Here is a 55,725-nt window from a genome sequence, read left to right on the forward strand (position 1 = left end):
CCACAGCACGAAGGCGTTGGTGAGCACTTCACCGCGCGGCAACACCAGCGGGGTGTCGCAGACCAGATCGCCATAGAGCAGCAGATCGAGATCCAGGGTGCGCGGGGCGAACTTCTTGGCATCTGGCTCGCGGCCGTGGGCGAACTCCATGGCCCGCAGTCGCTGGCAGACGGTGGCCAGCGGCAGGTCGGTCTCGGCAGCCGCTACCAGGTTGTAGAAGGGGCGGCCGTTGAAGCCGACCGCTTCGCTTTCGAATACCCGAGAGACCCGCAGCTCGCCAAACTCGGCATGCAGGGCATCGAGTCCGGCACGAATATGGCGATCCCGCTCGATGTTGGAGCCCAGGCTAATATAGATGCGGGTCATGCGGTGCTCCCTGTCATCGGGTTGGCGCCCGGACGGATATAGAGGGTGGCCATCAGTTGCTGCTCGCGGCAGGCGTGCGATGGCGCAGGATCTCTACGCCGACCCCGGCGGCATTGGGCACGGCGCCCGGCTTGGTGAGGGTCACCTTGACCCACTGCACCCGCTCATCGGTCAGCACCAGCATGGCAACCTGCTCGGCCATGGTCTCGACCAGCTCGACGACCTTACCGGTGACATGCTCGCAAATCTTGTTGGAGAGGTCGGCATAATCCAGTGCCAGATTGATGTCGTCGGTTGCTGCCGCGGGGCGGTTGTCGAACCCCATCTCGAGGTCAAAACGGAGCTTTTGGCGAATGCCCTTCTCCCACTCATATACACCGATGGTGGTCAAAACTTCGAGTCCGCGAATAAACACCTTGTCCATGACTGTACTTCTTCTTTACTCTTGATGGGCTGTGATGACAGCGCAGGGATGCTGGCCGGGCAACAGGCTTGCCGAGGCGCTCTGGGTGGGCATGGGCCCATGCCAGCGTATGTGGCCCGCATCATACCCCATTCATATCGTGGTAAAAACGACCAAGATGACGGCCCTGACGATTTTGATGATTATTCTGGCCTACCTGGGTGGTTCACTATCCAGTGCTGTGCTGGTCTCCCGCTGCACCGGTCTGCCCGACCCGCGGGATCATGGCTCCCACAATCCGGGGGCAACCAATGTGCTGCGCCTCGGTGGCCGGATGGCGGCGCTGGTGGTGCTGCTGCTCGATGTGCTCAAGGGCACTGTGCCCGTCTATCTCGCCTGGTATCTGCAGATCAAACCCGTCTACCTCGGCTTTATCGGGGTCGCCGCCTGCCTCGGCCATATGTATCCCATCTTCTTTCATTTTCGCGGTGGCAAAGGGGTCGCCACCGCTCTGGGGACCATGATGCCCATCGGCTTCACCATGGGGGGCGCCGTGATTGGCACCTGGCTGCTGGTGCTGCTGGTGAGCGGCTACTCCTCGCTGGCCTCCATCATTACCGTGCTGCTGACGCCGCTCTTTACCTACCTGCTCAAACCCGAATACACCCTGCCAGTCTCGCTGCTCTCCTGCCTTATCCTGATCCGCCATCACGAGAACATCTCCCGCCTGCTCAAGGGAGAGGAACCCAGAGTCTGGGGGCGAAAACGCGTGGCCTGTGCCGATGAAGTGGCAGAAATGGGCGATGTTGCGCAAAAAAGAGACGAACGAGACAAAAAGTGAAATTTCCCGTTGACCATCCGGCTTAAAATCCGTTTAATAGCGCCCACGCCCAGATAGCTCAGTCGGTAGAGCAGGGGATTGAAAATCCCCGTGTCGGCGGTTCGATTCCGTCTCTGGGCACCAATTTTGGTGCCATGAAATAAAAAATCTGTTCATGCACAATGGTTTAAAGTGTGCCGGCTTAGCTCAGTAGGTAGAGCAACTGACTTGTAATCAGTAGGTCACCAGTTCGATTCCGGTAGCCGGCACCATTTGCCCAGATAGCTCAGTCGGTAGAGCAGGGGATTGAAAATCCCCGTGTCGGCGGTTCGATTCCGTCTCTGGGCACCAATTAAGGTTGATGAGATAGCGATATCTGGTCTCCGAAGTACAATTCCTCCTTAGTTCAGTCGGTAGAACGGCGGACTGTTAATCCGTATGTCACTGGTTCAAGTCCAGTAGGAGGAGCCAATTCAAAAAGCCCTTGTCGCAAGACAAGGGCTTTTTTCTATTGGGCCCAGCCCGTTTACAACCATAAAAACAACCACACACGCACAGATGAACCGCAGGATAGATATGGAAAATCATGTAGTTATAGAGTCAAAGGGGCGACTTGCCGCCATTCGGGACTGGCTGGAGCCGGTGCTGGTGCTGCTTATTCTCGGCAGCCTGTTCGGTTACCTCGGCAGCCAGATGGGCCTCTCGGCCATGGTCAATACCCTGTTCAACACCGCCCACCAGCTGCTGCTCAATACAGTGCTCTTTATCATGGGGATCACGGTGCTCTCTGGTGCCCTGAGCCAGCTCTTGAGCGAGTTCGGGGTGATCCGTCTGCTGGAGGTACTGCTGGCCCCGCTGATGAAGCCGGTGTTTCGTCTGCCCGGTCGCACCGCGCTGGCGGCGCTGATGACTTTCTTCTCCGACAACCCGGCGGTGATCAGCCTCGCCAAGGACAGCCGCTTTCGCAAAGGCTTTACCCCCTGGCAGCTGGTGTCGCTGACCAACTTCGGCACCGCCTTTGGCATGGGGCTGATCGTGGTCACTTTTATGGCCACCCTGCAGCTGCCGAGCGGTGAATCCACCGCCAGCGCGGCGCTGATCGGGTTACTCGGCGCTCTGGTCGGCTCGGTGGTCTCTACCCGACTGATGCAGCGGATGATCCGCCCCTTGGTGGGGGAAGTGCTGATCGATGAGCAACCAGCGGGCAACGGCCCCAAGGTCGGGGTGACCAAAGAGGCCGCTCCCGGCTGGCTGCGGATCCTCAACTCCCTGCTCGATGGTGGCAAATCCGGCGTGGAGCTGGGGATGGCGGTGATCCCCGGGGTGCTGATCATCAGCACCTTCGTGATGCTGCTGACCTTCGGCCCGGGTGACAAGGGGTATACCGGTGAAGCATTCCAGGGGGTTGCCCTGCTGCCGGTGCTGGCTGCCAAGGTAAGCTGGCTGTTTGACCTGCTGTTTGGTTTCAAGCAGCCGGAGCTGGTCGCCTTCCCGGCCACCTCGCTCGGTGCGGTCGGTGCCGCCATGTCGCTGGTGCCTCCCTTTATCGCCAAGGGGTGGATCACCGGTAACGAGGTCGCGGTGTTTACCGCCATGGGGATGTGCTGGAGCGGCTTCCTGAGCACCCATACTGCCATGCTTGATGCCCTCGGCTATCGCCACCTCACCTCCCGCGCCATTGTCGCCCACACCATCGGCGGCCTGTGTGCCGGGGTGGCCGCTCACCAGCTCTATATGCTGCTGGGCTGAGCAGGGTTCAGATACGGATACAAAAAGAGGCTCTTCGGAGCCTCTTTGCATTTCTCCCTGCCGGTTCTGTTCACGGGCATACCAATCACCCTTGTGGCGTGATGCCCTGCACCTTCAACCAGAATCGCTCCTGACAGTGGTTGTGAAACAGCTTGCTGGCCGGAGTGATGGGGATGGGACTGGCGATGACCCGATAGCTGATCCAGCACTCGGCGCAAAGCTGCTGCGATGGCGCTTCGTCCTGCTCGGTTTGCTGGCGGATGACGACCCCATTGGCAAACCAGCTGGTGGTTATCTGGTGCCGGATCACAGTGCCGCTCTCATCATGCTCGCTATAGTGTTCACTCTCTTGGCGGGTGAGGGTGACGGGGCTCGCCTGTCGATGAATGGCCCTGATATAGCTGATTAGTTGATTCATTGCCGATCTTGCCGTGATGGTTGGCCTGCACTGGATGAGCTGCACAGAATGGAAGAGAGTTAGCGTAGCGCGCTGTCTTGGCTGCGGCAATTGCCTCGGCTGCGCCGCAAGCGGGGGGGATCAATGGGAATTCCGCAAAACAAAGCCGAGCTGCTGCTCGCGATCGATACCAATTTCGGCAAGCTGTTCAAGGCGTTGCAGGCCGTCCCCGCGAGCCGGGTGCGGGAGCCGACCCTGGCAGGTCACAGCAAGGGAGGCACCATGAGCGTCGCCAATCTGCTGGCCTACCTTATCGGCTGGAACGAACTGCTGATCAAGTGGATCGAGCGGGATGAGGCGGGTCTGCCGGTTGATTTTCCCGAGACCGGTTTTAAGTGGAACGAGCTGGGCGGGCTGGCCCAAAAGTTCTATCGGGATTACGAGGGGCTCTGCTATCCGGCGTTGTTGCAGCGGTTGGCTGCCGCCAGAGGGCACATCATCGAACTGGTTGAGGCGCGCAGCGACCAGCAGCTGTATGGCTGCCTCTGGTATGAGAAGTGGACGTTGGGGCGGATGATCCAGTTCAATAGCGCCTCCCCCTATCTCAACGCCAACGGGCGACTGCGCAAGTGGTTGAAGGGGTGTGGTATTCGGATATGAATGTCCCCAAAGCGGCATGTGGCCATGCTGCTGGGCTGAGCAGGATGAAAGAGAGAGGGGCGCTGCGGCGCCCCTCTCTGTATCTGCTGACGAAACGCGTCTGCTCTCCGGTTTATTCGATATGGCCGATAAGGCACTGCGTGATCACCGCCTCCGGCATCATCTCCCTCAGTCCTGCAATCAGCCTATTTCCTGCTTCTTGCAGGGCGGCCAGCGGCATCTCGGGCAGGCTCTCCAGAATGAACCACATCTGGCCCGAATCGACACTTAGTCGGGTGCGCACCCCCTGCCGCCAGTTCCAGCGCCGACAGGTGACCCCCTTGTCATCCCGCCAGACCACCTCGCCGGGTTCCGGAGATTCGTGGGCGGGTTCGCCCCCTTTCATGGTATCGAACTGCTCACTGCCATCGGCCACCACCAGTCGCGGCAGCCCCTCATAGGCGCGCAGGTTTTCGCCCCCGACCGGAATGGCGTAGCGGATGCTAATGGCATTGTAGAGATCGACCACGGGATCGATGGTGGGCAGGTTGCCATCGCGGGCGACCCGTTTTCTCAGGGCCTCGGCGGAACAGGGAGTCCGCTGCGGCTTGGCGCCGAACGTTCTGAACAGATCGCCCCAGGCGGCGAGGTGCGCCTCTGCCCACGGCACATCGGCGGTCAGCATGGCGCTGCAGGCTTCATCAAGAGCGCGCGCCCCCACGTTCGGGTCAACCACGGTCGCGGCCTGTACCGTGATGCTCAGGGCGCGAAAGCCGGGGGCCAGTTGGCTGACTTCGGGGGAGATATGAGGGGTAATCAGTGACATAACGACTCCAGAATCGAAAGAGGCGAGGGGGAGCGGCTGCCGGACAGCATAGCGGCAACGGCAAATCCGGTTTGAGAGCCATCATGCGCGAACATGTTAAATAAGAAAATTTACATGTTCTTAATGGTCATAAGCTTCATGAATGAAAAATGGTGCGCTCGCGGGGGTGGCTGGCGTGGAGCATAAGGAAATTCCGCCGCTTCCGGTTTGCTCCGGCAATGCCCCTTTGCCGCGCTGATCAGCAGCGGCAGCCGCTGGCCGCCCGGCTCTCTCCTGATACTCGCAATGGTCATGCCCAGGCACGAGGCAGCTATTCAAATCGCTCGACGGCTCAATGAGTTGGCTATTGTTGGTGTTTTTTTCATCGTTCTGGCCCCGCTTATGCACTCCTTCTCACATCACCACCAAGGGCTGCCGTCGCGGAGAGATATCATGATCAGTACCCTGCTTCCCCTTGCCTCTATCGCCCTCAAGCTGGGCAGTCAGCTGCTCGGCAGCAGTAGCAAACCTGAGCCTGTGCAACAAACCGTGCAGGAGGAGCGCCTGCCGCCGACCGTCCAGAGCCTGTTCCAGCGGCTGGGAGTCAAGGATGCCAATAGCGAGCATAACCGCGCTGCCATCAACCACTTTATGGGTGAGCTGATGCAGACTCTGGGGCAGGAGAATGGCGGCCAATCCCTCCCTGCCGCCATCGATAGCGCCCGCAACCAGCTGGCGAGCGGTACCCAGAGTACCCGCCTCGATGCGCTGCAAAGTGAACTTGATACCCTTAAGGGTACCCTTGGTGCCAGCGACCTCAATCTCGATCAGCTGCTCGGCGCCTTTAAACAGACTCTGCCCAATGGCAAGGGGGAGGGGGTTGGCAAACTGCTCAATGCCAGCGCCTGAACGGCGGTGAGCAATAAAAAACGCAACCTCGGGTTGCCGTTTCTGTTTGTGGTTTAACACGTTATGGGCGAGGTGATGGCGGGTTCTCCATATCGCAGGCTACTTCTACCAGCCCTCTAGCGTGCAAGGCGTGAGCTGCACCTTGGCGATCCGCTTCATCCTTGTTCTGGCCCAGTTTGAATTTGCCAACCAGCCGCTCTATCTCGATTTCAATGCCGACAACGGCCTGCACCATGGTTTCCATATATTCTCTCGGCGCATCCGCCATCTTCCATGGCGAGGGTTCCCCGGCTTCATGGGTTCGGGTCAGATTGGCCAGTAAACGGCGGATAAAACGAGCATCATCACGAATGCTGATGCGGCCGTGAGCATGCACCACGCTGTAGTTCCAGGTCGGCACCTGCTTGTGATGATCATGCTTGCTCGGATACCAGCTAGGGGAGATATAGGCATCTGCAGCCTTGAAGATCACCAGTACTTCGTCCCCATCCTTGGCCTCTTGCCAGAGCGGATTGTTGCGTGCGACATGGGCACGCAAGACTCCCTGCCCTCCGGTTTCCTTAGCAAACTCGAATGGCAGATGGTTGGCATCCAGCCCCTGTGAGCCGTGGGTGATCAGAGCACCTAGCGGATGTGCTTGCATCAGTTGATGCAGGGCCTCGGGGTCATCGGTGGCGAAATGAGGTGGCAGATACATGCAGATTCCTTCTATCGAGCGCTGACATCCATTCAACAACTACAGGCATCCAGTCAGCGGGACAAGCCGTTTCTGGCGCAAAAAAAAGAGGGCTGATGCCCTCTCTCTGCGTTAACGGTGATTAGCTGCGTTTTGCCAGCCAGGTTTCGGCGGCGGTGAGGGCTGCCTCTACCTGTTCGCGGGCGACACCGCCTTTGGCGACTCGCTTGGCGAGGGTCGCTTCCAGCTCCAGATTGGGGTAGACGTCGAACTCGATCACCGGGCTGAAGCGTTGGAATTCGCCGATGGAGAGCTCCTCCAGCGGGCGACCCACGCTGATGGCGAATACCACGGTTTCGCCGACGATATGGTGCGCTTCACGGAACGGAATTCCTTTGGCTACCAGATAGTCCGCCAGCTCGGTGGCGTTGGCGTAGCCGCCCTGCGCGGCCACCATGGTGCGCTCGCCGTTCACTTTCAGATCGATCAGCACCAGCGCCGCCATATCGAGGCAGTCGTGCCAGGTGTCGAGGGCATCGAACAGCCCTTCCTTGTCTTCCTGCATGTCCTTGTTGTAGGCCAGCGGCAGCGCCTTGAGGCTCATCAGCATGCCCATCTGGGCGCCGACCACCCGGCCGGTCTTGCCACGGATCAGCTCCAGCGCATCCGGGTTTTTCTTCTGCGGCATCAGGGAGGAGCCTGAGGTCACCGCGTCGGAGAGCTCGACAAAGCCCGCCTCGCCGGTGTTGTAGAAGATCAGGTCTTCGGCAAAGCGCGACAGGTGGGTCATGGAGAGGGACGCCACGTGCATCAGCTCCACCACGTGATCCCGATCGGAGACCGAATCCAGACTGTTGCGGGTGGCGCCACCAAAGCCCATGTCGAGCGCCAGCGCTTCGCGGTCGATGGCGTAGGCGGTGCCCGCCAGCGCGCCGCAGCCGAGCGGGCTGGTGTCGAGCCGCTTGAGGGCATCCTGCAGTCGGGAGTAGTCCCGCTCCAGCATCTCCACATAGGCCAGCGCCCAGTGGGCGAAGGTGACCGGCTGGGCCCGCTGCAGGTGGGTGTAACCCGGCAGCACCGCGGCCTGATTGGCGCGGGCGGAGGCCACCAGCCCCTGCTGCAGGGCGGTGATGGAGCCGAGCAGCAGCTCCCCCTGCGCCTTGCACCAGAGTTTCAGGTCGGTGGCGACCTGATCGTTGCGCGAGCGGCCGGTGTGTAGCTTCTTGCCGAGATCGCCGACTGCGGCAATCAGCTGGCTCTCGACCCAGGAGTGGATATCTTCGGCATCCGAACTCAGGATCTGCTGGGGATCCTGCTGCACCGAGGCGAGCAGCACCTCCATCGCCTGTTGCAGTTTGCCCTGCTCATCGGCGGTCAACACGCCCACCTTGACCAGCGCTTTGGCCCAGGCCATGGAGCCCTGAATATCCTGCTCCGCCAGCCGGTAATCGAACCGCAGCGAATCGTTGAACTGCTTGAACCGGCTATCGGCTCCCTGACTGAAGCGTCCACCCCAAAGTGCCATACTGCTCTCCTTGAATGCGTTGTCGGCGGCGCCCTGGCCACCGAGCTTGAAATCGTGCCCTGTTTTTCTGCGAGTCTGTTATCTCGCAGAAGCGGCCGGGGCGCTGCCGCTCTTGTCACACCCGCCGATGATGGGTCAGGGGCTATGCCCTCGGCCTATAGAAGAGGGGGCCATGCCCCCTCAACGGAATCAACGGGTTATTGCGCTTGCTTAGCCGTGAGTGTGATCGCCACCGATGGCCTGATGCTGCTCCTTCATGGCGCGGATCCGGCTCGCCAGGGTGTAGAGACGGATGAAACCTTCGGCATGGCTCTGGTCGTACACTTCGTCGGCGCCGAAGGTGGCGAAGTCTTCGGAGTAGAGGCTGTTCGGCGACTTCTTCTGCACCGCGGTGACCTGACCCTTGTACATCTTCAGCACCACTTCACCGTCGAGATCTTCGGCAATGGCGTTGGCAGAGGCGACAATGGCCTTGCACAGCGGGGTGAACCAGCGACCGTCATAGACCAGGTGGGAGAACTCGGCACCCAGCTTTTCCCGCCAGGCGCGGGTCGGGCGATCCAAGACCAGCTCTTCCACGGCGCGCAGCGCGGCGACCATCACGGTACCACCCGGGGTCTCGTAGCAGCCACGGGACTTCATGCCCACCATCCGGTTTTCGGTGATGTCGATGCGGCCCACGCCGTGCTTGCCGGCACGCTCGTTCAGGGTCATCAGGATCTGGTGCGGGCTGAGCGGCTGGTCGTCAACGGCCACCACTTCACCCTGGGCCACGGTCAGCTTGACGTACTCCGGCTGATCCGGTGCCTGCTCGGCGGGCACGGTCCACTGCCAGACCGCTTCGGACGGCTCGTTCCAGGTGCTCTCCAGCTCGCCACCCTCGGTGGAGATATGCCAGGCGTTGGCATCACGGCTGTAGATCTTCTTCAGGGTCGCCTTGCAGGGGATGTTGCGGGTCTCCAGGTAGGCCAGCAGATCTTCCCGGGAGCGCATGTCCCACAGACGCCAGGGGGCAATCACTTTCAGCTGGGGCGCCAGCGCGGCGACCGCACCTTCGAAACGCACCTGATCGTTGCCCTTGCCGGTGCAACCGTGGGAGATGGCATCGGCCCCTTCCGCCAGCGCGGCCTCGACCATCGCCTTGGCGATCACCGGACGGGCCATGGAGGTACCCAGCAGGTAGGTGCCCTCATAGACGGCGCCGGTCTTCAGGGTCGGGTAGACGTACTCTTTGACGAACTCTTCCCGCAGATCCTTGACGATGCACTTGGTGGCGCCGGAGGCGATGGCTTTTTGCTCGATCCCTTCCAGATCGTCACGCTCCTGACCGACGTCGGCGACGAAGGCGATGATCTCCGCATCATAGTTTTCCTTCAGCCAGGGAATGATGGCCGAGGTATCCAGTCCGCCCGAGTAAGCCAGTACGATCTTGTTGATTCCGCTCATTTACTTCTCTCCATGATGATTCGATAAAAGGGTGTTATTTGGGGTCGGTTGCCGTCATTTGTGCCCAAGCAGGGTCAGCAGTACGGCGTTCTGGATATGCATCCGGTTTTCTGCCTCGTCCATGATGAGGGAGCCAGGCCCATCCATGACCTGAGAGGTGATCTCCAGCTCCCGATGCGCCGGCTGGCAGTGCAGCACGTGCTGGATGCCGGTGCGGTCGAGCAGGGCCTGGTTGATCTGATAAGGCATAAAGATATCTTTTACCTGCTCCATTGGCGTGTTGTCACCCATGGAGACCCAGGTATCCGTGTAGGCCACGTCAAACCCTTCGATGGCCGCCACGTCGTCGCTGATGTGGATGGTCGCACCAGACTGGGCCGCCAGCGCCTGGGCCTGCAGGAAGATCTGGGTATCCGGGCCGTGGCCTTTCGGGCAGACCAGGGTCACGTCGGTGCCGAGGGTCGCCCCCAGCAGCAGCAGGGAGTGGCTGACGTTGTTGCCATCGCCGAGATAGGCCAGCTTCACCTTGGACAGATCGCCGTAGTGTTCGCTAATGGTCATGAAGTCGGCCAGCCCCTGGCAGGGGTGGTAGAGGTTGCACAGGCTGTTCACCACCGGCACGGAGCCGTGCTCCGCCAGCTCGACCAGAGTCTGGTGATCGAACACCCGAGCGACGATGGCATCACACCAGCGCGACAGGTTGGCGGCGAAATCCTTCACCGACTCCCGCTTGCCCAGCGCGCCGTTCTGCTGATCCAGATAGACGCTGTGGCCGCCCAGCTTGGCGATGCCGATGTCGAAGGTGACCCGGGTGCGCAGGGAGGGTTTCTCGAACAGGGTCACCACGCTCTTGCCCGCCAGTGCCTGACCGTATTTTTTCGGATCGGCCTTGACCGCTTTGCCCAGGGCGATCAGCGCCTCAATCTGGGCCTTGCTTAAATCGCTGTCTTTCAGAAGATGTTGCATCGGATATTCCTTGTTCCGGTGGAGATCAGAGGGTGACCTGGGTGCCGACCGCACCGCCAGCCAGCAGCTTGAGCAGCTGATCCGGGTAGCGCCAGCTGGCGACGCAGACCGGTTTGCCCAGGGTCTCGGCGGCATGCAGGGCGGCTTTCACCTTGACCGCCATGCCGTCGCTGATCACCCCCTTCTCCATCAGATCCAGCGCGGTCACTTTGTCGAGCTGGGGCACCAGCTTGCCCTTGCCATCCAGGATGCCGCTCACGTCGGAGAGCATTACCAGATCGGCACCGAGCGCCTCGGCAATGGCGGTGGCCGCCTGATCCGCATTGACGTTCATCAGCTGCCCCTCGGCGGTGATGCCGATGGAGCTCACCACTGGCAGGAAGCCCTGACCGAGGATCCCCGCCACCAGCGCCGGGTTGCCTGGCTTGCACTCGCCGACGGCACCGAGATCCGGGTCGAGCTGGGTCACCTGACACAGGCCGCCATCCGCCAGACAAAGCCCCACCGCCGGAATGCCGGTGGCGATTGCCTTGGCCATCATCTGCTTGTTGGCCGTACCCGCCAGCGCCCCGGCAATAAAGGGGATCTGCTCGAACGGGGTCACCCGCAGGCCACTCTTCTTGGTGGAGGTAAGACCCAGCCCCTTGAGCAGGTCATCCACCAGACAGCCACCGCCGTGTACCAGCACCAGCGGACGGTGCTGATCGTCGAGAAAGGTTTTGAGGGTGGCGAACAGGGCGGTCAGCGCCTCGTCGTTCTCGATAAGGGCGCCGCCCAGCTTGATTACCAGAGTTTGCTTGTCCATATCTCTCAATCCTTCCTTAAATCAGGCCGGTGGCCGGTTCAAAACCAAATTTGATATTTATGCACTGCATCGCTTGCGAGGCGGCGCCCTTGAGCAGGTTGTCGATGGCCGAGACCACCACCAGCATGTTGCCCTGCTGTTGCCAGGCGATGTCGCAGTAAGGGGTGCCCGCTACGCCACGGATGGAGGGCATCTGGCCGCTGAGGCGCACCAGCGGCTTGCCTTCGTAGGCCTTGAGGAAGGCCTGATCCACCTGGGTAGGGGTCACGCCGTCAGCCAGTTGCACATAGATGGTGGCCAGGATGCCGCGCACATAGTTGCCAAGGTGGGGCTGGAACAGCACCTCCTTGCCGAGGTGGTGGCTGATCTCCGGCTGGTGTCTGTGATTGAAGGTGCCGTAGGGGTTGAGGCTCACTTCGCAGAAGCTGGTGTTGATGGCCGCCTTGCGACCGGCGCCGGAAACCCCGGAGACGGCGTTGATGATCGGCTGCCACCCCTTGGCAATCAGCCCATCCTGCTGCAGCGGCTTGAGAGCGCAGAGGGAGGCGGTCGGGTAGCAGCCGGGCACCGCAATCAGCTGGGCGGTGGCAATGGCATCGCTGTTCCACTCCGCCAGACCATAGACGGCCTGATCCAGCCACTGTTCGCTGTCGTGGGTGAAGCCGTAGAAGCTGTCGTAAAAGCCCTGATCCTTGACCCGGAAGGCGCCGGAGAGATCAAACACCGGCAGACCCTTGGCGAGAAACTTGGGTGCCAGCTCGGCGCTCACCTCGTGGGCGGTGGCCAGCAGTACCAGATCGGCCTGGGTCAGGATCCGGGTCATGCCGTCGTCGTCCAGCGGCAGCAGCGGCTGATCGAGGGCACCGACCCACTGGGGATGCAGGGAAGAGAACCGCTTGTGGGCATCCTGACTGCCGGCGGAGACATAGAGGCCGAACAGTTTGAGTTGTGGATGGTTCTGTACCAGTGCGGCCAGTTCGGCTCCCGCGTAGCCACTGGCACCGACGATAACGGTGTTAAGCATGTTGAATATTCCAAGTCAGAGTTCGAGATTCACAGCATGACGCTGCAGTGCACAAGGGGGTTCGATCGCCCCTTTGCACGAGTGCGGAGGGGCAATTCAGGCGGGGGTGTGTCGTCGGTTATAGATCAGGTGACAGAACATTAACTTTCCCTTACAACTAGAAGCCTTTGTTGATGAGCCAGATATTCAGGTAAAATTACAGAATATTCATGCACTCACTTTGCATTTGTATTTTCTAACAGAAACATTCCGGGGACGCAAGGAGCAGCTGATGGCCAATCTGGATTTTTTTTCACTCTATAAGAATATTATTGCGATTCCCTCTATCAGTAGCACGGATACCAAGTGGGACCAGAGTAACGAGGCGGTGATCCGGCTGCTGGCCGACTGGTTTACCCAGCTCGGCTTTCAATGCGAGGTAACGGCGCTGCCGGAGCTGCCCGGCAAGTTCAATCTGGTGGCGACGATCGGTCAGGGGGAGGGCGGTCTGCTGCTGGCGGGCCACACCGATACGGTGCCGTTCGATGAGGGGGGCTGGAGCAAGGATCCCTTCAAGGTGACCGAAGAGGGCAACCGCCTCTATGGCCTCGGCACCATCGATATGAAGGGCTTCTTCGCCTTTATCGTCGAGGCACTGAAAGAGATTGACCTCAAGACGCTCAGCAAGCCGCTGCGCATTCTCGCGACTGCCGACGAAGAGACCACCATGGCGGGGGCTCGCGCCATTGCCGCGGCGGCCGAGCTGAAACCCGACTACGCCGTGATTGGCGAGCCGACCGGACTGGTGCCGGTGGTGGCCCACAAGGGGCATATGTCGGAGGCGATCCGCATTACCGGCAAGAGCGGTCACAGCTCGGATCCCGCCAACGGCGTCAACGCCATGGAGATCATGCACAAGGCGATGGGGCAGGTGCTGCGCTTGCAGCAGGATCTGAAAGATCGCTACGCTGACCACCGCTTTGCCGTGCCACAGCCGACCCTGAACCTTGGTTACATTCAGGGGGGCGACAGCCCGAACCGCATCTGCGGCTGCTGCGAGCTGCATATCGATCTGCGACCCACTCCGCAGGTGGGACCGGATGAGCTGATGGGCATGCTCAAAGAGGCGCTGTCGCCCATCGAAATTCACCAACCCGGCTGCCTGCATCTGCAACATCTGCATGAGCCTATTCCTGCTTACGCCTGTGCCGACGACTCTGTGCTGGTGCGGGAGGCTGAGAAGGCGAGCGGCCGCGCCGCCGAGTCGGTCAACTACTGCACCGAGGCGCCGTTTATCCAGCAGCTTGGCTGCGAGACCATAGTGCTGGGCCCCGGTCATATCACCCAGGCGCATCAGCCTGACGAGTATCTCGACCTCTCGTTCGTCAAGCCGACCACCTCGGTGTTGCAGCACTTGATCAGACGTTTTTGCCTGTAGCGGCGGCGATGAAAGGGGCGTAAAACTGTAAGTAAGTTACATAACAAGCCGGTTGTGGAGTGGTGATGGAAATACATGTTCTGAATCGGCCTGTTATTTGACCTTGCGCAGACAATCTGGGTAGATTGTCACCCTAAGATGACGGAGCATATGTTGTAATCGCACAACAATAAGTGAGGTCGTCTTGCACCCCGGATGGGTGTCAGGCACCAACAAGATAAGGATGTGGAATGAACGAAAAGTACGCCGCACTACGCGCCAACGTAGGCATGCTGGGTCAGCTGCTGGGTAAATCCATCAAGGATCATCAGGGTCAGGCCTTTCTCGACAAGATCGAAACCATTCGCCAATTGGCCAAGTCCTCCCGCAAGGGCAATGAATCAGACCGGGAACGTCTGCTCGATACCCTGCGCACCCTGAGTGATGACGAACTGCTGCCGGTGGCCCGCGCCTTCAGCCAGTTCCTCAATCTGGCCAACGTGGCGGAACAGTTCCACACCATCTCCCGTCGCTGTGAAGAGCAGGTCTGCACCCCGGATCCGCTGGAGCAGATGTTCGACAAACTGAAAGCCTCCAACCTGTCGCAAGAGGCCATCATTCAGGCCGTGCGCGAGCTGGATATCGATCTGGTGCTGACCGCTCACCCGACCGAGGTGACCCGTCGCACCCTGATCCACAAGCACGTGCAGCTCAACGACTGCCTCGAAGCGCTGGAGCTCTCCGACCTGCTGCCCCGTGAGCGGGACAAAATTCTCAATCGCATCGAGCAGCTCATCAATCAGGCGTGGCACACCAACGAGATCCGCGAACAGCGCCCGACTCCGGTTGACGAGGCCAAGTGGGGCTTCGCTGTGGTGGAGAACAGCCTGTGGCCAGCCATTCCCGAATTCATGCGCAATCTGGACGAGCGTCTGCAACACCATCTGGGTGTGCGGCTGCCGCTGGATGCCGCGCCGGTCAAGTTCACCTCCTGGATGGGCGGTGACCGCGACGGCAACCCCTTCGTCACCGCCAAGGTGACTGCCGAAGTGCTGGAGCTGGGCCGCTGGATGGCGGTGAGCCTGTTCTACAAAGACATCAAGGAGCTCACCTCCGAGCTCTCCATGTCAGACTGCACCGACGCCGTGCGCGCCCGCGTTGGCGATCACCCCGAGCCCTACCGTGCGCTGGTGCGCGAGCTGCGCGAAGCGCTGCGTGAAACCAAGGAGCACCTCACCGCCAAGGTGCAGGGGCAGGTGAGCGAGAGCCGCGACCTGATCACCACCACCGCCCAGCTGCGCGAGCCGCTGGAGCTCTGCTACCACTCATTGCACGCCTGCGGCATGGGCAACATCGCCGATGGCATGCTGCTGGACGTGCTGCGCAAGGTTGCCTGTTTCGGCATCCATCTGGTCAAGCTCGATATCCGTCAGGATGGCGAGCGCCACGGGCTGGTCTTCTCCGAGCTGACCCGCTATCTGGGTCTGGGTGACTACGCCGAGTGGAGCGAAGATGACAAGCAGGCCTTCCTGCTCACTGAGTTAAGCTCCCGCCGCCCGCTCATTCCCCACGACTGGGAGCCGAGCGCCGAGGTGCGCGAGACGCTGGATACCTGTCAGGTCATCGCCCGGCACGACCCCGATGCGTTCGGCATCTACATCATCTCCATGGCCGGTGCGCCGTCCGATGTGCTGTCGGTGCAACTGCTGCTCAAGGAGGCGGGCTGCACGTTCCGCATGCCGGTTGCCCCGCTGTTTGAAACCCAGGACGACCTGATGGCAGGCACCGCCGTGATGGAGCGTCTGCTCTCGGTGGACTGGTATCGCGGTTACATTCAGGGCCGCCAGTACGTGATGATCGGTTACTCCGACTCTGCCAAGGATGCGGGCATGATGGCCGCTGGCTGGGCCCAGTACGCCGCCATGGAATCCCTGGTGGGGCTGGCCGAAGCCAACAATATCCGCCTCACCCTGTTCCATGGCCGTGGCGGTACCGTCGGTCGTGGTGGTGCGCCTGCCCATCAGGCCATCCTCTCCCAGCCGCCGGGATCCCTGCGCGGCGGTCTGCGTACCACCGAACAGGGGGAGATGATCCGCTTCAAGTTCGGTCTGCCGAAAGTGGCGATCAAGAGTCTGGAGCTCTACACCAGTGCCGTGCTGGAAGGGAACCTGCTGCCGCCGCCCAAGCCGAAAGAGTGCTGGCGTGAGGTGATGGAACAGTTGGCCGATGACTCCTGCGAGCATTACCGCAGTATTGTGCGCGGTCATCCGGACTTCGTCCCTTACTTCCGTGCCGCCACCCCGGAGATGGAGCTCGGCAAGCTGCCGCTCGGCTCCCGTCCCTCCAAGCGCAAGCCCAACGGCGGCGTCGAGAGCCTGCGCGCCATTCCGTGGATCTTCGCCTGGACCCAGAACCGCCTGATGCTGCCGGCCTGGCTCGGTGCCCACAAGGCGCTGCAACAGGCCATCGACGGCGGCAAGCTGGCGGTGCTGGAAGAGATGAGCGCCCAGTGGCCCTTCTTCCGCACTCGCCTCGAAATGCTGGAGATGGTGTTCCTCAAGGCGGACGTCTGGCTCGCCGAGTACTACGACACCCGTCTGGTGCCGCAGGAGCTGTGGGGCCTTGGCAAACAGCTGCGTCAGGAGCTCGCCGAATCCATCGAAGTAGTGCTGAAACTGAGCCCGCGCGGTGATCTGCTGGAGGATCAGCCGTGGATCAAGGAGTCCATCAAGCTGCGCAACCCCTACACCGACCCGCTCAACGTGTTGCAGGCCGAGCTGCTCAACCGCTCCCGCAACCACCCGGAGACCCTGCACCCCGAGCTGGACAAGGCGCTGATGGTCACCATCGCCGGTATTGCCGCAGGGATGCGCAACACCGGTTGATAGCCAGCCCAAGCCAGCAGGCTTCAGCAAGATCGATCAAGCCAAAGGGCGCCGACAAGGCGCCCTTTGTTGTTTCTACTATCTTGCGGGGTCATGTTGTTGTCGTGGTGGTTGTCTCTAATGGGTTGCCGCTTCCAGCGCGGCTATCTCGCCACCGCTGATGAGCGGTAGGTTGCGGCTGATCTGTTCCACCGGCCAGTCCCACCAGGCGACGGCGTTGAGACGGGCTATGGTGTCGTCGTCGAAGCGGTAGCGGATCACTTTGGCGGGGTTGCCGCCGACCACGGCGTAGTCGGGTACGTCACCGGTGATCACGGAGCGGGCGGCGATGATGGCGCCGTTGCCGACCTTTACCCCCGGCATGATCAGGGCGTCATAGCCAATCCAGACATCGTTGCCGATGATGGTATCGCCCTTGTAGGGGAGGCTGCCCGGGGCGGGTGCGGCATGCTCCCAGCCGTTGCCGAAGATAAAGAAGGGGTAGGTGGAGAAGCCGGAGGTCTGGTGGTTGGCGCCGTTCATGATGAACTTCACCCCGCGGGCGATGGCGCAGAACTTGCCGATGATCAGCTTGTCGCCGACGAAGGGGAAGTGGTAGAGGACGTTGCGCTCGAAGCCCGCCGAATCCTCCGGGTCGTCGTAATAGGTGTAGTCACCCACCTCGATATTGGGCCCCTTGATGGTGTTCTTGATAAAGCACACTTGGGGGAAGCCGTTCATGGGGTGGGGATTGGCGGGATCGGGTCCGTGCATCTGGTCTCCTTGGATGGGCCGGGCTAGAGCGCCGGGAAGTAGCAGGCGCTCATGTCGATGGGGTGATCTGGGCAATTGGGCAGATAGAATTGCCAGCCCGCATCGGAGAAGGCGCGCAGCTCGGTTTCGACAAATTTGATGGCGAGGCTCAGGGCCTGCAGGCTGTCGACACCGTAGATGAAAGTCTTGTCGCTCAGCCCCGCCAGCTTCACCTTGCAGCGCCAGTCACCGCTGGCGGACTTGGGATCCGGCTCGGGGGCCTTGATGGCGATCTTGAGGACGAGCTGTTCCCCTTCGGTGCTGATGGCGTCGAAGCGGGCGGTGACGATGGCGTTTTTCATCTGGCGATTCCTTTTCCGTGGTACAGCCCCTGCGGTTGCGGGTGGCTGGCTCCCTGATGGCTGATGAGCTAAAAACTGGACTCAGGACGGCCAGCGTAAATGAACTTGTGAGTTGAAACAATGGGATATCCGCGACCGGATGAGGGCACTTTCGCCACTGTGAGCGAGCGCCGGGTCGGGAGGCGGCGCGAGCTGGCAATCGGTGTTGGCCGAGATGTTGACGGGCGGCTAGATGTAAAGGATTGTTGGCTGTGGCGGTAAATTAACCATCTGGGGCGATGAGGGCAGTTGAGTCCTCTTGAGGCAGAATATCTCCCCCCTGTTTGATGCTGAAGTACAGGAGTCTCCGTGGCGCTTTCGGTAACCCAGCTTTATGAAGTGATGGCCCAACTGCCAGACCCTATCTTTATCCTCAGTGAAGATGGCTATTACGTGGAATATATCGGCGGCATGGAGCAGCAATCCTATCACGATGGCAATCCGCTGGCGGGCAAACAGCTGGCCGATGTGTTGCCGCCCGAGATGGCCATGTGGGTCAAGGCGCAGGTGGCCGAGTCGCTGGCAAGCGGTCAGGTGCGGGTGGTGGAGTATGAGCTCTCCGCAGCCGAGGTGGGGGGGATCAATGCCGCCGTCGGGCCGCAAGGGGTGCAGCGTTTCGAGGGCAAGATTGCGCCGTTGCCCTCCCTCTATGACGGCAAGCGGGCGGTGGCTTGGGTGACCCGCAATATCACCCGTCAGTTCGAGTTGCAGCAGAGACTGCTGCGTCAGAGTGAAACCGACCAGCTGACCGGCCTCTACAACCGCCGTTTCTTCTTCGAGCACTGTCAGCAGTTGCGGGCAGGGGATGAGCCCTGCGGCCTTATCATGCTCGACATCGATCACTTCAAGCAGATCAACGATCGTTACGGTCATCAGCAGGGAGATCGGGCGTTGCAGCGCTTCAGTGGCTGCATCGATGCCCTGTTGCGGGCAGACGATCTCTTTGTGCGCAGCGGTGGTGAGGAGTTTCTGATCCTGCTGCCACGGATCGATGACGCCGGTTTGCAACAGATGGCGGAGCAGATCCGCGCCGCCGTCGAAGCACTGCCTGCCGATCCGGTCGCCATGACAGTCAGTCTGGGCACTACCCTGGTGCTGCCGGAGGAGGAGATCAATCAGGCGCTGGCTCGGGCCGATGAGTGGCTCTACCGGGCCAAGCGGGCAGGGCGCAACCGGGTGGCGCACTGCCCGGCACGCTGAGCCTCCCGGCCTTGTTATTGGCCAGAAATGACCTGTCCTTTTGCCATCAATAATTTGGCTGACATCACTGTCAATTAGTGGAAAAGTTCGCCGTATTATTTCACTCATATTCCACTGGCTAAGGTGTTAATATTATCGGCCTGATCGCTGGTCTTATTTGTGTTGTTGGGCAACAGGATGAGGTTTTATCGGTATGTTATCAAACAGACTTGAATCGGGTTTTGGGTGACGGATGTGATACATCTCGCTCTCTTTTGAAACAATCCGATTCAAACAGTCATGAATTATTAACCTTGACCCGGATAGCGATTTCAACGATGGTAGCGTGGCAGCTCCGTCTTCCTCCTGTGGCCCTGTTGGCCGCTGGCGGCGTTGTTTTTTCATGTACAGGGCGATATGCAATGACATATCTCCAGCCTGTTATTCGGGCCAATAAAAATAATGATGACAGACTAATAAGGTATATATTGCAATGAGTGTTTCTATTGCTGAAAAGAGTAACCCTGTTTCAAAATTGAAATGGGAGAAAAGCGATTCGGTATGGACCATGGGCTTATATGCCACGGCTGTTGGTGCCGGTACGTTATTTCTCCCTATTACTGTTGGCAGTAATTCCCCGGTTATTTTGCTGTTTATATTATTGCTGGCTTTTCCGCTCTCATATTATTCCCACCGGGCATTGAGCCGCTTTGTGCTCTCCAGCTCCCATCGGGAAGGGGACATCACCCATGTGGTGGAGGAGCACTTCGGTGCCAAGGCGGGCAAGCTGCTGATGCTGGTCTATCTGATGGCCTTCTACCCCATCATTCTGGTCTACAGCATCTCCATCACCAATGCGATCCAGAGCTTCGTGGTCCACCAACTGGGCAACGCCGAGCTGCCGCGTGGCCTGCTGGTGCTGGGGGTGATGCTGGGTCTGCATCTAATCCTGCTGGCTGGCAAACAGATCGTGGTGTCGGCCATCAGCGTGCTGGCACTGCCGATGGTCGCCTTTCTGATTGGCCTCTCCATCTATCTGTTGCCCCAGTGGAGCCTCTCCTATTTTTCCGAAAGTCAGGCGGTGGACTGGCGTGATCCGGCATTCTGGAAATCCCTCTGGCTGATCGTGCCGGTGATGGTGTTCTCCTTTAGCCATGCGCCCATTATTTCCTCCTTCAGTGCGGCGCAGAAGAAGCGTTGTCAGGAGAGTGCCGATCGGCGCGCCAAGCGGATCATCAAGTGCAGCAGCATGCTGATTTGCGGCAGCGTGCTCTTTTTCGTGGTGAGCTGCGTGATGAGCCTGAGTCAGGCCGAGATGGCGCTGGCCCGTACCGACAATATCTCGGTGCTGTCGGCGCTGGCGAACAAGTTCTCCAACCCGCTGATCGCCTATGTGGGGCCGCTCATCGCCATTCTGGCCATGTCCAAATCCTTCCTCGGCACTTCCATGGGGGTGAGTGAGGGGACGGTGAGCATGGTGAGCGGTGCCTGTCAGGGGCTGGGGCTCTCCCTCAGGGAGTCGACCATCGCCCGGGTGTCGTCGGTGATCCTGTTTATGGTGACTGCCGTCATCACCTATCTGAACCCCAATGTGCTCGACATCATCGAGCGCGTCAGTGGCCCGCTGATCGCGGTGATCCTGTTTCTGCTGCCGGCCTGCTCCATCTATCGCTTGCCCGCACTCAAGCGTTATCGCGGGCCGAGTACCCTTTTTGTGTTGGTGATGGGGCTGCTTGCCATCTCGGCCCTTATCTACGATCTGCTTTGACCGGGCGGTATCCCGCACAAATCAAAAAGGGCGACCATCTGGTCGCCCTTTTTCTGTGCATCGGGGTTAGCCGAGCAGGCCGGTGGCGCTCTGGCCCGCCATCAGCAAGCCGATGGCCAGCACGCTGAACCAGACCAGAGTCGCGCTCACCAGCAGGTAGCCGCTGGCGACGAACAGGCCGTCCCGCTGCAACATGCCGGTGGCAAGCAGCAGGATGGCCCAGGCAGGCATGGCATTGGTAAACGGGATGGCGCCCAGGGGCAACATCAGCAGCAGGGCGGCCAGCATGATCAGCAGGCCGTTGCAGCGGTTGACCGTGTTGCTGCCGGTCAGCAACAGCAGACGCGGGCGGATCACGCGATCGACCCGTGCCAGCAGATCCGCCCCCTTGTGCAAGGTCGGCTTGAGCTGGTCGGCGGCGAAGCGGCGCTCCATCAGCATGGCGGGCAGCCAGGGCACCCGGTTGAGGGTGATGCCGATGCCGATAAAGAGGATCAGCAGGCCAAACGGGGTGCTGACGCCGGGGATGGAGACCGGCAGCAGGAAGGGGACGGTGAGCAGCACGCAAAACAGCAGCATGCCCTGTTCACCCACCAGTGCGAGCATCTGGCGCAGGCTGATATGGCTCTCTTCGATGGCATGCGCGGTGGCCCGCAGGGTATCCGCGAGGGTGGTTTTGGGGTCGTTGAGTTGCGCGGCAACCATTCCCTGATGTCCTTCTGAGTGGTAATAACGGGCCCCGATGACCCGATTTGGCGCCAGCATACGTGGCAGAGGTTAACCGTCGATGAATGGTGGTAGGTGCCGCATAGCGGCGGCAGTGGTGCTGGCCTGCAGCGCAACCGGTGAGTGTGATCACCGCCATGAAATCGAACCGGTACAGCCGCCATCCAGGATTGGAGCAGGATGACTCTGGTATGCTCTTTGAACAATCACATTGAGTTCAGGGATCGATGATGAAGAGAGCAAGGATCGTGATAATGGGGCTGCTGCTGCCATTCGGGCAGGTCTGGAGTGCCGAGGGCGCGGCCACATCCGGTTGGCAGGTGACGCCGTTTTTCGGCTACAGCTCGTCCATCGACTTCGAGAAGAGCGACGAGGTGCAGCCGGTGCCGCTTTCTGCCTCGCTCGATTCACTGCAGGGGCAGAGCTCCGGCAGTTGGGGCCTCTTTATCAGCAAGGAGGTGGATGATCCCGGCATGATCGAGCTGCTCTATAGCCACCAGTCCACCACCCTCTCCCCCGACCAGCCGGATCGCCTGACGGTCGATACCCTGCACTTTGCCGGTGCGCTGACCCTCTCTGACAACCTGATGGCACCTTATATCGGTGCCGGGATCGGGGTGACCCGTTTCGCCGCCTACGACAGCGAGGTGACCCCCTCCATGTCGCTGGCGCTCGGGGTGCAACCGCGCCTCGCCGAGCATCTGGCGCTGCGTGCCGAGGTGCGCGGTTATGGCTCACTGGTCAACGACAGCAGCCAGTTTCTCTGCAACCCGGAGCAGTGCGTGTTCAAGGTACGGGGCGAGCTGGTGACCCAGTGGCAGGCCAATATCGGTCTGACCTTCCGCTTTTAAGCCGCCACAATTTCATGCAGGAAAAAGGGGCCGTCTGGCCCATTTTGTCTGGATGTTTGCTGCAGTGCTCATCATTGCTCCGGCAGATGCTCACGTCCCGTGATTGACCGGGGTTGCCCATACGGCGCAATTTCTGCCCGCCTCCTTGGCGCCATAGAGCGCCTGATCCGCCCGCTTGAACAGCGAGACTGCCGACTCCTTGGGCTCGCGGACCCCTACTCCCAGGCTGACTGTCAGGGGATGGGCCGGGTCGGGGGCGATGGCGCGGGTCGCCGTCAGCAGGGTGTTGGCCAGTTGCTGTAATCGGGCTTCGTTTGCTTCGGGCAGCAGCAGGGCAAACTCCTCTCCGCCAATGCGGGCCGCCAGCGCCCCGGGCGGGCAGTGCTGCTGCAACAGCTCGCCAAACTGCAGCAACACCCGATCCCCGATATCGTGACCGTAGTTGTCATTGATCACCTTGAAGTGATCGAGATCCAGCAGAATGAGCCCCTGGCACTCGCCCTGCTCCAGAAACAGCTGCTGATGAAAGTAGCGCCGGTTTGGCAGCCGGGTCAGATCGTCAAACAGCGCCTGTTGTCTGAGCTGAGCGTTGACGTGAAAGAGGTGGTGCATGGTGCTCAGGATGCCGATGCTGCTGAGCAGGATGCCGCTGGAGCGCAGCAGATCCTCGGCATAGATAGCGATCCAGAGTGGTTGGGCAACCAACTCGTCCATGATGTCGGCGGTGGCCCCCATGATCCACAACATCAGGCCGTAGCAGAGCAGGCGATAGGTTCTGGTGGGCAGAGGGGCGCACTGCACCACCCAGAACAGGAACAGCATGGTCAGCCAGTTGATCCCCTCGAAGCCAAAGCTGATGACATGAAGGCGAGCGAACGGGAAATGGGGCAGCAGCAACAGATGAAGGACCATGATGACCAGCATCAATCCCCCCAGCAGCGTGATGTGGGCACGATGCTCCCGGTCGAGATGGCGGTAGTGGGAGAGTCTGATGTCGAGACGATCGAACTGCATGGTGTTCCTCGGATTGGGCCTGCCATCACCTTGCAAACAAGGGGCTGCGTAATGGTATGCCGTGCTCGGATAACAGGAAGCGGCTGGTCTGTCAGTGTAAACGAGCGGGCCCGCAGCAGGCGATATCGATGATGTCAGCTTGTGGGCTGGCTCCGGGTTTGCGCACTTCTGGTGCGCACGTTATCGCCTGCCCTGTGACAGGGCGGCCCAGGGCGGGTTGGCGCAGCCAGTGCGCCATGTTGGTGCAAACAGGGTTTCGTCGATAGTTAATTTTATGATTTTAAAGGATTTAAATTTATGGCCCGCTTTATGCTTTTTATCTGTCAGACGGTCTCTTGCGGTCATCGGCGGCAGACGCAGTGATGAGGCGGTAGCAAGAGATATCCCCGTGCCGGGCACGGGTGTGATTCTGGCGGGTTGCTGCAACACCTTGCGGCTCGCCACAGATTCAATCAGGGAAACGGAGCCGGCCTCGTACCGGTACGACAGGGAAGGAGAGTGCTCTATGGTCAAAAAATGGATGATGGCAGGTCTGACGATGTTGCCTGCCTTGCTGGTTACCCCAAGTTGGGCCGAAGAGGTCGCTCAGGTTCAGGCTGCGGTGGCACCGGTTGCCGCCGTGACAATCAACAAGGGTGACAACACCTGGATGCTGCTCTCGGCGGCGCTGGTGATCCTGATGTCGATCCCCGGTCTGGCCCTCTTCTACGGTGGTCTGGTGCGGGCCAAAAACATGCTGAGTGTGCTGATGCAGGTCTTTACCCTGTTCTGCCTCATCTGCGTGCTCTGGGTGATCTACGGCTATTCGCTGGCCTTTACCGAGGGGGGCAATTTCTACGGCTCCTTCAGCAAGGTGCTGCTCAAGGGGGTGACGCCTGACTCCATCGCCGCCACCTTCAGCAAGGGTGTCGGGATCAGCGAGCTGATCTATGTGGTGTTCCAGGGGGCCTTTGCCGCCATCACCTGCGGCCTTATCGTGGGGGCGTTTGCCGAGCGCATCAAGTTCGCCGCCGTGCTGCTCTTCTCGGTGATCTGGTTCACCTTCGCCTACATCCCGCTGGCTCACATGGTGTGGTACTGGGCGGGTCCGGATGCCTATACCAGCGCCGAGGCTGCCGCAACCGCGACCGCCACTGCCGGTTATCTGTTCCAGCATGGTGCGCTGGACTTCGCCGGCGGCACCGTAGTGCACATCAACGCCGCCGTGGCGGGTCTGGTGGGGGCCTATCTGGTGGGCAAGCGTCTGGGCTACGGTCGTGATCCCATGACCCCGCACAGCCTGACCATGACCATGATCGGCGCCTCCCTGCTCTGGTTTGGCTGGTTCGGTTTCAACGCCGGCTCCGCACTGGAAGCCAACGGTATCGCCGCACTCGCCTTTATCAACACCTGGGTGGCGCCAGCTGCGGCAGCGCTGTCATGGACGCTGGCCGAGTGGGTGATGAAAGGGCGTCCCTCCCTGCTGGGCGCGGCCTCTGGCGCGGTGTCCGGTTTGGTGGTGATCACCCCGGCAGCCGGTTTCGTCGGAGTGGGCGGTGGTCTGATTATGGGCCTGATCAGTGGCGTGGCGGGTCTGTGGGGTGTCCACGGTCTCAAGCGCCTGCTGGGTGCTGATGACAGTCTGGACGTGTTTGGCGTGCACGGGGTGTGCGGCATTCTTGGTGCCCTGCTGACCGGCGTCTTTGCCAGCCCGGATCTGGGCGGCACCGGGGTGTGGGACTATGTCACCAATCAGGTTGCCGAGGGGTACTCCATCCTGACTCAGGTGAAGATCCAGGCCATCGGGGTCGGTGTCACCATCCTCTGGTCCGGTGCCGTGGCGGCGATTGCCTTCAAGGCGGTCGATATGCTGGTGGGTCTGCGGGTGAACGGCGATGCCGAGCGGGAAGGGCTGGATGTCACCTCCCACGGCGAGAAGGCTTACAGCATGTAATCCCTAACTTCAGACAACAAAAAACCGCCGGGATCGGCGGTTTTTTTATGACTCGAGAGCTGCAAAGCCTGAGTTCACACTCTTAGTTCACGACGGCCACGTTGATGCTGCCATTGCCCTGGGTCATGCGCACGCGAGCGCCCGGGGTGAAGGTGGGGCTGGCTTTCTGCACCACCACGATGGCTTCGCCATTCTCTTTCTTGATCTCCAGCTCGACGCCGTCGACCTGATTCATCTTGTTGCCGATGGCGTTGCCTGCCGCTGCACCGGCGATGGCGCCGCCTGCGGCTGCGATGTCGCGTCCGGTGCCGCCACCCACAGTGCTGCCCAGCAGGCCGCCGACTACGGCGCCGCCAATGGTGCCCATCAGGGAGTTCTCATCGGCCTGGATCTTCACCGGGCGGGTGGAGATGATGGTGCCGTAGCTGACGGTCTGCACCTGTTTGGCGCGGTCTTTGGTGTAAACATCGCCAGAGTAAACGTCACTGTTGGCGCATCCGGTGATGGTGGTCGCTGCCAGCAGGGCAATAAGGGTCATACGCTTCAACATGGTGGGCCTCCTGGGCTGCACGTAATTTGAACAATCCGGTTGATGAGTGAACTTTACTCCAACCCCGTCACACATGAAATCGGCAAAATGTAACCAATTATGCGTTCTGTAACCGGTTTTGTCCTTGAATCGCAGCTGTACCGGGGAGGGTTTTAACCAGCAGCAGACGGTCTTCTCCGGGGCCGAAATAGTCGGCTACTTCCGCCTGCAATATGTAACCGAGCCGGTAGTAGAGGCGCTGGGCCGGATTGGCCGGATCGACCGTGAGCCGCAGTTCGCTGATCTGCAGCGCCTGCTGGTTGGCCTCCATCTGGCGCATCATCCGCTCCGCGAGGCCGAAACCGCGCGCCTCGGGCAGCACCGCCAGCGAGAGCACCCAGCCTTGCGACCGCTCCTGACCGAATCCCCCCAGTACATACCCCACCAGCTGCCCCTCGTATTCGGCCACCAGCAACAACTCGGGCCACAAATCCATCGCCTGACGGAAGAAGAAGGCGGGATAGACATCTTCGCCAAACACCTTGGCATCGATCTGCCAGATGGCGTGCATGTCATGGTGGGTAGCGGTGCGTAGCAGGGGCGGGTTGTGGTGCATCAGGACTCCATTGGCAGCAAACGAATCGGCAACGCCGCTGACCTTGGGGTCAACGGCAAAAAAGGAGTCATAGGGTAGTGGTCATCCCCTGCCGGATGCAAGGGATTGGCGGTTATGGCGGCAGGGGGCGGCTCTGGGGCAGTTTGGGGGCCTTGCGAAAGCCGTCGAGCAGGTGGCGGAGGGTGAGCCAGGGGTGGCGCAGCAACATGCGCGGGCCGCTCCACTTCATCACCTGCTGGATCTGTTTGCGCATCGCCGGTGCGTAGCAGTGGATATTGCAGTTGGCACAGGTGGGTTTGTGGCCGTGGCCATAACGGCAGCGACGCAGGCGCTGATGGGCGAAATCCCGCAACTGGCGACAGTGGCGGCAATGGGGATCCTGATGATGGTGCTGGCAGTAGAGGCGGATCATGGCGCTGACCGTCTGCTGCTCGCGCATGAGTCTGGGATGGTCACTCGCCTTTTTGCTGGCTGCGGCGTGTGAGCCCCGGGCTGGGCTGGCATGATGACTTTTCATGGCCGCCATTCTCCTGACCTGCTCGCTTTGGGTGTTGATACAGGTCAAAAGGGGGGATAAAAAACAGGGCCCGCAGGCCCTGTGTCATCAGATGAGGCTGGTTGCCTGCTCCAGCCAGGCGAGATCCTCGCCTTCGAGCAGCGGGCTCAGGCGGCGGAACACCTCGACATGGTATTCGTTGATCCAGCGGAATTCGGCCGGGCTCAGCAGGCTGCGGTCGATCAGGCGGGTATCGAACGGCACGTAGGTCAGACGCTCGAAGCCCAGCATCGGCAGCTCGCCAACCTGTTCCAGCTCTGTCACGACTACCAGGTTCTCGCAGCGGATGCCGAAGCCATCTTCACGGTAGTAGCCCGGCTCGTTGGAGAGCACCATGCCAGGTTGCAGGGCAACCATGCTCCCTTTCGGCGCGATGCGCTGGGGTCCTTCGTGGACACTCAGGAAGTGGCCGACGCCGTGGCCGGTGCCGTGGTCGTAGTTGTAACCGGCTTGCCACAGCGGCATGCGGGCCAGCACGTCGAGCTGGATACCGGCGGTGCCGCGGGGGAAGCGGGCCTGATCCAGCGCGATATGGCCCTGCAGTACCCGGGTAAACATCGCTTTCTGCTCGTCGCTCACCTCACCCACCTTGATGGTGCGGGTGATGTCGGTGGTGCCATCCATATACTGGGCGCCGGAGTCCAGCAGATAGAGGCTGTCCTGACCGAACGCACGGGGGGTGCCGTTGGTGTGGTGGTAGTGGCACATGGCGGCGTTGGGGCCGAGTGCGGAGATGGTATCGAAGCTCGGCTCGACGTAGTGCTCCTGCTCGCGGCGGAACGCTTCCACCTGATCGGCCAGGGTGCCTTCATCCACCCCCTCGAACTCGCCGGAGGCGACCAGCCGATCCAGCCAGGCGAGGAAGCGGGTCATGGCCACGCCATCGCGCAGGTGAGCGGCACGCATACCGGTCAGCTCGATCTCGTTCTTGCACGCTTTCGGCAACATGGTGGGGTCTTGTCCTGCCACCAGAATGGCGCCCGCCTCTTCCATGACGAGCTGGGTCCAGGCGTTGGCGCTGTCCGGATCTGCCAGCACCTTCTGCTGATCTTCACCGATGCGTTGCAGCACGTCGCCCAGCTTGTCGATGGGGTAGACGGAGACATCCTGCCCCACGTGCTGGGTAAAGGCGAAGCAGTCAATTTTGTCGGTGTCGACGAAGAAATCCATGCTGGTGTTGGCGTAGAGCACCGCAAAGCCCAACACCACCGGCAGCCGGTCGATGTCGCGGCCGCGCAGGTTGAGCAGCCAGTTGATGGGCTCGGCCTGGGTCAGCAGCACCGCATCCAGCCCGCGCTTGCGCAGGTCGGCCGCCAGCTGTTCACGTTTGGATTGGCTGGACTGGCCCGCCAACTCCTCGCTGTAGAGGATGACCGGGCTCTTGGTCGGCTCCGGGCGATCGCTCCAGTTCAGATCGATGGGGTTCTGCTCGACGCGGATCAGCTCGATACCGCGGTCGGCCAGCACGGCCTTGGCGTTCTTGTACCAGGTCAGGCTGTGCAGGCGGGCATCAAAGCCAACCCGGGAGCCTGATGGCAGCTGTTCGGCCAGCCACTGCACATGAGGATTTTCAATAAGGTGGAGGAATTCGAACAGTTCGGCGGGAGTTTGCATCCGCGCCTGCACCGTATAGCGACCATCGACAAAGAGGGCTGCCCGCTGGGCCATGATGATGGCGACCCCGGCAGAGCCGTTGAAACCGGTGATCCAGTCAAGCCGCTCGGCATAGGCGGGGATGTACTCGCCGAGGTGCTCATCATCGTGGGGGACGATAAAGGCGTCCAACTCCTGCATGGCCAGCTCGGCCCTGACTTGGGCGACGCGGGTTTCAATTATCTCGAAATTATTCATGTCGTTAGTGCCAGATGGTTGCTATATGAGTGTTCAGTTTTTATGGCTGCTGGCCAGGATCCGCTTGATCGACTGGCCCGCTGCTTCGATATGCTGCCTGAGCAGCACCACCGCCTCGTGCTTGCGCCGGGCGCGGCACAGTTTCAGCAATTGGGCGTGTTCACGCTCCGCCTTGTCCACCCCGTCGCTGGCAAACAGCAGCTCGAAGCGGACATAGCGGTCACAGCTCAGATTGATCTGGGCGATCAGTTCAAGTGCCTGGGGGCGACCGGCTGCCTGATAGAGGGTGGCGTGAAAGCTGTGGTTCAACTCGGCCCAATGTTCGATCTGGGTGCCTGACTCCAGGGCGTGATCAAACTGGGCGAGGATCGCCTCCGCTTGTGCGAAGGTGGCTTCCGTCATCTTGTCGACGGCGTGAAACAGGGTATCGGCTTCCAGCAGCGCTCGCAAATAAAAGAGCTCTTCAATGGCCGAGGCGTCCAGCATGGTGACCACGGCGCCGCGATGGGCTTCGAACTTGACCAGCCCCTGTGCCTCCAGCTGCATCAATGCTTCGCGCACCGGGATGCGGCTCACGGCCAGCTCTTTGGCTATGGCATCCTGACGCAAGGGGGCGCCAGCGGGGAACTCCCCACGGAGGATCCGGCCACGGAGGTTTTCCATCACCATCTGGGTTCGGGTCTTGTAGGGTGGGGTCATGGTCCGGTCACGATTGGGCGTTACAGAATTGTATATTGTATAAAGTTTGGCTGAATCTAACCTGTCACAATGGGCAAAGGCAAGGTTTTGGCCCCTTTAACGGGGGCGATGGCGGCGTTCGGGGCTCCACAAAAACAAAAATGCCGGTCAGCGTGGCTGACCGGCATGATGTCACTGATACGAAGCGGGCCTGTTACAGCTGCGGGCCTGCCGCAACCAGACGTTTGCCTTCATCGTTATCGGTGAAGCGCTCGAAGTTCTTGATGAAACGGCCTGCCAGATCGACGGCCTTGGCATCCCACTCGGCCTTGTCGGCGTAAGTGTCGCGCGGGTCGAGGATCGCCGGGTTCACATCGTGCAGCGCGGTCGGGATCTCCAGATTGAAGATCGGCAGCACCTTGGTCTCGGCCTTCTCGATGGAGCCATCCAGGATGGCGTCGATGATGGCGCGGGTATCCTTGATGGAGATGCGCTTGCCGGTGCCGTTCCAGCCAGTGTTGACCAGATAGGCTTCTGCACCTGCCGCTTCCATCCGTTTTACCAGCTCCTGACCGTACTTGGTCGGGTGCAGGGAGAGGAAGGCTGCGCCGAAGCAGGAGGAGAAGGTCGGAGTCGGCTCTGTGATGCCGCGCTCGGTACCGGCCAGTTTGGCGGTGAAGCCAGAGAGGAAGTGGTACTTGGTCTGCTCCTTGGTCAGTTTGGAGACCGGGGGCAGTACGCCGAAAGCGTCGGCAGTCAGGAAGATCACCTTGGTGGCGTGACCTGCCTTGGAGACCGGCTTGACGATGTTTTCGATGTGATAAATGGGGTAGGAGACGCGGGTGTTCTCGGTCTTGGAGCCATCATCGAAGTCGATGGTGCCATCGGCAGCAACGGTCACGTTCTCCAGCAGCGCATCGCGACGGATGGCGTGGTAGATGTCCGGCTCTGCCTCTTCGGAGAGCTTGATGGTCTTGGCGTAGCAGCCACCTTCGAAGTTGAATACGCCGTCGTCGTCCCAGCCGTGCTCGTCATCGCCGATCAGCTGACGCTTGGGATCGGTGGAGAGGGTGGTTTTGCCGGTGCCGGAGAGGCCGAAGAAGATGGCGACGTCGTCGTCCTGACCCACGTTGGCGGAACAGTGCATGGAGGCAATGCCGCGCAGGGGCAGGAAGTAGTTCATCATCGAGAACATCCCTTTCTTCATCTCGCCACCGTACCAGGTGCCGCCGATGAGCTGGATCTTCTCGGTCAGGTTGAAGGCAACAAAGTTCTCGGAGTTGAGACCCTGCTCCTTCCAGTTCGGGTTGGTGCACTTGGCACCGTTCATCACCACGAAGTCAGGCTTGAAGGTTTTCAGCTCTTCATCGCTCGGGCGGATGAACATGTTCTTCACGAAGTGAGCCTGCCAGGCCACCTCGGTGATGACGCGCACGGCCAGACGGGTATCCGGGTTGGCACCGCAGAAGCCGTCGACCACAAACAGGCGTTTGCCGGAGAGCTGTTTGGTGACCAGCGCTTTCAGATGTGACCACACTTCCGAGCTAATGGCTTTGTTATCGTTTTTACCCTGGTCAGACCACCATACAGTGTTCTGGGTAGTGGCATCTTTGACGATATATTTATCTTTAGGGGAGCGACCGGTGAAGATACCGGTGTTGACGTTAACGGCGCCCAGCTCGGTCACCACACCGCGCTCGAACCCTTCTAGGTCAGAACGTGTCTCTTCCGCGAAAAGCTGGTCGTAAGAGGGGTTGCGAACGATTTCTTGGCTGTTTGTGATGCCGTACTGGTCCAGTCCTAATTGTTGGGCCAGGGTGGGTTCTGCCACGATTGTCATTGTATTCTCCTGGGTTCAGAGGTTGGTAGGGTTCTATCTGACGGTCATCCTATCACTTAGGTGGTAGAGTTTAGCGATCGCCATCAAACTTTATAAAATAGGGTATTTTTTTGTTATTAAAGTTAAAGGCGGGTTTTGCCCGCCTTTAATTAGTGTAACTGGTTTGCATCATTGCCGGGAGCCCTGCTGAACAGGGTTTCGACATCGATCCCATTAAATTGGTACTGGGCGCCGCAATAATCACAGTGCATGTCGATCTTGCCGAGCTCCTGCACCATCTCCATCACCTCTTCCTTTTCTATCTGCAGCAGAGCCCCTTCGCAGCGCTCGCGGGAGCAGGTGCAACGGAACTCGACCGCCTGCGGATCGAACACTCGCACCTTGTCCTGATGGTAGAGACGGTAGAGGATCTCTTCCGCTTCCAGCCCGAACAGCTCTTCATCCTTGATGGTGCTGGTGAGCTGGGTCAGGTGATCGAAATCGTTGCTGTGATCCTCGCTTTGGGCAGGCAGCTCCTGCAGCATGATGCCGGCGGCGCGCGGCGCACCTTCGTGGTAGCCGGTGCGGATCCACAACTTGGTGGCCAGCTGTTCGGAGCGGGCGAAGTAGTGCTCCAGGCAGCCTGCCAGGGTGTCGGCGTCCAGCGCGATGATGCCCTGATAGCGCTCGCCCTGTTCCGGGGTGATGGTGATGATCAGCTGGCCATTGCCGATCAGGCTCTGCAGCTTGCCATCGCTCGGCAGCTCGCCTTCATAGCGGGCCACACCGCGCAGTTGCTGGTTGTTGTCACCGTTGATCACGGCCAGACGCACCGGGCCATCGCCCTGCAGCTGTACGGTGATGGAGCCTTCAAACTTGAGGGTGGCGGTCAGCAGGCTGGTGGCGACCAGCAGCTCGCCCAGCAGTTTTTGCACCTGCACCGGGTAGTTCTGGGCTTCCACCACGTGGCGGTAGGTGTGATCCAGCTGGACCAGCTCGCCACGCACTTCGTACTCTTCAAACAGATAGCGATACAGCAGATCTTGGTTGCTCATCATGTATTCCTGGCTTTTCGGTGAGGTAAATCGGGCGGGCTGGGGTTGCTGCCAGCCCGGTATCAAATCGGGGTCGGTCAGTACTGTTTGACCTTGAGCAACTGGCGTCGCTCCTGCTTGTCGGGGCGGCGTTCGGGGCTGGGGGCAAACTGGCTGTTGAAGCGGCGCGCCTCGCTATTCTCGGCCCGTTTTTTCAGGCTCTCGGCGGTCTCTTCATAGAGCTGCTGGGCCAGCGGGGCTGATTTGCGCTGCTCGCTCAAGGCCAGCACCCGCACTTCGCGCTCGTCCTGCCCCTGCCAGAAGCGGATCAGAGCACCCACTTCCACCTGTTTGCCCGGTTTGCTGCGCTGACCATTGTAGTGCACCTTGCCCCCGTCTATCTGATCCCGCGCCACGGAGCGGGTCTTGTAGAAACGGGCCGCCCACAGCCACTTGTCGAGACGAACCTCAAGGGGACTTTCTGCATGATTGGGCATGAACAGGCTCCATAACGGGGAAAAGAGGTGGTCGATTATACCAGAGCACGGGGTCGGGATAGAAACCGGGCAGCCGCAGTGCGGGGCGCAAACCATGTCAAGGTGATGCAACATATGGGCAGTTTGCTGATTCACAAGGGAAAGCCGGTGCGTTATCGGGCATTTATGGGGTAGGGAAGGGCCTTCATACCGCGCATATAACGCTGCCGCCCCGGTTTGGAGCGGCAGCATTCACATCTATCGACCACGGCAGAGTCAGAAGTGATCGTGCTGATCCGGCTTCTTCTGGTCGTGCGGGCCTTCGCTGTGGGCGATGGCGGTGCGAATGAGATCAACCCCGGCGCGGATAATCAGCACTCCCATGTTGACCAGCTTGACGCAGACCCACATGAAGGTGATGAGCAGGATCAGCTTGAGCACGGTCTGGAACGCTTCCAGGAAGTTCTGCTCCAGCTGGGAGGTCAGGCCGTTGGCGCTGGTCATCAGCCAGGTGTAGACCTCGCGCACGAACGGGATGCGGCTTGGCATCTCCAGCACATCCAGTGCGGCAGGGAGCGCCTGGAAGATGACGATGCTGCCGAACAGAATCAAAATGACACCGATGGCGATGCCGAGGAAAAAGCCGAACTGTCTCATGGAGGGCTCCAGCATTTGCTGCATGAAATTGAAGATAGCCGCCAATAGTAGGGAGTGCCCCGCTTCATCGCAATCTTCCGTGCACCGTCAGCGCGGCGGGAACGGCGGCGATCCGGCCGCTACCATTGCCCAACTATCTGATTTCTGGGAGGCTTGTCGCCATTGTGCATAGGGAAAGCAAATTGATGTCGAGAACCCTCTTTTTACTGTTGCTGATGCTGGTTGCCGTTGTTCCTGCGGTGAGTGCCGAACTGGCGGCATCCTCGGCCCCCACGGCGGCAGCCTGCGCCATCCGCCATCAGGATCAACTGTTGCTGGTGCAGGATCGCATCTCCTCCCGATATAGCCTGAGCGGCGGCTATATCGATGGCGGCGAGAGCCCGCAGCAGGCGGCGCTGCGCGAACTCTATGAAGAGACCGGCTTGCAGGGAGAGGTGGTGCAGGAGCTGGGCCGCTGGCTGCGGGCACGTATCTTCGCTTGCCGCACTCTGGAACCGATTGTCGCGCAGCAAAACACAGCGTTTGTCTCGATCCTGAAGGCCCCCAATCTGGGGGGCGAGATCCTCAACGCCCGCTTGATCGCGGTGGACAAGTTGCCCCGCGAGCAGCGCCGCTTCCCGGATCAGCTCGACTGGCTGCAATCCCGATTGGATAAGGTGCCCGAGAGCGAGGTGCGCTGGCAGGCCGATTTCGTGGCGCAGGGCAATGCGCTGCATCAAGCCGAGATCCCGCTGATGATGCGTCTGCAGCAGTGGCTGGGGCCCGATGTCTGGTGGCTGTCGGTCTGCAATCTGTTTGGTTCAGGCGGCTTTCAGCTTGCCCTGATACCTTTGCTGCTCCCGCTGCTGGGGTGGCCACGGCTGCGTCAGCTGCTGTTTGCCATGCTATGGCTTGGCTTGCTGGTGCAGGCGGGCAAGGAGGGGATCGGCTGGCCGCGCCCCTTCCATCTGCAACCGCTGCTGGCGGCCCAGAGCGCGCAAGGCTTTGGCATGCCGAGCGGCCATACCGCCTCGGCGCTGCTGTTCTGGGGGGCGTTGCTTGGCTGGCTGTGGCCGACGCACCGCTGGCGGGCGCTCTCGCTGGCCCTGTTGCTGGCGCTGGTCACAGGTCTGGCGCGGGTCTGGCTCGGGGTGCACTTTATCTCTGATGTGGCGGCCGGGTTGCTGATCGGCGCCTTGCTGCTGGCTGCTCGCCCCTGCTGGCGTGCCGATGGGCATGCGGTTGGCTGGCTGCTGCTGATTGCCGCCGCGCTGGCGCTCGGGGGGCTGACCCAATCTGCCCATCTGGCCGGGATCGGCCTGACGGCGCTCGGGCTCTGGATGGGCGGCTTGCTTACCCTGAGCCGCGGTGGTTATCCCCCCATAGTGACCTGCGCAGTCACGCTGGCGGGGGGCGCGGTGATCGGGGCGGGACTCTGGGCGGTGCCGCTGCTGACCAGCAGCTCGCTCACTATCCTGCTCGGCCAGTTATCGCTCTTTTTCGGGCTGGGGCTCTGGTTGAGCGCAGGCCTCTGGTGGATACTCTCTTTCTTGAAATGCGACACACGACCCAAGGGCAACGGCTCTGACAAGGGAACTCTATGAATGTGAAAAAAGTGGATTTGGCCAAGACAACCCTGGGGGTGCTGTTTATCAGCCTCCTGATTATCTCCTGTTTCTTGGTGTTGCAGCCCTTCCTGCCAGCACTGGTGTGGGCCACCATGATCACCATCGCCACCTGGCCACTGATGCTGATGATGCAGCGCCTGCTGTGGGGCAAGCGTTCGCTGGCGGCCCTGTTTATGACGCTGGTGCTGCTGCTGATCTTTGTCATCCCGCTCTTTATGACGCTGGCCAATGTGGCGGAGAAGGCCCCCATGCTGATTGAGCTGGGCACCCATATCAGCCAGTCGCCGCCGCCGGAGCTGCTCTGGCTGCAACAGATCCCGCTGGTGGGTACCAAGTTGTATGAGTTCTGGCAGCAAATTCTGGCGAGCGGTGGTCAGGTGCTGTTTGCCAAGCTGGCGCCCTATTTCGGCCAGACCGCCCGCTGGCTGGCCTCTCAGGCCGGTAATCTGGGGCTGCTGTTCGTGCACTTCCTGCTGACGGTCGGTATCTGCGGCCTGCTCTATCACTCAGGTGAAGTGGTGGCGACCGGCATTCGCCGCTTTGCCCACCGGCTGGCGGGCCAACGGGGTGACAATGCCACCGTGCTCGCTTCACAGGCGATCCGCGCCGTGGCGATGGGGGTGGTGGTGACCGCACTGGTGCAATCCACGGTGGCCGGTGTCGGCCTGCTGATTGCCGGTATCCCCTACGCCATGATTTTGGTGGTGGTGATGTTCCTGCTGATCGTCGCCCAGATCGGCCCCTTCCCGGTGCTGCTGGCCTGTATCGGCTATCTCTACTGGAGCGGCGACACCACCTGGGGCACCTTCCTGCTGGTCTGGTCACTGTTTGCGGGCACCATGGACAACTTCCTGCGCCCCTTCCTGATCAAGCGTGGCGCTGACCTGCCGCTGATCCTGATCCTGGTGGGTGTAATCGGCGGCTTGCTGACCATGGGGATCATCGGTCTGTTTATCGGCCCCGTGGTGCTGGCGGTGGGTTACACCCTGCTGGATGCCTGGATCAAGGAAGATGACCAACCGGCGACCGCTGCGGTGGAAGCGCCCAAGGCCCAATAACGATTCAGTAACAAGATGATTCAGCCACTATCGCTGATGCCAAGAGCCGCCCATAAGGGCGGCTCTGTTATTTGTGGTGATTGTGATTATGGCGATCGCGTCAGATTGGTTGATCCGCGCCAACCTGCATATCCCACATATTACCGCTCCATGTAGGTTCGATTAGCGAAGCGTAATCGGACGATCGAGGCACAGTTGCCCCGGAGTTTCCGTCAATCATCGGCCTCTGTTAGAGGGGGAATTAGGTGGCCGTGATAGCGGGCGAATTGATTTGCGCGAACGTCCGATTACGCCTGGCGGCTAATCGAACCTACAGGCTGGCTATACGGAGTTTGTTCAGAAAGGTGGGTTTCCTAATTTAAGCCTATCTTCTTTGACATATTGTAGCCAGAAATGGCAAAGCCAACATCTTGATACAGTTTTAACGCTCTTTGATTATGGTACGCCACTCGTAATTTAATTTGCTCAATCCCAATTGATGCTAATTTTGATTCAAACGCAGAAATTGCCAATTTCCCATAACCGTTATTGCGACGATTTGAGAAAATGAAGAAGTCATAAATAAACGTGGATTTATCATCGGCGTTAATCGAATGCCACAAATAACCAACTAGTTCTGAATCTGATTCGATGCACAATAATTCATGCTTATCGCTTTCCAAGCCATTAGGAAAGCTGCGAAGAAGCTCCTGATTGGCTAACTCTATCGCTCTATCTATTGAGTGGCCATAATTATCAGCTATCTCACGGCTGTAATCATCAATAAAATAATCGCAATATGCTGGATATTCACTTGAGATCATGGGTCTGAGCTTAATCATGTCTAATCCTTTAAAACGAGATAATGCCATATTAATGGGTGAGCTACGCCGCCACCTAACCTAAACCATTGCACCGTAAACACGAAACCCAACCTTACACCGAAAATGCCAAGTGTTGCGAATCATTCTGAAATGCTTTGCTATGTTGGCGTGAATTTTTCGAAACATACTATCGATAAAAGAGCGATAAAAAAGGACATCCATCCTGGCCGTGCTGGCGATACAACGGCTTTCTCAGGAAAGTGGGTGTCCTAATGTTACGGCTGTCTCCGTGAGTCAGCGGCGGCCTGTCAGGGTGGCCGTTATAGCGGGAGAATTGATTGACGCGAACGTCCGATTAAGCCTTGCGGCTAATCGAACCTACGGGCTACCCGTGTTCATGGCTGCGATTTATCTATCCAAAACTCATATTCTATATTGTGTATTTTCTCGGTTCTGGTTAATGAACTAAGTAATAGTTGTATGGCATAATTATGCTTATCTAAGGAGCTACACACTTGTGGCCCCATGTAAGCAATGATTTTGTTTTTCTGGATCGGATAGTGAGTAGATTCAAGGCTTTTAATGTTTGAACATGTTTTTATATATAACAAACATGCCATGGCTCCTGACCACATTGAATAGAGTTTGTGATGAGCTTGGTTTAGTTGATTGACAACAGCCAAGTCAATGCTATTTAGCTCACTGCTGTTTAAAGTGTTGTATGTGCCGATCAAGTAGCTACGGAGTGTAAGACCCTCACCCACTTCTTTATCCAATTCATTGTTCAATTCACCCAAATACTCAGTTAGCTGGGTTTCTTGAAGACTCACTAAGTGCTGCCGATGTTGGGCCATTTGCAAGTATATTTGCACGCATAATACAGACAACGTTAACAGAGTTAAAATGGGTGTGTAAACTCCACCAATATACCCTCCCAAATCAGACCACTCTTCCGGTTTTTCCCAAAAGCCGATACCAAATTGAAATGCATAAGTAGCTACTGGAGCAATCAGGATAAAGAAAACTATGGCAAATAGAATCTTTCGGAACACTCATAACTCCAGATAGGCATTAACGCCATGTTAAGGTTTAAGCACCGTAATGCCGATGCCATGGCAAACTGTCTCGTTCACTAAGCGTTACAGATAGTAAAAGTGGTTTGCTAACTCTATTTTCCATTAAAGAAAATACACTTCTGGAGTGGCAATGGAAAGTGCCACTCACCCTCAGCTTCTTGAATTACACAGGAGTGTGAGTGAGGTGACATCCCATACGGCATGCTGGCCAATATGCCGAACGGCAGCGGGTCAGGGGCCCTGGTTAACAGAAATGGTATGGATAAATAACCCGTGGCGGGGCAACGCCCCGGGTTATCAGTGGGTAGGGGAGGGTCAGGCTGGCTGGTGGAGGGTGATGCAGTGAATGCCGCCGCCACCGGCGGCCACCGGATCGATATTGATCTGCACGATTTGGCGGCCGGGGTAGAGCCTGGCCAGCAGATCATGGCAGTAGCGGTCGGCGGCCTTGTCGCCAAACTCGGGGGCGATCACCGCACCATTGATCGGCAGATAGTTGATATAACCGGCGGCAAAGTCGCGGCTGCGGCTAAAGCGGTTATCCCGCACATCGAGCGGGGGCGGCAACATATGCAGCTCCAGCTTGTTGCCGTCCGCATCGGTGGCCTGCTTGAGGATGGCCAGATGCTGGCGGGTCACCTCGTAGTCGTGAGATTCCGGATCGTTGTCCAGATTGACCACCACCACCCCGGGGCGCACAAAGCGGGCGTAGAAGTCGACGTGGGCATCTGTGATGTCCTTGCCCTTGATACCCGGCAGCCAGATGATTTTGCGCAGCCCCAGATTGGCTTTCAGCTCCGCCTCCAGTTGCGCCTTGCTCACCCCCGGGTTGCGGTTGCTGTTGAGCCAGCAGCTCTCGGTCATGATGGCGGTGCCGTTGCCATCCACCTTGATGCCGCCCCCCTCGCCAGTCAGCGTGCTCTGCAGATAGTGAGCATCCGCCTGCTTGCTGACCAGCTCGGCGACGCCCGCATCCTGTTCGTACTCCTGCTTGTCACCCCAGCCGTTAAAGTTGAAATCCACCAGCCCCAGCTCCCCTTCGCCGTTCTGAACGAAGACGCCGCCGGTATCGCGCAGCCAGATATCGTCCAGCTCGGCGACGATAAAGCGGGTGTTCTGCTCGCCACAGAGCTTGCGGGCCAGCGCCTCCTCCTCTTCGCGGCAGAGCACGCTCACCTTGGTGTAAGGGGTCATGGCTTGAACCAGCCGCCCGATGGTGGTCTGCACCTCCTTGTAGTCGCGACCCCAGATATCGGCACTGGCGGCAAAGGCGACCCAGACCTGCGCCTGAGGAGCGGCTTCATCGGGCATATGGAATTGCTTGCCGCTGGTGTTGGCAGCATCCTCATCGGCATTGCCGCTGGCCGCGTACACCTTGCCCGGCAGGTTGCTGAGCCCGGCCAGCACGCCGATGGCCGCCAGCTGTTTCAATACGTTGCGTCGGGATGGCATGGAAAACTCCTTGAATGAGGGCGCTCTTTGCTGTCGCTGATTGACCGGAAGTGACAAGCGCTGTTAATCGAATTGCGTTGAGTAATAGACTATCCGTGGCCGTGGCGGCGAACAAACGATCGATTTTCCGTAAAAGTGATAAGTGGAGCTAATCAATGGTGTTCAAGCAGTGGCCCCCGCTCAACGTGCTGCGGGGCTTTGAGGCGGCGGCCAGACTCGGTAGTTTTCATCAGGCGGCGCAGGAGCTGCACCTGACCCAGTCCGCCATCAGCCAGCAGATCCGCTCGCTGGAGGAGCTACTCGGCCAGCCGCTGTTTCACCGGCAGGGGCGCTCGGTCGCGCTGACCGATGCGGGGCAGGATCTGCTGGAGACCACCCAGAGCGTGCTGTTGCAGCTGGCGATGGGGATCCAGCGGTTGGAGCAGTACCGCAAACCGAACCAGCTGGTGCTCAACACCAGCACCGCCATCGCCCGCCACTGGCTGCTGCCGCGATTGGGGGAGTTTCATCGCCAGCATCCCGATATCGATCTCTGGCTGTTTACCAGCGACGAAGAGCCCGACATGGCCGAGCAGACCATTGATCTCACCCTGCGCTGGGATCTCGCGCCGCAGGCCGAGTGTCGCCATCAGCACCTGCTGGCAGATCGCTTGCTGCCGGTGGCTACCGCAACCGTGTTGTCACGGCCCGCGGAGGAGCGCACCACCCTGCATGGCGAGCGGGAGCTGGATTGGCATCACTGGACGCTGAGAGGGGGAGAGGATCTGCACCTGCAGACCCGGGGACTCAACTTCTCCGATCCCGGCCTGCTGCTGGAGGCGGCCAGCGCCGGACTCGGTGTGGCGCTGGTGAGCGAACTGCTCTCCCGTCCCGCTCGTCAGCAGGGGTTGCTGTTGCCGCTCTCCACCCGTCGGGTCAAGGGGCCGCAGTGGGATCTGCTGGTGCATCAGGAGAGCGAGGGGATGCCGGAGTGCCGCGCCTTCTATCACTGGCTCGGCCAGCAATTTGCCGACGGTGAACCGGACCGGGAAGATGACGGGCTTGCCACCCTCTGAGGCAGGTCACTGAATCGGGATAGCCATTCTGGCTAAGTTGTGTGCTAGGTGACGTAGGCTCGATGTCGTCTGAAAAATTGGGTGGGATGGGTTTCTGTCAGATGGGTTGGCACTGCCCGCTATGCCTCCAATGAGGCCTTCATGATGAGAAGAGGCAATTTTCAATAATCTGACCAGATATCTTTCGCCACAGATCACATAAATACACAGCCTCTCTGTCACCGGGTCCTGTATCCGCCAAAATAGGTAGAGTCCCATATCATCACGCTGACAATGGAGGTTGGTGTGTATGGCAATTTATATCTCGAAGTTACTGGAATTGCAGGGGCGTCTCTACGAGGCTGAGCAAGACTATGACCTCCTGTGCAAAATATTTGATGAGTTGAGATCTCTGTTCAATGCATCCGCTGCTAGCGTGGTATTGGCCCCCAGACAAACCCCTGAAGATGCCATCGTCTGGACCAAAAGCTATTCTCGCTCTGATCTGGCCTTTTATTTTGAACGCATGGCTGATGATGTTTTTCTCAACACCTATATGCAGCACATGCTGGTTGGCAAGGCGGCCATCGTTGATCAACTCTTGAACTTTGAGCGCATCGACAATCCAGTGTTCAAGGAAGAGATGGTGCCGCGTTTTCAAGCTCGTTATGCCCTGTGCATTCTGGTTCCTCTGAGTACCCGGGACGAGTTTGCGATCACCCTCCATCGGGATAAGACTCAACCCCCTTTCACTCCGGCTGAGCAACAGATGTTGCAATGGCTCTCCAACGGACTTGGCTGCTGGGCCAGAAGTTATCGTCGACGTCAGAGGTTCAATGAGGAACGTATACTACTGACGGCACTGCTGGAGCGTGATAATCGCCCACGCGCTGTAGTGGATCAATATGGGCATCTACAATTGACCAATCGCGCCATGCAGCAGGCGCTAGGTGAATATCACATCACACAGAACCCTGTTGACCATCAACTGGTCATCCCTTCTCGCTGGCGACCTCTTTGGCGGGAATCGTTGAGCCGTGGAACTGAAGGGCGTCTTGTTCTGTCTCTGTCAGAGTCTCATCAGGTGATCCTCGAATGGACTCCACTGCCAGAGCCCAGCGGATGGTTTGAATTGATGTTGATTGATCCTCGATGGGAGCATGAACGGCACCTGCAACGTATGGAGCTACTTTATTGTTTGACCAAGAGCGAACAGGATGTACTTACCCTGCTCTCGCGTGGTCTGACCGGAGCAGAGGTCGCTCGCCTTCGAGGGGTCTCTTTAGAGACTGTAAAAAGCCAAATAAAAACACTGTTGCATAAAACCGACACTAATAATCAAAACGATCTACTTAACTTGCTGTTCAATATATCTCATTAAGCACACCGCTATTTTCTCTCCCCTCACACGCAACCGCTCCCCCGATAGGGGGATGCGGTTTGTTCACCAGGCGCCTATAACCAACACAGTCGTTAAAGCGGCCTATCAAGTATTACAAGGGGTCTGTCGATGTATCTGCCATGGATGACAGCAAGCAATATAAAAAGTCAGGGACTGGGGGACGTATGAAACTTTTTACTAAATCATGGCTGGCAGCAAGCATCATTACCGCGCTTGCCGGTTGTGGTGGCGGAGACAGTAGTAGTGACAGTACAACGCCACCAGAGACTAAAACCACGCTTCAGATAAGAGCAATTGATGGTGTGTTACAGGGTGCTCTGGTGTGGGTCGATCTTAATGGAAATAGCCTGCGTGATGCAGCAGAGCCTTTCGCCAAGTCAGATAGCGAGGGGAGAGCTCTGTTCACTCTTGAGCCAGGCCAATTGAGCGCCAATGTGTATGTGGAAACCATTCTCGGTGAAACAGTAGATCTGGAACGGGGACCGGTTGACACCGCCTTTACTATGATTGCTCCTGCAGGCTCAGGCAGCAGTGGTACAGTAAGAATCGTATCGCCTCTGACCACGTTACTGTATCTCGAAACACTGAAATATAACGACCCGGTACAGGCTCGGGAGGTGCTGGCCCAGAGGCTTGGTATTTCCTCGACCATGCTGGATGCAGACTTTGTCGCATTGGGAGATGGTCGGGCACTGTTTATTGCCAAAGTGATCGCCGATGCCCTGCCAGCCTCATTGCCTGCAGAGGCAGACAAACAGGATGTCCTGCTTTTGGCGCTGAACAATAAAACCGGTGAAGCTACAGCTATTTACGACAAATTGACGGATGAACAAATCACTGTTCAGGGCAATCCCACCCTGAAGAGTGAAATCGACTACAACACTCATAAGGCAACATTCACCATCGAGTTTTCCACCCGTAAAACTGAGGGCGGTGTCGAGGTAAGCCAGGGGACCAAATATTACTGGGATAAAAATGCCAACGATTATGAGAGATACAATGGTAAGCCACTGATCGCTACCACATGGAGCCTGGAGACCACACGTAAAGCTGACGGAACTATCGAGCGCTATGCCAAATGGGAACATGACTTTAACAAAGATGGCGAGCGAAACTTCAAGGGGCAATCGCTGAGTGTGGGGAATGACACCAAGTGGGTGGAATATTTTGACGAGGACACCAACTGCAAAGAGCTGAATGAATATCAGTGCAATGATCCCACCCGGATAAATGAAGGGCGAGACTTGCGAACTGAGTTCGCAGCACAGGATTACAGCACTATCGATTTTGTTCAGATGTGGACGAAAACTGGCAATGCCACAGGCCACGACATCGAGATGATTGAGTACAAAACCGATGCCCCGACTCGTAACTGGTTCAAGCTGGACAATCCGGGACAACCCGGTTTCCGCCGGTTGGAGCATTACGTTAAAGACTCTGATGGTGTACGTACCACATATGAGAATGATTGGAACGCTGATGGCACCATCAATCAGCGAGAGTCACTGCTCAGCCGCCAAAATGGCACGACACGTTATGAGTCTGGCAAAATTGTCTGGGCCAACCCTCTTGATGACTCGTTCGAAGAGTATGCTGATTACAACTTCCACACTGGCACTCGTTTACCTTACTGGTACGAAACTGTAGTCGAACATGTCCCCTTGGGAGATGGGCTGCAACAGTTAACCACCGAAGGGAAGCGCTATTTGCTGGATGAGGAGAAACAGCTGCGCAAGATCGATGATACGCACCCGGATGGCTACCTGTTTCACCAGTACAAAGCAAAACAAAAAGAAGTTTCTTCCGACGAGCATCAGATCCATGTTACCTGGCAGCACATTGCGCTGGATGGATATGACTTCAACCGTGACGATATTGGTCAGGAGTTCAAGGTCATGCGTCGTCACAAAGTTGATGGGGATGCAATGAAAGGGTGGTGGATAGGGCATAACTTTGCCGAGTGGGGTAGCCAAGAGGTGCTCGATCTCCCAGGTAAAGTTCTCGCGCTGCTGGCACAAGGTAAGAGTTTTGCACAAATTACTGCTGCTGAGCTGCCCGGATTGGGGGTTTATGACCAAGTTGCGCTGTCTGGTCCTCTGTTTACCACCGGGTTCAAAGGCTACCTGGTGACAAACGACGGCTGGCTTGGTGCCTCTGGCAAACAAAAAATGACAGTGAATGGTCAGCGTGTCGGCACACAGGACCTGTTGTTACAACAGGCGGGTGGCATGGCTTCTCTGGTACTCCTGAAAGGAATAGGTTCGGAACCCTGTGCCTGGTGGACCTGCTGGGAGCAACGTATTACTTCGCTTGACAGTGTTGACCCGGTGAAAGGGATCATGACATTTCGCCGCTGGAGTGACACGGATCCACTCACAACACTGTACCTGCGTGAAGTCGATGCTGATGTAGCCATGGCCCCTTGAATTGCCAAGGAGGCGATATAAACGATGTGGCAACGGGGCTCGCGAGGGCCCCGTTATGCATGTGTTACGGACTACATCTCTGGCGCTGTGGTTGCCACCCTCTGAGGCAGGTCACTGAATCTGCGGGGAGGGCGTGGTTAAATGACGGCTTATCTTTTTGCCGGATATTGCTGTGACCATGCCATCTGACCTTCAGCCGCTGCTCTCTTGGCCTGACTATCTGCAGGCATCCTGGCTGCGCTGCGCCCACCAGACCAGTGCCACCCTCTGGCATCCGCCCCACAGCGCCAAGGGGCAGACTTTGCAGAGCCTGCGCCAGCGCAAGCGCGACCTGCTCACCACCGGCGAGATGGCGCTCGAGGATCTCTACGAATTCATGGAGGGGCGCCCCTGCGCCCTGCTGCTCACCGACGAGAGCGGCTGCCTGCTGGCACAGACCGGTCACCCCGACACCCTGCGCGAGCTGGCGGCGCTGGGGTTTGGCCCCGGCGCCTTCTTCAGCGAGGGTCGCATCGGCACCAATGCCATCAATCTGGCGGCGCTGGAGGGAGTGCCGCTCTGCGTCAGTGGCCCCCAGCACTTCAACCAGACCCTGCACCCGTGGCACAGTTGCGCCAGTCCGGTTTACAACAGCAATGGCCGTCAGGTCGCTATCATCGCCTTGATCTGCAAGGTGGAGGAGGCGAGCGCCGGCGATCTGGCGCTCACCGTCAGCGCCGGGCGCGAGCTGGCCCATCTGCTGCAGATGGAGACCCTGATGCAGGAGTCCCAGCACCACCTGAGCGAGCTCTACGCCCTGCTCGATGGCATGGATGACGGCGTACTGGCCTGGGATCCGCAGGGGCGGCTGCGTTACCTCAACGCGCTGGCGGCCCAACGGCTGCGGCTCGATCCGGCGCTCTGTCTCGGTCAGCCGCTGGAGCAGCACCTGCTGTTGCCCCAGCGGTTGCAGCTGGCCATCAGGGGGCAGACGCCGCTCAGCCATGTGGAGGTGACGCTGGAGCGGCTCGGCGCGCAGGAGGGGGAGTTTATCAATGCGCTGGTGAGCCTCAAGCCGTTGCCGGGGCCGGAGGGGGTCAGCTTTATCGCCCTGCTGCACCCGGTCGATCGGCTGCGGGCCATCCATCAGCTGCGCCAGACGGTGCCCGAGTTGTCGGCACTGGTGGGGGAGTCGAGCGCCATGCGCAAGCTGCTGCGCTACGCCCGGCAGGCGGCCCAGAGTCAGGGGCCGATCCTGCTGCGCGGCGAGGAGGAGGTGGGCAAGGCCCAGCTGGCGGAGGCGATCCATTTTGGCAGCGAGCGGGCCGCCGGGCCGCTCATTACCCTCAACTGCAAGGCGCTGCCGAGCGAGCGGATGGCGCTGGAGCTGATGGGCTCCGACGAGGCGGGGCAGGAGCGGGCGGGCAAGTTCGAGCTGGCCCACGGTGGCACGTTAGTGCTGGAGCAGGTGGAGTGCCTCTCCGCCCCCATGCAGGCGGCGCTGCTGCAACTGCTCAAGACCGGCCGCATCCAGCGCTTCGATTCGGCCCGTATCCTGCCGCTCAAGGTGCGGATCATCGCCACCAGCAGCGCCCCGCTGGAGCAGCTGGTGCAGGAGGGGCTGTTTGGCCGCCAGCTGCTCTATGCCTTGCAGGCGTGCGAGCTGTGGCTGCCGGGATTGCGGGAGCGCGCGGCCGATCTGCCGGGCCTGATCAGCCAGCAGCTGGCGGCGCAGGGGCGCGAGCCGGTGCGCCAGTTCAGTCCGGCGGCCCTCGATTGTCTGCTCGCCTATCCCTGGCCCGGCAATCTGGGGGAGCTGCGCAGCGCCGTCGAGCATGCGCTGCTTCACGCCGGTCAGGGGCCGATCCCGCCGGAGGCGCTGCCCGCTGCCATTCGGCACGGCTATCAGCGGGTGGCGGACGAGGTGGTGGGGCAACCGCTGCTCACGCTGGCGGAGCTGGAGCGGCAAGCCATCTTGCGCTGCGCTCACGCCTGCAAGGGGCAGGTGAGCCAGATGGCCCAACATCTTGGCATCAGTCGCACTACCCTGTGGCGGCGACTGAAACTGCTTGAGATCGATCCCGCCGACTATCACGGCTGACGGTTATTCAGGCCGTTGCGAACCGGCCCGCTGAAAATGAAACGGCCCCGCAGTTGCGGGGCCGTGTTATATGGCAAGGTCAGCAGTGGCGCGATTACAGCCCCAACTGGTGGGCGGTGACGATGGCCGCCAGCACATCCTCGGCGGTGACCTTGAACGGCATGTTGTGAATGGTTTCGCCCTCGGCGGTGGAGGCTTTGGCCACATCCATCAGGCGCGCCATATCCAGCTCCTTGACCCCCATCATATGCAGGTTGGTCGGCAGACCGATCGAGCGGCAGAAACCCAGCACTGTCTCGATCTCCGCCATCGGCGCGTTCTCCAGCACCAGCTGCACCAGGGTACCGAACGCCACTTTCTCACCGTGGTAGAGGTGGTGACACTCGGCGAGCTGGGTCAGACCATTGTGGATGGCGTGGGCGGCGGCCAGCCCGCTGCTCTCGAAGCCGATACCGCTCAGGTAGGTGTTGGCCTCGATGATGTTCTCCACCGCCTTGGTGCAGAGCCCCTGTTCCACCGCCAGCTTGGCCTTGTAGCCATCGGCCAGCAGGGTCTTGTAGCAGAGCTCGGCGATGGCCTGCGCCGCCAGCGTGGAGGCACCACCGGCCATGGTCTGGCAACCGGACACCTTGTTGGCACGGGCCTCGAAGTAGGTGGAGAGCGCATCCCCCATGCCGGAGACCAAGAGCCGCACCGGAGCGCGGGAGATCACGCCGGTATCCATGATGACCATGTTGGGGTTGGTCGGGATCATCAGGTATTCGCTGAACTGCCCTTCCGGGGTGTAGATGACCGCCAGCGCACTGGTGGGGGCATCGGTGGAGGCGATTGTGGGCACTATGACCACCGGCACTTTCTGGTAGAAGGCGACCGACTTGGCGGTATCCAGCGTCTTGCCGCCGCCGATGCCGATGATGACGTCAAACTGGGTCTGGTTGCAGCGGGCCAGCAGGCGGTCGATCTCGGGGCGGGAGCACTCGCCGTTGAAGCAGTCGAACTCCGGCTTGATGCCTGCGCCGTGGAAGCTGGTGGCCACGGTATCGCCCACCAGCTTGGTGACGAAGGCGTCGGCCAGAATGAGCGGCTTGCTGCCGAGCGCTTTAACGTAGTTGCCGATATTGGCGAGGGCCCCGTTGCCTTGCACGTATTTGCTGGGGCTGATGATAATGCGGTCCATATTCTTTCCCTCTCTCTAGTTCATAAGACTTCTTTTGAAACTAACAGGGGCGAAGGGGCGGCAGTGCCGGGGACTCCTTCGTCTTCTTTTACTTGCACGAAAGTGGAGCTGCACAGGCTCAGCGAGCGAGTGCAGCCCCTTGAAACAGTGGCGTGCGGCGTCAGTCGCCGAAACGCTCGTCGGCCAGTTGCTGGAAGCAGGTCAATGCGGCGGTGGCATCTTCCCCACGCGCCAGCAGGGTGAGCGTGTCGCCCTGACGCACGTTGAGCATGGCGAGCCGGGTCAGGCTGCGGGGGTTGGCCTCTTTGTCCCCCTTTTGCAGCTTGAGTTCCGCGGCAAAGGGTTTGAGGGCGGCCACCAGTCGGGCGGCGGGGCGCACATGCAGGCCGTGGGGATTGTCTACTACCACTTCGCAGCGCAGCCAGCCGTCGTCAGCAACAGGGGCCCTCTCCGTGGCGGCCTGCGCCGGGCTGGCGGGCAGCATCGCCTGTTTCGGGCCAAGGGCACCGAGCGCCTCGGCGGCCACCTCATCCAGCGTCAGGCCGGAACCGGCTGCCACCACGGCGGCAAGGGTGCCCTCGACTAAGGGGGCCGGGCAGAGCCGCACCCGGGCGCTCAGCTCGGGAGGCAGCAGTTCGAGGGCGGTTTCGGCGCTGAGCAGGGCGCTGCCCAAGTCCATCAGTACCAGCACGCCGTTGCCATCGTCCGCTTCTTCAATCGCACTCATCACCGCGATGGCATCGGTGCCGATGGGGTGGTCGGGGTCATCGACCCCGGCCGCCAGCAGCAACTTGACCGGGCTGCCCAGCTGGTCGGCCAGCGCTTTCAATCCGGCCGCCAGCATGGCGCTGTGAGAGACAACTACGATTCCGATCATGTCACAACCTCGCTCTGTCACGCAGGGCGGTCAGCAGCAGCAGGGTCGAGGTGGCCCCGGCATCCTGATGGCCGATGCTGCGCTCGCCAAGATAGCTGGCGCGCCCCTTGCGGGCCTGCATCTGGATGGTGGCCTCGGTACCGGCTGCTGCGGCCGCTACAGCCTTGTCCAGCGCATCGTTGAGGGGCAGCTCTTGCTGCTGCGCCTGTTGCAGGGCCGCCAGTGCTGGCCACCAGGCGTCGCACATGGTCTTGTCGCCCGGCTCGGCGCGGCCGCGGGAGACGATCCCCTCAACCCCGTCGCTCAGCATTTTGCACAGCTGGCTGAGGCTCAGGCTTTGGCAGGCATCGGTGCTGGCCGCCGCCCGGATAAAGAAGGTGCCGTAGAGCGGGCCGCTGGCGCCACCGACCGAGGAGAGCAAGGTCATGCCGGTGGTTTTCAGCACCTGACCGATATCCTTGTCCGCCACTGCAGGCAGCTTCTCGGCCACCTTGGCAAAGCCGCGCTGCATGTTGAGGCCGTGGTCGCCGTCGCCGATGTCGGTATCCAGCGCGGTGAGGTAGTCACGCTGCTCGGTAAAGATGTGTTCGCAGTCGAGCAGCCAGTTGACGATGTGATGCTTGCTTAACATGGGTTCTCCTTAGCAGCCGCGACGCAGGGCGGGGGTGTGAACGGGGGCATCCCACAGGGTCATCAGCTCATCATCCACCTTGAGCAGGGTGATGGATATGCCGGTCATGTCGAGGGAGGTGCAGTAGGGGCCAATCAGGTTGCGCACCAGATGGATGCCTGCCTCTTCGCACAGGGTAGCGAGGCGACCATAGACGCCATAGAGCTCGGAGATGGGAGTACCGCCGAGGCTGTTGACCAGCGCGATGACCCGATCGCCCTTGTTGAGCGGTTCGATAAAGGTGTGCTCTTCCTGCCAGCTGCCGGAGGCTCTGTCCCAGTGGCGCAGGGTGCGCCCATAGGGGGTGTTGTCCGCCAGCTCGCTGAACATGTCATCCACCAGGGTATTGAGGTCGGTGAAGGGGCGGCGCTCGATGCCGGGCTCACCGTGGATGCCCACGCCAAACTCCATCTCGTTATCGGCCAGGGTGAAGGAGGGCTTGCCAGCGGCAGGCACGGTGCAGGCATGCATGGCGACGCCAATGGTGCGGCTCTGGTTGTTGATGCGGCGGGCCAGCGCTTCGCAGCGGGCCAGGTCATAGCCCGCCTCGGCTGCTGCCCCCACCAGTTTCTCGCATAGCACGGTAGTGGCTACGCCACGGCGGCCGGCGGTGTAGAGGCTGTCTTTGACCGCCACGTCGTCATCGATCAGCGAGAAGCCGACCTTGACGCCGTCTCCGTGCAGCAGCTCGACTGCGGTCTCGAAGTTGAGCACGTCGCCGGTGTAGTTCTTCACCAGAAACAGCACGCCCGCGCCGCCATCAACGGCCTGACCGCACTCGTACATCTGATCCGGGGTCGGGGAGGTAAAAATCTCGCCGGGGCAGGCGCCATCCAGCATCCCTTTGCCCACCAGACCGCCGTGCATCGGCTCGTGGCCGCTGCCACCGCCGGAGACCAGCGCGACCTTGCCCATCACGGGGGAGTCGGCGCGGGTGATGTAGTGGGGTTCGATACGTACCTTGAGCTCGGGGTGGGCGGCTGCCATCCCCATCAGTTGTTCACGGACCACAGCATCGACGGCATTGATCAGTTTCTTCATGGCTCACTCCTTGGCTTGCCACCGCACGGGTGGGCAAATGGTTGATGGAGCCAGTCTAACGACAGAAAAAAGGATAAAAATGACGGTCGGTTTGGTTCGGATTTGAAACAGCTGAAGGGAGGTTGGTGTTTCAATTTGAAACGACGCGGGGCAAACGGGCGGGAAACTGTTAGCGGCCTCACAGCCATGAAAAAGGGCCCCGCAGGGCCCTTCGCTATAACCGGAATATACGGGCAGGTTAGATGGCCCAGCCACCGGCATAGAAGATCACCAGCGCCAGAGCGATGATGACGGTGCCGACGTTCAGCTTCTTCCACTCGGCAGCGAAGATGCGACCAACGACCAGTGCCACGAAGCCCAGCATGATGCCGGTCACGATGTTGCAGGTCAGCACGATGAAGACGGCGCACAGCATGCCAGCGAGGGCATCGACCGAGTCGCTGAAGTCCAGCTTGGTGACGTTACCCAGCATCAGCAGACCGACGTACATCAGGGCCGGTGCGGTGGCGTAAGCCGGTACCAGATAGCTCAGCGGGGAGAGGAAGATCATCAGCAGGAACAGCACGCCGACCAGCGCAGCGGTCAGTCCGGTCTTGCCACCGGCTGCGGTGCCTGCGGCGGATTCGATGTAGACGGCCGCCGGAGCACCACCCACCACGCCAGCCACCATGCTGCTGACGGAGTCGGCAGTCAGTGCCTTGCCGCCGCTGATGATGTGGCCACGTTCGTTGATAAGGCCCGCCTGACCGGCCACGGCACGGATGGTGCCGGTGGCGTCAAACACGGCGGTCATCACCAGCGCCAGCACGGTCGGGATCACCACCGGATTGAGGGCGCCCAGCAGATCCATGCTGCCTACCAGCGAACCTTTTTCACCAGTCAGGCTCGGCATGGCGAAGAAGCCCTGCCAGGTCACTTTCGGGTCGAAGATAAGGCCGAGGATGGAGATGGCGATGATCACCATCAGGATGCCGCCCGGCACCTTGCGACGCTCCAGACCGAAGATGGCGGCCAGACCCAGCACTGTCATGATGACCGGGAAGGAGGTCACTTCACCCAGTTGAACCGGCAGACCGGCCCCTTCGTTCTTGATCACCATGCCGACGCCGTTGGTGGCGATCAGTAGCAGGAACAGACCGATACCTATGCCGGTACCGTGGGCGATGCCGGAGGGGAGGTTATCCAGGATCCACTGGCGCACGCCGGTGACGCTGATCAGGGTAAACAGCACACCCATCAGGAAGATGGCGCCCAGCGCGACCGGAATGCTCAGTCCCTGACCCAGTACCAGACTGAACGCGGTAAAGGCGGTGAGGGAGATGGCGCAACCGATGGCCATTGGCAGCTTGGCCCACAGGCCCATCAGCAGGGAGCCGAAGGCGGCGATCAAACAGGTTGCCACGAAGACGGGGCCCTGCTCAAAACCGGCAGCACCCAGCATGTTCGGCACCACTATGATGCTGTAGACCATGGCCAGGAAGGTGGTCAAACCGGCCAACAGCTCCTGGCGCACACTACTGCCGCGCGCAGAAATGGAAAAATAAGAGTCCAAAAAGCCGCCCTGTGCTCGATTGGCGGCCATATCTTGCTTTGCCATAACTTATCCTGAAAGTGTGAAGGAAATCGTTTGCTTTTGTGGCGCGCAAAATAGCAAGAATTCGCGGCAAATACAGCGGATAACCTGACTTTTTCGTCACTATTTTACATTTTGAGCTCACTTGGAACTCTTTGTCAGACTCAAGCGGTGAGAGTGGTGTAAGGAAGGGATCAAATGGTTGGTCGGTGGGAGAACAGTGAGGAAAAAAACGGGGAACAACAAAAAACCCGCCTAGGCGGGTTTTTTTAATTCTTGCAGAGCTGTCAGCGATTGGCGTGAGCCATCAGCGGCATGCTCAGGCTTGAATTACAGACCAACTACGTTGGCAGCAGCCGGGCCTTTCTGGCCTTGCTCGATGGTGAACTCAACGCGCTGACCTTCGTCCAGGGTTTTGAAGCTGGTGGACTGGATAGCGGAGAAGTGTACGAACACGTCTTTGCTGCCGTCAGCCGGGGAGATGAAACCAAAACCTTTCTCAGCGTTGAAGAACTTAACGGTACCAGTCATTTTGTTAGACATAATAATTTCCTTAAATAGTGTTGAATGCCACCTAAATGGCAATTTTTGATTTTTCGTCAGCAATACGTATGGGGAGCACTAAAGAAGGAGAATTATTTGATAAGAATTATCCTAGGATAACGCTTATGCTAATCACTGCTTTACTAAAATGACTGCCTAACATAATCAGGTCTGAACTGCCGAACCATCGAGAAAGATTAAAACACGCTCTCATTTTTAAAGCAAACTTTATCTCGATATTAATGTTTTGTAACAACCGAAAATCTCATCTTTTATAGTAAACATGATGTATTTCAACTGCATAGCGAAATCAGCAAGGATTCGCCTTACCCTGTAGAAACCCGAGTTTGGCTTTTTTGTCCTGACTATGTAGCCAGTTCTGGCAAAAAATATGAAAAAAACGAAAGGGTGGCGATGGCTGGGGCGTCAGTTTGCTTGGGTGTCGAGCCCGTCATGCCAAGCAACCATTTGACGCCGGGATGAACGCCAGAGCAGTGAACCAGTTAACAAGAGCAAATCGGATTCATCGTGCGCGGGCCAGAAATGCAAACGCCCGCTGGCATCTAGTGCGAGCGGGCGTTTTGGAAGCTGGGGGTCAGCGCTTGCTGCGAAACTTGTTGCTGACCGAGTCGATCCAGCTGAAGGTTTCTGGCAGTACCTGATTTTTGGCGCGTTCTTTGGCTTTCTCGCGGGCCAGCTTGGAGGCTACCTTGGCCGCTTCGGCGCGGTCGGCCACAATCTTCAGGCGACCCTCTTCGCGGATCTTGTTCCGCTCTCCGTTGGTCAGCTGGTGGTCTGCATTGGCTTGTGCCTTTTGCAATAACAAGGCTATCTCGGCTTTTTCAGCCTCGGTCAGATCTTTCATTTCCAGCTTTTTCACGGCGCGCTCCTGCGGCAGGGGGGTTAGATACCCTAACACAGTTGTGCCGATCACTTCTTATGCAATCGGCATTTAGGCCGCAAAAATGCGGGTTTGTGCCAGATCTCCGTTATTTCGCTGCCACTTTCCCGCCTGTTTGCCACATTTCAGTTTATGGCGAGTGGGGATGGCACTCCTTGCTCCTCCGGCTCGACGTGGATCAGCACAATGGCGTGGGGCAGTTGTTGCATGATGGCGTGTTCGATGCGATCACAAATGTCGTGGGCTTCGCCGATGCTCATCTGCGGGGGCAGAGTGAGGTGAAAGTCGATATGGCGGCGACGACCGGCACGACGACTGCGCAGATCGTGAAAACCGCTGGCGGCGGGACAGCACTCGGTGATGATGCGGCTGGTCATCGCCAGCTCTTCCGGGCTCATGCTCTGGTCGATCAGCGGCTGGAAGGCCTCGTTGAGCATGCTGATCGCCTCTCTGACAATAAAGATGGCGACGGCAATGGCGACCAGCGGGTCGAGGATGGCGAGGGAGTGACCGAACAGACCGGCTAGCCAGATGCCGCCAAGACCGGCGGCCACCCCGGCGGAGGTGAGCACGTCAGCCTTGAGATGGAGCGCATCGGCGGCCAACGCGACCGACTCCTCCTCTCTGGCGACCTTATATAGGTAAGCCGATACCCCGCTGTTGACCAGCGCCGAGATCACCATCACCAGTACGCCCCAGCCAATGCTCTCGATGGGGCTGGGAGAGATTAGCTTGTCGACGGCTTCGAAGATGATCCAGCCTGCGGCCAGCAAGATAAGCAGTGCTTCGATGACGCCGGAGACATTTTCAATCTTGTCGTGGCCATAGGGGTGACGCTCATCGGGCGGGAGATCGGATTTTTTTACTGCGAACAGGGCGATCAGGGCGGCGACCAGATCCATCGCGGAGTGGATGGCCTCCGAGATGATACTGACCGAGCCACTGGCGAAACCGGCTACGACCTTCATGATAATCAGACTGATATTGGAGCAGACCGACACCATGGCGGCTCTGGTTTTTCTGTTCATGTCACAGCTTCCTGAATAAAAACGGATATTTCGGTGCGGCGCGCATTATATCTGGCTGACCGGAAATAACCTATTCGGTGTTGTAACCTGATGTTTCTGGTGATATTGCGAATGCTTATGAAAATGGTGGTTGCTTGAACGGCAATAAATAATGGGCGGAGTTTATATTTATCCGTAAAAATATCTCGAAAGTGATGCATTAATATAAGCGTGACAACATTTAATAATGCGAATTACTCTTTTTTGGTCTTTCCTGTCGAGGTTGTGTGGCGTCAGTGTTCCGGGGGCTGAGCACTGCATTTTTTGGGCGAGAATGAGGCTGGATCCGGATGCCGCTGGAGGGTATGCTGGGTCTGGTGATGGTCTTGCACCATCCCACCAAGCGTACTGAAGTTGATGATTCGGATGGCATGCTGGCTCCCATGAGGAACCAACTGTCTGGGTAACATTTTTGGAGTTTGATGATGAGTAACAAAGAACATCACAACGGCAAAGATGCCAAGAAAAAACCGCAGATGTCACTGAAAGAGAAACGCGAAGCCAAACGTCAGAAAGCAGATCTGAAAAACGGCAGCGCAATGAAGTAACGCTCCTTTACTGCTGTTCCTTCGGAGCCAGTACAAAGCCAGCCTGTAATGGGCTGGCTTTTATGTTTCCGGGTTCGGGGCTGTCGTCTTGAACTGATGAATGTCTAGGGCTTGGCGCCGTACAGCTCGAAAATTCGCTGATAACTGCCATCCTTTTTCATTGCCTCGAGACGATCGTTGAACAACTTGAGGGCATCAGCCGAGCGAAAGGCGAAGTGATAGACAGTGGGTGGGAAGAGGTCCGCTTGCCTGACCTGGTTGCGCTCGTAGCGTTCGCCAGCCTGCGCCGTGGCGATCAGTTGGTCCAGATAGTAGTAGAACACCCGCTCCTCCAGTACGACTGCATCCACCCTGCCGCGCATCAGCTGGTGCACCTGTCCCTGCTGCTTGGCCACCTCCTCATAGTGGGGATTCTGGTTGGCCATGGTGGCAAACTCGCCCCCCAGAATGATCCTTGCCCGTTGAAAGGCGGTGACTCGTTTTGAATGCAGATCGTCCAGGGTACTGATATGGGTAGTGCGCAGGCTGAAGATCCGGTTATGGAAGGTAATGACGGGGCGGGTCAGAAAGAGGGTATCAACCATGCCGCGTCTGACGTTGATAATGGCATCCAGCTTGCCTGACTCGAACAGGCGGAAGGTGCGCTCCAGCGGCAGATATTCAAAGCTGGGATCATAGCCGCTACCGGCGAACGCCTCTTTCAACAGATCCAGCTCGATGCCGCGGTTATCGCCTTCGATGACATAAGGAGGGATGGCA

The 55,725-nt window shown here is 59.2% G+C and carries 53 protein-coding genes and 4 tRNA genes (2 of these 57 only partly in view); 21 read left to right on the forward strand and 36 right to left on the reverse strand.

Annotated features, from left to right (window positions below; genetic code table 11):
* Together folK and folB are read right to left on the reverse strand one after the other, a co-directional pair.
* Positions 1-366: the 5' portion of a 2-amino-4-hydroxy-6-hydroxymethyldihydropteridine diphosphokinase gene (folK, locus tag PG888_RS00780; protein WP_182938371.1), read on the reverse strand. Its footprint begins 144 nt before the window's first position; only the first 366 of its 510 coding nucleotides appear in the window; its start codon is at positions 364-366; its stop codon lies off the left edge, out of view.
* A 52-nt stretch (positions 367-418) separates the two neighbouring features.
* On the reverse strand, positions 419-790 hold the full coding sequence (folB, locus tag PG888_RS00785) for a dihydroneopterin aldolase (RefSeq protein WP_075112913.1): 372 nt from the start codon (positions 788-790) through the stop codon (positions 419-421).
* A gap of 157 nt (positions 791-947) precedes the next feature.
* Here folB and plsY point away from each other — a divergent pair, with 157 nt between their 5' ends.
* From plsY to PG888_RS00815, 6 genes are all read left to right on the forward strand, one after another.
* Complete coding sequence (gene plsY / locus PG888_RS00790; RefSeq protein ID WP_182938370.1) at positions 948-1,610, forward strand: glycerol-3-phosphate 1-O-acyltransferase PlsY; 663 nt, start codon at positions 948-950, stop codon at positions 1,608-1,610.
* A 47-nt stretch (positions 1,611-1,657) separates the two neighbouring features.
* Positions 1,658-1,733 (forward strand) — tRNA-Phe (locus PG888_RS00795).
* 52 nt (positions 1,734-1,785) lie between these two features.
* Positions 1,786-1,861: transfer RNA gene (locus tag PG888_RS00800), tRNA-Thr, on the forward strand.
* Positions 1,862-1,864: 3 nt separating this feature from the next.
* Positions 1,865-1,940 (forward strand) — tRNA-Phe (locus PG888_RS00805).
* 44 nt (positions 1,941-1,984) lie between these two features.
* Positions 1,985-2,060, forward strand: a tRNA-Asn gene (locus PG888_RS00810).
* A gap of 105 nt (positions 2,061-2,165) precedes the next feature.
* Complete coding sequence (locus PG888_RS00815; RefSeq protein ID WP_042655705.1) at positions 2,166-3,338, forward strand: CD0519/CD1768 family membrane protein; 1,173 nt, start codon at positions 2,166-2,168, stop codon at positions 3,336-3,338.
* Positions 3,339-3,423: 85 nt separating this feature from the next.
* On the opposite strand, the gene PG888_RS00820 is transcribed toward PG888_RS00815, so the two are convergent.
* On the reverse strand, positions 3,424-3,756 hold the full coding sequence (locus tag PG888_RS00820; RefSeq protein ID WP_182938369.1) for a hypothetical protein: 333 nt from the start codon (positions 3,754-3,756) through the stop codon (positions 3,424-3,426).
* A 123-nt stretch (positions 3,757-3,879) separates the two neighbouring features.
* Between PG888_RS00820 and PG888_RS00825 the strand changes: the two genes are divergently transcribed.
* Positions 3,880-4,395 carry a ClbS/DfsB family four-helix bundle protein gene (locus tag PG888_RS00825; RefSeq protein ID WP_182938368.1) on the forward strand — a complete coding sequence of 172 codons (516 nt, stop codon included), beginning with the start codon at positions 3,880-3,882 and terminating at the stop codon, positions 4,393-4,395.
* A 112-nt stretch (positions 4,396-4,507) separates the two neighbouring features.
* On the opposite strand, the gene PG888_RS00830 is transcribed toward PG888_RS00825, so the two are convergent.
* A complete protein-coding gene (locus PG888_RS00830) occupies positions 4,508-5,200 on the reverse strand; it encodes a B3/B4 domain-containing protein (RefSeq protein ID WP_182938367.1) in 693 nt (230 codons plus the stop codon).
* 432 nt (positions 5,201-5,632) lie between these two features.
* On the opposite strand from PG888_RS00830, the gene PG888_RS00835 reads away from it, so the two are divergent.
* Positions 5,633-6,088 (forward strand): hypothetical protein, encoded by a 456-nt coding sequence (locus PG888_RS00835; protein WP_182938366.1) that lies wholly within the window; start codon positions 5,633-5,635, stop codon positions 6,086-6,088.
* A gap of 61 nt (positions 6,089-6,149) precedes the next feature.
* On the opposite strand, the gene PG888_RS00840 is transcribed toward PG888_RS00835, so the two are convergent.
* The 6 genes from PG888_RS00840 to argC all read right to left on the reverse strand — a co-directional run bounded on the left by PG888_RS00840 (position 6,150) and on the right by argC (position 12,530).
* Positions 6,150-6,785, reverse strand: a complete 636-nt coding sequence (locus PG888_RS00840) for an FMN-binding negative transcriptional regulator (RefSeq protein WP_182938365.1) — start codon at positions 6,783-6,785, stop codon at positions 6,150-6,152.
* A gap of 121 nt (positions 6,786-6,906) precedes the next feature.
* A complete protein-coding gene (gene argH, locus PG888_RS00845; RefSeq protein WP_182938364.1) occupies positions 6,907-8,289 on the reverse strand; it encodes an argininosuccinate lyase in 1,383 nt (460 codons plus the stop codon).
* 210 nt (positions 8,290-8,499) lie between these two features.
* A complete protein-coding gene (locus PG888_RS00850; RefSeq protein WP_016349361.1) occupies positions 8,500-9,735 on the reverse strand; it encodes an argininosuccinate synthase in 1,236 nt (411 codons plus the stop codon).
* A gap of 54 nt (positions 9,736-9,789) precedes the next feature.
* Positions 9,790-10,701, reverse strand: a complete 912-nt coding sequence (locus PG888_RS00855; protein ID WP_168967995.1) for an ornithine carbamoyltransferase — start codon at positions 10,699-10,701, stop codon at positions 9,790-9,792.
* Positions 10,702-10,726: 25 nt separating this feature from the next.
* Positions 10,727-11,506 (reverse strand): acetylglutamate kinase, encoded by a 780-nt coding sequence (argB, locus tag PG888_RS00860; protein WP_270692478.1) that lies wholly within the window; start codon positions 11,504-11,506, stop codon positions 10,727-10,729.
* A gap of 16 nt (positions 11,507-11,522) precedes the next feature.
* The gene (argC, locus tag PG888_RS00865; protein ID WP_270692477.1) at positions 11,523-12,530 is read right to left on the reverse strand and encodes an N-acetyl-gamma-glutamyl-phosphate reductase; all 1,008 of its coding nucleotides are present in this window, start codon (positions 12,528-12,530) and stop codon (positions 11,523-11,525) included.
* A gap of 271 nt (positions 12,531-12,801) precedes the next feature.
* Between argC and argE the strand changes: the two genes are divergently transcribed.
* Together argE and ppc are read left to right on the forward strand one after the other, a co-directional pair.
* Positions 12,802-13,947, forward strand: a complete 1,146-nt coding sequence (argE, locus tag PG888_RS00870; RefSeq protein WP_182938360.1) for an acetylornithine deacetylase — start codon at positions 12,802-12,804, stop codon at positions 13,945-13,947.
* A 230-nt stretch (positions 13,948-14,177) separates the two neighbouring features.
* Complete coding sequence (gene ppc / locus PG888_RS00875; RefSeq protein WP_270692476.1) at positions 14,178-16,811, forward strand: phosphoenolpyruvate carboxylase; 2,634 nt, start codon at positions 14,178-14,180, stop codon at positions 16,809-16,811.
* A gap of 117 nt (positions 16,812-16,928) precedes the next feature.
* On the opposite strand, the gene PG888_RS00880 is transcribed toward ppc, so the two are convergent.
* Together PG888_RS00880 and PG888_RS00885 are read right to left on the reverse strand one after the other, a co-directional pair.
* Positions 16,929-17,564 (reverse strand): Vat family streptogramin A O-acetyltransferase, encoded by a 636-nt coding sequence (locus tag PG888_RS00880; RefSeq protein WP_182938358.1) that lies wholly within the window; start codon positions 17,562-17,564, stop codon positions 16,929-16,931.
* 23 nt (positions 17,565-17,587) lie between these two features.
* On the reverse strand, positions 17,588-17,905 hold the full coding sequence (locus tag PG888_RS00885; protein ID WP_139734505.1) for a DUF6968 family protein: 318 nt from the start codon (positions 17,903-17,905) through the stop codon (positions 17,588-17,590).
* A 348-nt stretch (positions 17,906-18,253) separates the two neighbouring features.
* Between PG888_RS00885 and PG888_RS00890 the strand changes: the two genes are divergently transcribed.
* Both PG888_RS00890 and PG888_RS00895 read left to right on the forward strand, forming a co-directional pair.
* On the forward strand, positions 18,254-19,144 hold the full coding sequence (locus PG888_RS00890) for a sensor domain-containing diguanylate cyclase (RefSeq protein ID WP_270692475.1): 891 nt from the start codon (positions 18,254-18,256) through the stop codon (positions 19,142-19,144).
* 472 nt (positions 19,145-19,616) lie between these two features.
* Complete coding sequence (locus tag PG888_RS00895) at positions 19,617-20,891, forward strand: amino acid permease (protein WP_333563351.1); 1,275 nt, start codon at positions 19,617-19,619, stop codon at positions 20,889-20,891.
* A gap of 66 nt (positions 20,892-20,957) precedes the next feature.
* On the opposite strand, the gene PG888_RS00900 is transcribed toward PG888_RS00895, so the two are convergent.
* On the reverse strand, positions 20,958-21,596 hold the full coding sequence (locus PG888_RS00900; protein ID WP_270692473.1) for an exopolysaccharide biosynthesis protein: 639 nt from the start codon (positions 21,594-21,596) through the stop codon (positions 20,958-20,960).
* 251 nt (positions 21,597-21,847) lie between these two features.
* Between PG888_RS00900 and PG888_RS00905 the strand changes: the two genes are divergently transcribed.
* Complete coding sequence (locus tag PG888_RS00905) at positions 21,848-22,468, forward strand: outer membrane beta-barrel protein (RefSeq protein ID WP_270692472.1); 621 nt, start codon at positions 21,848-21,850, stop codon at positions 22,466-22,468.
* Between the two features lie 90 nt (positions 22,469-22,558).
* On the opposite strand, the gene PG888_RS00910 is transcribed toward PG888_RS00905, so the two are convergent.
* Positions 22,559-23,482 carry a GGDEF domain-containing protein gene (locus PG888_RS00910; protein WP_234604020.1) on the reverse strand — a complete coding sequence of 308 codons (924 nt, stop codon included), beginning with the start codon at positions 23,480-23,482 and terminating at the stop codon, positions 22,559-22,561.
* Between the two features lie 180 nt (positions 23,483-23,662).
* Complete coding sequence (locus tag PG888_RS00915; RefSeq protein WP_270692471.1) at positions 23,663-23,911, reverse strand: hypothetical protein; 249 nt, start codon at positions 23,909-23,911, stop codon at positions 23,663-23,665.
* Between the two features lie 76 nt (positions 23,912-23,987).
* Here PG888_RS00915 and amt point away from each other — a divergent pair, with 76 nt between their 5' ends.
* Positions 23,988-25,415: an ammonium transporter gene (gene amt, locus PG888_RS00920; protein ID WP_042655723.1), complete on the forward strand. Its 1,428-nt coding sequence runs from the start codon at positions 23,988-23,990 to the stop codon at positions 25,413-25,415.
* A gap of 82 nt (positions 25,416-25,497) precedes the next feature.
* Here the strand turns inward: amt and PG888_RS00925 are convergent, their stop codons facing one another.
* From PG888_RS00925 to PG888_RS00965, 9 genes are all read right to left on the reverse strand, one after another.
* Positions 25,498-25,965, reverse strand: a complete 468-nt coding sequence (locus PG888_RS00925; protein ID WP_069554244.1) for a glycine zipper 2TM domain-containing protein — start codon at positions 25,963-25,965, stop codon at positions 25,498-25,500.
* A gap of 97 nt (positions 25,966-26,062) precedes the next feature.
* Positions 26,063-26,560: a GNAT family N-acetyltransferase gene (locus PG888_RS00930; protein WP_270692469.1), complete on the reverse strand. Its 498-nt coding sequence runs from the start codon at positions 26,558-26,560 to the stop codon at positions 26,063-26,065.
* A 112-nt stretch (positions 26,561-26,672) separates the two neighbouring features.
* Complete coding sequence (locus tag PG888_RS00935) at positions 26,673-27,077, reverse strand: nitrous oxide-stimulated promoter family protein (protein ID WP_005340128.1); 405 nt, start codon at positions 27,075-27,077, stop codon at positions 26,673-26,675.
* A gap of 87 nt (positions 27,078-27,164) precedes the next feature.
* Positions 27,165-28,967 (reverse strand): aminopeptidase P family protein, encoded by a 1,803-nt coding sequence (locus tag PG888_RS00940; RefSeq protein WP_005355029.1) that lies wholly within the window; start codon positions 28,965-28,967, stop codon positions 27,165-27,167.
* A gap of 33 nt (positions 28,968-29,000) precedes the next feature.
* Positions 29,001-29,666 carry a GntR family transcriptional regulator gene (locus tag PG888_RS00945; RefSeq protein ID WP_270692468.1) on the reverse strand — a complete coding sequence of 222 codons (666 nt, stop codon included), beginning with the start codon at positions 29,664-29,666 and terminating at the stop codon, positions 29,001-29,003.
* Positions 29,667-29,859: 193 nt separating this feature from the next.
* Positions 29,860-31,485, reverse strand: coding sequence for a phosphoenolpyruvate carboxykinase (ATP) (gene pckA / locus PG888_RS00950; RefSeq protein ID WP_270692466.1), 1,626 nt, complete (start codon positions 31,483-31,485; stop codon positions 29,860-29,862).
* Positions 31,486-31,634: 149 nt separating this feature from the next.
* On the reverse strand, positions 31,635-32,519 hold the full coding sequence (hslO, locus tag PG888_RS00955; protein WP_042062184.1) for an Hsp33 family molecular chaperone HslO: 885 nt from the start codon (positions 32,517-32,519) through the stop codon (positions 31,635-31,637).
* A 77-nt stretch (positions 32,520-32,596) separates the two neighbouring features.
* Positions 32,597-32,995 (reverse strand): ribosome-associated heat shock protein Hsp15, encoded by a 399-nt coding sequence (gene hslR / locus PG888_RS00960; RefSeq protein WP_042062186.1) that lies wholly within the window; start codon positions 32,993-32,995, stop codon positions 32,597-32,599.
* A 255-nt stretch (positions 32,996-33,250) separates the two neighbouring features.
* Positions 33,251-33,631, reverse strand: coding sequence for a hypothetical protein (locus PG888_RS00965; protein WP_042655745.1), 381 nt, complete (start codon positions 33,629-33,631; stop codon positions 33,251-33,253).
* Positions 33,632-33,816: 185 nt separating this feature from the next.
* Between PG888_RS00965 and PG888_RS00970 the strand changes: the two genes are divergently transcribed.
* On the forward strand, positions 33,817-35,214 hold the full coding sequence (locus tag PG888_RS00970; RefSeq protein WP_270692464.1) for a phosphatase PAP2 family protein: 1,398 nt from the start codon (positions 33,817-33,819) through the stop codon (positions 35,212-35,214).
* Complete coding sequence (ydiK, locus tag PG888_RS00975; protein ID WP_042062190.1) at positions 35,211-36,296, forward strand: AI-2E family transporter YdiK; 1,086 nt, start codon at positions 35,211-35,213, stop codon at positions 36,294-36,296. Before PG888_RS00970 ends, ydiK begins: the two co-directional genes overlap by 4 nt.
* Positions 36,297-36,649: 353 nt before the next feature.
* Here ydiK and PG888_RS00980 read toward each other — a convergent pair whose 3' ends face one another.
* The 3 genes from PG888_RS00980 to PG888_RS00990 form a co-directional block, all read right to left on the reverse strand.
* Positions 36,650-37,117 (reverse strand): GNAT family N-acetyltransferase, encoded by a 468-nt coding sequence (locus tag PG888_RS00980; RefSeq protein ID WP_234603996.1) that lies wholly within the window; start codon positions 37,115-37,117, stop codon positions 36,650-36,652.
* 377 nt (positions 37,118-37,494) lie between these two features.
* A complete protein-coding gene (locus tag PG888_RS00985; RefSeq protein ID WP_234603994.1) occupies positions 37,495-38,151 on the reverse strand; it encodes a hypothetical protein in 657 nt (218 codons plus the stop codon).
* Between the two features lie 339 nt (positions 38,152-38,490).
* Positions 38,491-39,627, reverse strand: a complete 1,137-nt coding sequence (locus PG888_RS00990) for an agmatine deiminase family protein (protein WP_270692461.1) — start codon at positions 39,625-39,627, stop codon at positions 38,491-38,493.
* 155 nt (positions 39,628-39,782) lie between these two features.
* On the opposite strand from PG888_RS00990, the gene PG888_RS00995 reads away from it, so the two are divergent.
* The 4 genes from PG888_RS00995 (at position 39,783) to dhaR (ending at position 46,569) form a co-directional block, all read left to right on the forward strand.
* Complete coding sequence (locus tag PG888_RS00995) at positions 39,783-40,682, forward strand: LysR family transcriptional regulator (protein WP_042062198.1); 900 nt, start codon at positions 39,783-39,785, stop codon at positions 40,680-40,682.
* 289 nt (positions 40,683-40,971) lie between these two features.
* The gene (locus PG888_RS01000) at positions 40,972-42,042 is read left to right on the forward strand and encodes a LuxR C-terminal-related transcriptional regulator (protein WP_197070601.1); all 1,071 of its coding nucleotides are present in this window, start codon (positions 40,972-40,974) and stop codon (positions 42,040-42,042) included.
* 140 nt (positions 42,043-42,182) lie between these two features.
* Positions 42,183-44,489 (forward strand): hypothetical protein, encoded by a 2,307-nt coding sequence (locus tag PG888_RS01005; protein WP_042063483.1) that lies wholly within the window; start codon positions 42,183-42,185, stop codon positions 44,487-44,489.
* A 178-nt stretch (positions 44,490-44,667) separates the two neighbouring features.
* Positions 44,668-46,569 (forward strand): dihydroxyacetone kinase operon transcriptional regulator DhaR, encoded by a 1,902-nt coding sequence (gene dhaR / locus PG888_RS01010; protein ID WP_182938346.1) that lies wholly within the window; start codon positions 44,668-44,670, stop codon positions 46,567-46,569.
* Positions 46,570-46,663: 94 nt separating this feature from the next.
* Here the strand turns inward: dhaR and PG888_RS01015 are convergent, their stop codons facing one another.
* From PG888_RS01015 to PG888_RS01050, 8 genes are all read right to left on the reverse strand, one after another.
* Entirely contained in the window at positions 46,664-47,746 is a 1,083-nt protein-coding gene (locus PG888_RS01015) for a glycerol dehydrogenase (protein ID WP_042063484.1), read from the reverse strand.
* A 160-nt stretch (positions 47,747-47,906) separates the two neighbouring features.
* Positions 47,907-48,623, reverse strand: coding sequence for a dihydroxyacetone kinase phosphoryl donor subunit DhaM (dhaM, locus tag PG888_RS01020; RefSeq protein WP_042063485.1), 717 nt, complete (start codon positions 48,621-48,623; stop codon positions 47,907-47,909).
* Position 48,624: 1 nt separating this feature from the next.
* On the reverse strand, positions 48,625-49,254 hold the full coding sequence (gene dhaL, locus PG888_RS01025; RefSeq protein WP_042063486.1) for a dihydroxyacetone kinase subunit DhaL: 630 nt from the start codon (positions 49,252-49,254) through the stop codon (positions 48,625-48,627).
* Between the two features lie 9 nt (positions 49,255-49,263).
* Complete coding sequence (gene dhaK / locus PG888_RS01030; RefSeq protein ID WP_182938344.1) at positions 49,264-50,334, reverse strand: dihydroxyacetone kinase subunit DhaK; 1,071 nt, start codon at positions 50,332-50,334, stop codon at positions 49,264-49,266.
* Positions 50,335-50,572: 238 nt separating this feature from the next.
* Positions 50,573-51,931 carry an NCS2 family permease gene (locus PG888_RS01035; RefSeq protein WP_269475275.1) on the reverse strand — a complete coding sequence of 453 codons (1,359 nt, stop codon included), beginning with the start codon at positions 51,929-51,931 and terminating at the stop codon, positions 50,573-50,575.
* 306 nt (positions 51,932-52,237) lie between these two features.
* Positions 52,238-52,450: a transcription antiterminator/RNA stability regulator CspE gene (cspE, locus tag PG888_RS01040; protein ID WP_005316548.1), complete on the reverse strand. Its 213-nt coding sequence runs from the start codon at positions 52,448-52,450 to the stop codon at positions 52,238-52,240.
* Positions 52,451-53,045: 595 nt separating this feature from the next.
* Positions 53,046-53,330 carry a DUF3811 domain-containing protein gene (gene yjbD, locus PG888_RS01045; protein ID WP_042063489.1) on the reverse strand — a complete coding sequence of 95 codons (285 nt, stop codon included), beginning with the start codon at positions 53,328-53,330 and terminating at the stop codon, positions 53,046-53,048.
* A gap of 146 nt (positions 53,331-53,476) precedes the next feature.
* A complete protein-coding gene (locus PG888_RS01050; RefSeq protein WP_139710703.1) occupies positions 53,477-54,379 on the reverse strand; it encodes a cation diffusion facilitator family transporter in 903 nt (300 codons plus the stop codon).
* Positions 54,380-54,843: 464 nt separating this feature from the next.
* Between PG888_RS01050 and PG888_RS01055 the strand changes: the two genes are divergently transcribed.
* The gene (locus PG888_RS01055) at positions 54,844-54,966 is read left to right on the forward strand and encodes a hypothetical protein (protein WP_111809286.1); all 123 of its coding nucleotides are present in this window, start codon (positions 54,844-54,846) and stop codon (positions 54,964-54,966) included.
* Positions 54,967-55,070: 104 nt separating this feature from the next.
* Here the strand turns inward: PG888_RS01055 and PG888_RS01060 are convergent, their stop codons facing one another.
* Positions 55,071-55,725 carry the 3' portion of a substrate-binding periplasmic protein gene (locus tag PG888_RS01060; protein WP_232093578.1) on the reverse strand. The gene runs 101 nt beyond the window's last position, so the window shows 655 of its 756 coding nt (coding positions 102-756); its start codon lies off the right edge, out of view — the gene reads right to left on this strand; its stop codon occupies positions 55,071-55,073.

It is taken from the genome of Aeromonas sp. QDB23 (assembly GCF_027707745.1).
Lineage (GTDB): Bacteria > Pseudomonadota > Gammaproteobacteria > Enterobacterales > Aeromonadaceae > Aeromonas > Aeromonas allosaccharophila.

Excerpts from the sequence above, each read along its gene's own strand:
- folB (WP_075112913.1), bottom strand. The coding sequence starts at position 790 with ATGGACAAGGTGTTTATTCGCGGACTCGAAGTTTTGACCACCATCGGT.
- plsY (WP_182938370.1), top strand. The coding sequence starts at position 948 with ATGACGGCCCTGACGATTTTGATGATTATTCTGGCCTACCTGGGTGGT.
- PG888_RS00815 (WP_042655705.1), top strand. The coding sequence starts at position 2,166 with ATGGAAAATCATGTAGTTATAGAGTCAAAGGGGCGACTTGCCGCCATT.
- PG888_RS00820 (WP_182938369.1), bottom strand. The coding sequence starts at position 3,756 with ATGAATCAACTAATCAGCTATATCAGGGCCATTCATCGACAGGCGAGC.
- PG888_RS00825 (WP_182938368.1), top strand. The coding sequence starts at position 3,880 with ATGGGAATTCCGCAAAACAAAGCCGAGCTGCTGCTCGCGATCGATACC.
- PG888_RS00830 (WP_182938367.1), bottom strand. The coding sequence starts at position 5,200 with ATGTCACTGATTACCCCTCATATCTCCCCCGAAGTCAGCCAACTGGCC.
- PG888_RS00835 (WP_182938366.1), top strand. The coding sequence starts at position 5,633 with ATGATCAGTACCCTGCTTCCCCTTGCCTCTATCGCCCTCAAGCTGGGC.
- PG888_RS00840 (WP_182938365.1), bottom strand. The coding sequence starts at position 6,785 with ATGTATCTGCCACCTCATTTCGCCACCGATGACCCCGAGGCCCTGCAT.
- argH (WP_182938364.1), bottom strand. The coding sequence starts at position 8,289 with ATGGCACTTTGGGGTGGACGCTTCAGTCAGGGAGCCGATAGCCGGTTC.
- PG888_RS00850 (WP_016349361.1), bottom strand. The coding sequence starts at position 9,735 with ATGAGCGGAATCAACAAGATCGTACTGGCTTACTCGGGCGGACTGGAT.
- PG888_RS00855 (WP_168967995.1), bottom strand. The coding sequence starts at position 10,701 with ATGCAACATCTTCTGAAAGACAGCGATTTAAGCAAGGCCCAGATTGAG.
- argB (WP_270692478.1), bottom strand. The coding sequence starts at position 11,506 with ATGGACAAGCAAACTCTGGTAATCAAGCTGGGCGGCGCCCTTATCGAG.
- argC (WP_270692477.1), bottom strand. The coding sequence starts at position 12,530 with ATGCTTAACACCGTTATCGTCGGTGCCAGTGGCTACGCGGGAGCCGAA.
- argE (WP_182938360.1), top strand. The coding sequence starts at position 12,802 with ATGGCCAATCTGGATTTTTTTTCACTCTATAAGAATATTATTGCGATT.
- ppc (WP_270692476.1), top strand. The coding sequence starts at position 14,178 with ATGAACGAAAAGTACGCCGCACTACGCGCCAACGTAGGCATGCTGGGT.
- PG888_RS00880 (WP_182938358.1), bottom strand. The coding sequence starts at position 17,564 with ATGCACGGACCCGATCCCGCCAATCCCCACCCCATGAACGGCTTCCCC.
- PG888_RS00885 (WP_139734505.1), bottom strand. The coding sequence starts at position 17,905 with ATGAAAAACGCCATCGTCACCGCCCGCTTCGACGCCATCAGCACCGAA.
- PG888_RS00895 (WP_333563351.1), top strand. The coding sequence starts at position 19,617 with ATGAGTGTTTCTATTGCTGAAAAGAGTAACCCTGTTTCAAAATTGAAA.
- PG888_RS00900 (WP_270692473.1), bottom strand. The coding sequence starts at position 21,596 with ATGGTTGCCGCGCAACTCAACGACCCCAAAACCACCCTCGCGGATACC.
- PG888_RS00905 (WP_270692472.1), top strand. The coding sequence starts at position 21,848 with ATGAAGAGAGCAAGGATCGTGATAATGGGGCTGCTGCTGCCATTCGGG.
- PG888_RS00910 (WP_234604020.1), bottom strand. The coding sequence starts at position 23,482 with ATGCAGTTCGATCGTCTCGACATCAGACTCTCCCACTACCGCCATCTC.
- amt (WP_042655723.1), top strand. The coding sequence starts at position 23,988 with ATGGTCAAAAAATGGATGATGGCAGGTCTGACGATGTTGCCTGCCTTG.
- PG888_RS00925 (WP_069554244.1), bottom strand. The coding sequence starts at position 25,965 with ATGTTGAAGCGTATGACCCTTATTGCCCTGCTGGCAGCGACCACCATC.
- PG888_RS00930 (WP_270692469.1), bottom strand. The coding sequence starts at position 26,560 with ATGCACCACAACCCGCCCCTGCTACGCACCGCTACCCACCATGACATG.
- PG888_RS00935 (WP_005340128.1), bottom strand. The coding sequence starts at position 27,077 with ATGAAAAGTCATCATGCCAGCCCAGCCCGGGGCTCACACGCCGCAGCC.
- PG888_RS00940 (WP_005355029.1), bottom strand. The coding sequence starts at position 28,967 with ATGAATAATTTCGAGATAATTGAAACCCGCGTCGCCCAAGTCAGGGCC.
- PG888_RS00945 (WP_270692468.1), bottom strand. The coding sequence starts at position 29,666 with ATGACCCCACCCTACAAGACCCGAACCCAGATGGTGATGGAAAACCTC.
- pckA (WP_270692466.1), bottom strand. The coding sequence starts at position 31,485 with ATGACAATCGTGGCAGAACCCACCCTGGCCCAACAATTAGGACTGGAC.
- hslO (WP_042062184.1), bottom strand. The coding sequence starts at position 32,519 with ATGAGCAACCAAGATCTGCTGTATCGCTATCTGTTTGAAGAGTACGAA.
- hslR (WP_042062186.1), bottom strand. The coding sequence starts at position 32,995 with ATGCCCAATCATGCAGAAAGTCCCCTTGAGGTTCGTCTCGACAAGTGG.
- PG888_RS00965 (WP_042655745.1), bottom strand. The coding sequence starts at position 33,631 with ATGAGACAGTTCGGCTTTTTCCTCGGCATCGCCATCGGTGTCATTTTG.
- PG888_RS00970 (WP_270692464.1), top strand. The coding sequence starts at position 33,817 with ATGTCGAGAACCCTCTTTTTACTGTTGCTGATGCTGGTTGCCGTTGTT.
- ydiK (WP_042062190.1), top strand. The coding sequence starts at position 35,211 with ATGAATGTGAAAAAAGTGGATTTGGCCAAGACAACCCTGGGGGTGCTG.
- PG888_RS00980 (WP_234603996.1), bottom strand. The coding sequence starts at position 37,117 with ATGATTAAGCTCAGACCCATGATCTCAAGTGAATATCCAGCATATTGC.
- PG888_RS00990 (WP_270692461.1), bottom strand. The coding sequence starts at position 39,627 with ATGCCATCCCGACGCAACGTATTGAAACAGCTGGCGGCCATCGGCGTG.
- PG888_RS00995 (WP_042062198.1), top strand. The coding sequence starts at position 39,783 with ATGGTGTTCAAGCAGTGGCCCCCGCTCAACGTGCTGCGGGGCTTTGAG.
- PG888_RS01000 (WP_197070601.1), top strand. The coding sequence starts at position 40,972 with ATGGCAATTTATATCTCGAAGTTACTGGAATTGCAGGGGCGTCTCTAC.
- PG888_RS01005 (WP_042063483.1), top strand. The coding sequence starts at position 42,183 with ATGGATGACAGCAAGCAATATAAAAAGTCAGGGACTGGGGGACGTATG.
- dhaR (WP_182938346.1), top strand. The coding sequence starts at position 44,668 with ATGCCATCTGACCTTCAGCCGCTGCTCTCTTGGCCTGACTATCTGCAG.
- PG888_RS01015 (WP_042063484.1), bottom strand. The coding sequence starts at position 47,746 with ATGGACCGCATTATCATCAGCCCCAGCAAATACGTGCAAGGCAACGGG.
- dhaM (WP_042063485.1), bottom strand. The coding sequence starts at position 48,623 with ATGATCGGAATCGTAGTTGTCTCTCACAGCGCCATGCTGGCGGCCGGA.
- dhaL (WP_042063486.1), bottom strand. The coding sequence starts at position 49,254 with ATGTTAAGCAAGCATCACATCGTCAACTGGCTGCTCGACTGCGAACAC.
- dhaK (WP_182938344.1), bottom strand. The coding sequence starts at position 50,334 with ATGAAGAAACTGATCAATGCCGTCGATGCTGTGGTCCGTGAACAACTG.
- PG888_RS01035 (WP_269475275.1), bottom strand. The coding sequence starts at position 51,931 with ATGGCAAAGCAAGATATGGCCGCCAATCGAGCACAGGGCGGCTTTTTG.
- cspE (WP_005316548.1), bottom strand. The coding sequence starts at position 52,450 with ATGTCTAACAAAATGACTGGTACCGTTAAGTTCTTCAACGCTGAGAAA.
- PG888_RS01050 (WP_139710703.1), bottom strand. The coding sequence starts at position 54,379 with ATGAACAGAAAAACCAGAGCCGCCATGGTGTCGGTCTGCTCCAATATC.
- PG888_RS01055 (WP_111809286.1), top strand. The coding sequence starts at position 54,844 with ATGAGTAACAAAGAACATCACAACGGCAAAGATGCCAAGAAAAAACCG.